Here is a 56,145-nt window from a genome sequence, read left to right as displayed (position 1 = left end):
TCCGGCCGCGGAGTCGGCCCCCGTGCCGCTCCCGGCCCGGCCTACGATGACCCCCGGATCACCGATCAGCCGATCACCCGCGCCCGGACCCGTTCCGCCGGCGCCCTTCCGGGGAGGACCCCTTGACCGACACCGCCGCCCGCGACCCGCACGCCTTCATCGCCGGACTGCCCAAGGCCGAACTGCACGTCCACCACGTCGGCTCCGCGTCCCCCCGGATCGTCTCCGCCCTGGCCGCCCGCCACTCCGACTCCAAGGTCCCCACCGACCCCGAGGCCCTGGCCGACTACTTCACGTTCACGGACTTCGCCCACTTCATCGAGGTGTACCTGTCCGTCGTCGACCTGATCCGCACCCCGGAGGACGTCCGGCTGCTGACCTACGAGGTGGCCCGCGACCTGGCCCGCCAGCAGGTGCGCTACGCCGAGCTGACCATCACCCCGTTCTCCTCCACCCGGCGCGGCATAGACGCCCGCGCCTTCATGGACGCGATCGAGGACGCGCGCAAGACGGCCGAGGCCGAGTTCGGGACCGTGCTGCGCTGGTGCTTCGACATCCCGGGCGAGGCCGGCCTCGAAGCCGCCGAGGAGACCGCGCGGCTCGCCACCGACGACCGGCTGCGCCCGGAGGGCCTGGTGTCGTTCGGGCTCGGCGGACCCGAGATCGGCGTACCGCGCCCGCAGTTCAAGCCGTACTTCGACCGTGCCATCGCCGCCGGACTGCACTCCGTGCCGCACGCCGGCGAGACGACCGGGCCCGAGACGGTGTGGGACGCGCTGAACGAACTGCGCGCCGAGCGCATCGGACACGGCACCAGCTCCGCGCAGGACCCGAAGCTGCTGGCGCACCTCGCCGAGCACCGCATCCCGCTGGAGGTGTGCCCGACCTCCAACATCGCCACCCGCGCGGTCCGCACCCTCGACGAGCACCCGATCAAGCAGTTCGCCGACGCAGGCGTGCTGGTCACGGTCAACTCGGACGACCCGCCGATGTTCGGCACCGACCTCGACAACGAGTACGCGGTGGCCGCCCGGCTCCTCGGCCTCGACGAGCGCGGCATCGCCGACCTCGCCAAGAACGCCGTCGAGGCGTCGTTCCTGGACACGGCGGGCAAGGCGCGGATCACGGCGGAGATCGACACCTACACCGCCCAGTGGCTCGCCCCCTGACACCATGGCCGCCATGCAGACCGTGACCGCAGTGGCCCATCGCGGCGACCCCTACCGCTTCCGTGAGAACACGGTCGACTCCCTGCGTTCCGCGCTCGAACGGGGCGCGGACGCCGTGGAGTTCGACGTACGGCTCACCCGTGACGACGTCCCCGTGCTGCTGCACGACGAGACGCTGAAGCGGCTGTGGGAGGTGGACCGGCCCCTGCGGTCACTGTCCGCGGACGAGGTGCGCGACCTCACCGGCGGCGGTGTGCCGACGCTCGCGGAGGCCCTCGCGGCCACGGACGGCGCCCGGGTGATGGTCGACCTGCCCGGGCACGTGGAGCGGCGGGCCGCCCGGACGATCGTGGACACCGTACGGCGGTGCGGGGCGGCGGACCGCGCCTACTACTGTGCGGCGGCGCCCGCGATGCTCGGGGTGCGGGCGGCCGATCCGTCCGCCGAGATCGCCCTGACCTGGACGAGCCTCGCGCCGCCGCGTCCCGGTGTGCTGGCGGCGGTGCGCCCGCGCTGGCTCAACTACCGCTTCTCCCTGGTCGACCGGGACCTCGCCGAGCGCGTCCACCACAACGGGCTGCTGCTGTCCGTGTGGACCCCCGACACCCGCCGCTCCATGCGCCGGCTCATCGACCTGGGCGTCGACTCGATCACCACGAACCGCGTCGACGCCCTGTGCGCCCTGCGCGGCCCCCGCGAGGACTGAGGCTCCCGCCCGGCCGGGCGGGCCGACCCATCGGGCCGGGCCCGCCGGCCCTGCTCACCCGCCGGCCCTGCTCACCCGGCGAACGCCGCGGAGGCCGGCGCCGCGGCCGTCAGCGCCTCCAGCCGCTTGATCCTGCGTCGTACGACGTACAGGGGGACGATCCCGAAGACGCCGAAGGACATGTCGACGACGGTCCACCACAGCGGGATGCCCCGGATGGGCCCGCAGATCAGCGCGAGGGGAAGGATGCCCGCGCAGGCGATCATGCCGAACTCGACCACCCAGACGTTGCGGACGGGGTCGCGGTAGGGGCCGAAGAAGGCGACCGCGATGACGAGGTGGGCGAACGCCAGCCAGTCCGTGCCGTAGAGCACGAAGGGGTGGTCGGCGTCGACGGTGTCCAGCCCCTCGCGGACCCGGGAGATCCAGGACGTCAGGGCCGGCAGGTACTCCGGCACCGACAGGGACCGCAACACGTCCTCGGCCCAGTGGAGTTCGTGGACCAGCGGGAACGCGGTGGCGCCACTGAGGACGAGGCACACGACGAAGGAGACCAGCCAGACGCGGATGCCCCGGAGCAGGGCGGCTCTGTCGCTCATGGCAGGAGCCTACGCCGAGAATTGAACATGTTCAAAACCTTGTGCTCGTCACTCCCCCGTCAGCGTGCCCCGAAGTTCCAGCCGGCGGCGGATGCCCAACTTCTTGTACGTGCTGGTGAGGTGGGTCTCCACGGTGCGGCGGGCCAGGTGGAGGAGTTCGGCTATCTCCGTGTTCGTGCGGCCCTCGGCGGCGAGTTGGGCGATCCGGCGTTCGCTGGAGGTGAGCGCGCCCGACCCGGTGCGGGCGGTGCCGGTGCGGCGGGCGCCGCCCTCGCGCAGCGCCTGGTCGACCAGCGAGCGCAGCCGCAACGCCCCCCATCGCTCGGCGTGTTCGGCGGCCTCCCGCAGCCCTTCCCGGGCCCGGACCCGCTCCCCGGCGGCGAGCAGCAGCCGCCCCTGCGCGAGCAACGCCGCCCCCAGCTCCCCCTCGGTCCCGGACGGCACGTCCCGCAGCAGCCGTACGGCCTCCTCGGCCAGCTCCAGGCCACGGCGTCCGCCGGTCGCCGTGGCGAGGGAGCGCAGGGCGCGGCCCACCGTGCGGGGCGTGCCCCACACCCGGGCCAACCGCAGCTCCTCCTCGGCGAGTTCAAGGGCCTCCACCGGGTTGCCGAGCGCGAGCAGGCACTCCGCGGCGGCCGTGCGCCAGGGCGTGACGACGGGGCTGACGACCTCCCGGGCCGACTGCCGGCGCCCGCACTCCAGGAAGTCCAGCAGCGCCCCGGCCGTATCGCCGGAGGCGGCCCGCTGCACACCCCGCGCGTACAGGAACCGGTTGAGTTCCCAGGAGTCGGGCGCGGCCCGCAGGTCGAAGCCGTCCGCGAGCCGCCGCGCCTCGTCCGCGCGGCCCCGCTCCACCAGCGCGATCAGGGCGTGGGCGTGCACGTTGGCGGGTCCGGCGTCCGCCGTCACGGGCGGCTCGGCGGGCAGCCACGCGTACTGGCCGCGCGCCGCGGCGACGTCCGCGCGCACGTTGAGCAGCGCCTCGTACATGGGATGCAGCAGGTCGGGCCGCTGTCCGGCGAGGCCGCGGTCCACGAGCCGGTCGGCCTCGTCGAGTTCGTCGGCCCACTGCGCGACGGCTGCGGCGGTGCCGAGCAGGAAGGGCTCGGTCATCGGGTCGGACGGCTCGGCGAGCATGGCCCGCAGCCGCCGCATCGCGTCGCCCGCCGAGGTGAGCCCGGCGGTGGCGGCGTGCCGCACCAGCAGGGCGCGGGTGGCCGGGCCGACGAGTTCGGGCGTGTGCTCGACGGTGTCGCCCAGCCACCGGTACGCCTCCCGGCGCACGGTGGCGTCGCGGTCGGAGACCAGCGCGGAGGCGCTGCGCAGGGTGCCGGCGAGGTCGGGACGGTGGCCGAGCTGGTCGTCGACGGTGCGCAGCATCTCCACGGCGGCGCGGGCCTTGCCGCGCCCGGCCAGCGCGGTGCCGAGGGCGACGGCCGCGCGGACCCGGTCCTGCGGGGCGCCGGGCAGCCGTAGCGCCTCGGTGAGCCGGGGTATCCCGGAGGACACCTCCTGGTCGGCGCACTCCAGCGACCCCAGTTCGGTCAGCGCCCGCTGGCGGCATTCGTCGGCCAGCGGCTCGTCCAGCGTCCGGCGCAGATAGGCGACGGCGTCCTCGGGCCGGCCGTCGCGCAGGGCGAGGGAGGCGGCGTCCCGGAGCACCCCCGGGGCCCAGGGGACGGCCACCGGGGCGGCGAGCAACAGTTGCCGGGCGACGGTCTCGGTGGGGTCGCCGCGGTTCAGCATGGCCTCGGCGGCGGCGCGGTGCGCGGCCCGGCGCCGGTCGGCGGGGACGCCGGTGAGGACCGCGTCCCGCAGCAGGGGGTGGGCGTAGCGGAGGCGGCCCTCGGGGTCGGGGCGCAGCAGGCCGAGTCCGGTCATGGCGGTGAGCCAGCCGGCCACCCGGGCGGGATCGGCGCCCGCCAGTCCGGCGAGCAGTGCGGCGAGCGCGGTGGGGCCGCCGCCCGTCGCGGTCGGCCGGTGGCCCTCGTCCAGGGCGGCGAGGGCGCGGGCCACCTCGGCCGTGCCGGGTCCCGCGCTGTCCAGCCACCAGGAGACGGCGGCGGGGTAGTCGCCGGGGTAGAGCGCGGCGACGCTGTCGGGCAGGACGGGGTGACCGGGGGTGCGGGGGACGCCGGGGTGGCCGTCGGGTGCGGCGAGGTCGTCGAGGAGGGCGCGCAGCAGCAGCGGGGAGCCGGCGCCGGCCCGCGCGCAGGCGGCGATCCGGTCGGCGCGGGCGGCGGGGAACGCGGCGCGCACCAGGTCGGCCGCCGCGTCGTCGCTGAGCGGGGCGAGGGTGTGGGCGCGCACGAGGGCGGGCGGGAGGGTGTGGGTGAAGCCGGGCGCGGGCGGGTCCACGTCGTACTGGCTGCGTTCGGTGACGGCCAGCAGGACGGGCAGCCGTAATCGGCCCACGTGGCGGGCGGCCTCCACGAGCCAGCGGTGGGAGGGTCCGTCGGCGAGGTGGACGTCGTCGACGGCGACGAACAGCGGCCCCTCGTCGGCTTGTGCGCGCAGCACCCGCCACAGCACGGTGGCGCGCTCCCGGTCGTCCATGCCGGGATCCTCCGAGTGGCGTACGCGGCCCAGGAGTTGGAGCACGGCGGCGAAGGGGGCGCCGGTGTCGCCGGGCGAGCAGCGGGCGTGCAGGACGCGCATGCCGTGGACGGCGGCGTCCTCGGCCGCCTCCTCCAGGACGGTGGTGCGGCCGGTTCCGGTGGCGCCGCGCAGCAGCACGAGGCCGCCCGCACCGGCCCTGGCCAGGGCCGCGGCCCTGGCCAGCAGCCGGGCGGCCCTGCGGTGTTCGTCGGGCCGCCGCGCGGGTGCGGTGGGCGTCATGACTGCCTCCTTGCTGGGACGGGGCGTCTCCCACCGACGAGGACGCTCACCGCGGCCGCGAGGTGGTACGAGGAGTCCCACGAACGGGCCGGGAGCCGGTGGGAGCGGGCCGGCGGCGGCTGTCGTGGTGATCCCGCGGCCGATCTCGTGGTCGCACTCGTGGTGCTCCACGATTGCACTCCTGCCCACCGCGACAGGAGTGTGAAAAGTGCACGTCGGCCATTGACTTCATGGAAATGGCGTGCAGGTGGACAAGGGGGAAACGCTTGACCGGCACAGCACGGACCACACAGATCGCAGCACCCGCACCGACCCCGCGGACCCCGGTGGCGGTGCACGCCCCGGACCCGATCCTGCGGGAGGGGGTGCTGGGCCAGTTGCGCCGCTTCCCCGAGGTCGACCTGCGGGACGAGGGCGACACGGCGCCCGGCACCGTCGCGCTGGTGGTCGGGGACGCGCTCGACGAACAGGCGCTGACCCGGCTGCGGCGGCTGGTGCGCAGCGAGGGCGCGCGGGCGGTGCTCGTCGTGCGCACCCTGCGGGAGGCCGAACTCCTCGACGTCATCGAGTGCGGGGTGGGCGCGATCGTGTGGCGCCACGAGGCCACCGCCCAGCGCCTGGTGCAGGCCGTGCTCGCGGCCGCCCGGGGCGACGGCGACCTGCCGGCCGATCTGCTCGGCCGACTCATCAGCCAGGTGGGGTCGCTGCACCGCAACGCGGCCGGCCGCTCCGGCGCCCCCTCGTCCGGCCTGACGCCGCGCGAGGTGGACGTGCTGAGGCTGGTCGCGGAGGGGTTCGACACCGGAGAGATAGCGAGCAAGCTGTCCTACTCCGAACGCACCGTCAAGAACGTCCTGCACGGGCTCACCACCCGGCTGCACCTGCGCAACCGGGCGCACGCCGTGGCGCATGCCCTGCGGGAAGGCTACATCTGACCGTTCGGGCAGCGCGGGTCGGTCCCGGGGGCGGGCGGTCTGCCCCGGGGCCGTCCCCGACGCGCGCCTCACGATCGAGTTCTTCGGCCGTTCCCACTCCGACTGACGGCCGCCTCATCGACGACCCTTCCGACCGTTCGGGGCGCACGACCTGCCGGTGTGCAATTGCGGGGTAATGCCGCGACATCGCAGTACATTTCCAGCCACCGCTTCGGGATGTCCCCGGCAGACGGGGGCAGAGGATGAACACGGACGGGCGGGCCGCGGCGGCCACCGGCAGCACACGGCCGCACGCGCCGCCCGCTCTCGCCGGGCCCGGCCGGCTCGCACCGGTGACCGACCACACCGGTGCCCTGCCCGACCCGCACCCGGCCGCGCCCGCGCTCCTCGCCGCTGCGGTCCGGCGCAACGGAAGGAAACCCCGTCGATGACCCCTCGTACGACGACGTCCCCGGCCGGGACACGCGGCTTCCGCGCGGGTGACGGCCCGGGGGTGGTGGAGGCGTGGCGCCGGAGCGCGCCCGCCGACGCGATCACCCCGGACCGCTTCCGCTCGCTGGTGCTGCTCGACGCCAACTTCGATCCGGAGGGGCTGCGGGTCGCCGTCGACGGCGACCGTGTGGTCGGCGCCGCCTACGCGGTGCGCCGGCTGACCCCGATGACCGGCACCGATCTGGAGCCGGAGCAGGGCTGGATCCCGTTCTTCTTCGTCGACCCGGCCGCCCGCGGACGCGGCCTCGGCCGCCGGCTGCTGACGGAGGCCCTCGACTGGCTGCACGGCCACGGCCGCACCCGGGTCGACTTCTCCTCGTACACCCCGAACTACGTCCTGCCCGGCCTGGACGCCGAGGCGTACCCGGAGGCGGCCGGGCTCCTGGAGTCGCTGGGCTTTCGCACGCTGTACGAGGCGGCGGCGATGGACCGCGGGCTGGTCGGCTACCGCGTCCCGGACGAGGTCGTGCTCCGCCTGGACGAACTGACGGCGCGCGGTCACCGGTTCACCACCCCGTGCGACGACGACCTGGTGGACCTGCTCGCGCTCGCCGGGAACCACTTCGGCCCGGACTGGGCGTGCACGATCCGCGACGCGCTGGCCGCGGGCACGCCGCTGGACCGGATCGTCGTCGCCCGGGACCCGTCGGGCCGTCTGGTCGGCTGGGCGATGCACGGCACGTTCGATTCGGTGGACGAGCGGTTCGGCCCGCTCGGTGTGCTGGAGGAGATGCGCGGCACCGGGCTCGGCACGGTCCTGCTCCACCTGGTCCTGGAGCGGATGCGGGCGCACCGCGCGCACTCCGCGTGGTTCCTGTGGACCAGCGAGCGGTCCCCGGCGGGCCATCTGTACCGCAAGGCCGGTTTCACCACGACCCGGGTGTTCCGCGTGCTGCGCCGGGAGGCCACCGGATGACGCCGCCGCGCCGCAGCGCGGGCCGCGGCGGTCCGAGCCGCCGTCACTTCGCGCTCGGGCTCCCCTCGGCGCTGCTCGCCTCCGGATGCGCGGCGCCGCACCGGGGCACCGGTCGGCCGGGGGACCCGATCGTCCTGACCCTGCTCTCCCACTACGCGAGCGGGGAGCTCAAGGAGGCGCTGCGGGGTCCGGTCGACGAGTGGAACGCCACCCATGACCGGGTCAAGGTGCGTACGACGGCCGTCGAGTTCACGGACCTGCTGACCACGCTCATGGTCCGGCAGGCCGCGGGCCAGGGCGCGGACATCGTCCAGCCGTACTGTCTGTGGAGCGGCCAGCTCGTCCGGGCGGGCGTCCTGCGGCCGGCCCCTGCCGAGCACGCCGAGGAGATCAGGCGCGGGTACGGCGAGGCCGCGGTCGGTGCCGCGTCGGTGGCCGGCAGGATCTACGGCTACCCCACCGAGGCGCAGACGTACGCCCTCTACTACAACCGGCGGCTGCTGCGCGCGGCCGGCGTCGACGGCCCGCCGCGCACCTGGCCGCAGTTGGAGGACGCGGCGCACCGCACCACCCGACGGGACCGCTACGGCAACACGCTGGTCCAGGGGTTCGGGCTGTCGACCTACGACGACTCCACCACGGTCGGCCAGACGCTCGCGCTGCTCAACGCCGCCGGCGGGACCTTCGTCTCCGCGGACGGCAGGCGGACCGTCATCGACTCGCCGGAGGGCCGGGCCGTGTTCGGCCTGGAGCACCGCCTGGTCGGCTCGGGGGCGAGCGCTCCCGGTGTCAACGTCTACAAGGCGTTCCCGTCCGGGCAGGTGGCCATGGTGATCAGCGCCGGCTGGTGGACGGGGAGCCTGAAGCCCCTGATGGGCGCGGACTACCGCGACGTGGGCGTGGCGCCCGTGCCCGTCCCCGCGGCGGGCGACGCGCGTGCCACCCTCTCCACCGGCTTCCTGCTGGGCGTCAACACCGCGAGTGCGCACCCGCGCGAGGCGTGGGAGTTCCTGCGCTGGCTCAACACCGAGAAGGTGGGCGGGAGGACGGGCGCGAAGGCGACCCGGATGAGTGCCCTCCAGGTGTCGGTCGGTTCCCTGACCGGCCGCGCCGACGACATGCGCACGCTCCTCGGCAAGGGCGGTGACCCCAATCTGCGCCCCTTCCTGGACGCGCTGGCGTACGCGGTGCCGGAGCCGAACGTGCCGGGCGCGCAGCAGGCCAAGTCGCTGCTGCGCAAGAACATCGAGGCGCTGTGGACCGGTCAGCGGTCGGTCGACGAGGCGCTGCGCACCACGCGCCGTCAGGTCGATCGGGAGGTGTCGCGCTCATGGTGAACGTGCTGGTCCCGGAGCCGACGCGGCGCACACCGGACCCGCGACCGGCCGTGCCGGCCGTCGACGGGCGCGGCCGGGCCCGGCGCCGCCAGGCGGTCGTCGCGTATCTCTTCCTGGCGCCGGCGCTGCTGTTCTTCGTGGTCTTCCTGGTCCTGCCGCTCGGCTTCGCGCTGCTGCTGTCGCTGTCCCACTGGTCGGGTTTCGACGTCACCGGCATCAACCCGGTCGGCATGGACAACTTCGCGGCGCTGTTCGCGGACGGATCGACGTTCGTGACCCCGATCCTCACCAACACGCTCCTGTTCGCCCTGGGCACGGTGGCCCTGGCGCTCGCCGGGTCCGTGCTCGTCGCCACCTGCGTCGACAGGCTGCGGTTCCAGGGGCTGTGGCGCACGCTGTACTTCCTGCCGATCGTGACGACGGTGGTCGCCGTCGGCAACGTGTGGAAGTACATGTACGAGCCGGGCGGCCTCGTCAACGGTGTCCTCAACGCCCTGGGCCTCGGCTCGGTGGCGTTCCTCCAGGACCCGGACACCGCGCTGCCCTCGGTCGTGGTCGTCCAGGCCTGGGCCTCGGTCGGCTCGGCCGTCCTGATCCTGACCGCCGGGCTGAAGTCGATCCCGGAGTCGTACTACGAGGCCGCGGCGCTCGACGGCGCGGGCCCCGTCACCGTCTTCGGCAGGATCACGCTCCCGCTGCTGCGGCCGTCCCTGCTCTTCGTGTGTGTCACCCAGTTCCTCACCGGCCTGCAGTCGTTCGCGCTGATCACCGTGATGACCAAGGGCGGTCCGGGGGACGCGACGAACGTGGCGGCGCTGGAGATGTACCGGCAGGCGTTCGGTTACGGCGACTGGGGCACCGCGAGCGCCGCGGCCTTCGTGCTGTTCGTGGTGGTCCTCGTGGTCACCCTGGCCCAGTTGTGGTTCTTCCGGCGCACGGGGGAGGACGCGTGATCCGCCGCCGTTTCCCGTGGCTGTCGTACCTGCTGGTCGTGACCGGCGCCGTGCTCACGGTGGTGCCGTTCCTCGACATGGTGATGACGTCCTTCAAGGGGCCGGGCGAGGCCGGCACACTGCCGTACCGCTTTCTGCCGAAGGCGTTCGACGTGTCCAACTACCGGGCGGCGATCGACCAGTTGAACCTGCCGCTGCTGTTCCGCAACAGCGTCGTGGTGACGGCCCTGATCTCGTCCTCGGTGCTGCTCACGTCGTCGCTCGCGGGCTACGCGCTCGCCAAACTCCGCTTCCCCGGCCGGGAGTTCGTCTTCCGTCTGGTCCTCTCGACGATGATGTTCCCGCCGTTCCTCTTCTTCGTCCCGCACTTCCTGATCCTGGTGCACTGGCCACTGGCGGGCGGCAACGACCTGCTCGGGCGCGGCGGCGCGGGACTGACCGTCAGCGTCGCGGCGCTCGCCGTGCCGTTCCTCGTCAACGGCTTCGGGATCTTCCTGACGCGCCAGTTCATGCTCTCGATCCCGGACGAGGTCCTGGAGGCCGCGCGCATCGACGGGGCGGGCGAGTTCACGATCTGGTGGCGGATCGTCGTACCCCAGACCAGGCCGGTCCTGGTCACGCTGGGGCTGCTCACCTTCGTCGACGCCTGGAACGAGTACATCTGGGCCCTGCTCGTCTCGACCGCCAACCCGGACGTGATGACGCTGCCCGTCGGCATCCAGCTCCTCCAGGACCACGTCGACCCGGCGCGCACGATGCCCGTCGTGATGGCCGGCCTCGCCCTGAGCGTCCTCCCGGTCCTGACCCTCTTCCTGCTGCTGCAGAAGCACTACGTCCGCGGCGTCATGCTGAGCGGCCTCAAATAGCGACGCCCCGGGGGCGGCGCCGCGGTGTGCGGTGCCGTCGCCGGGGCGCGGGGAGCGGGCGGTCAGTCGTCGAGGGACGTCATCACGTGCTTGATCCGGGTGTAGTCGTCGAAGCCGTACGCCGACAGGTCCTTGCCGTAGCCCGACTTCTTGAAGCCGCCGTGCGGCATCTCCGCGACCAGCGGGATGTGGGTGTTGATCCAGACGCAGCCGAAGTCCAGCTGCCGGGACATCCGCATCGCGCGCGCGTGGTCCTTGGTCCACACCGAGGAGGCGAGGGCGTACTCGACGCCGTTGGCCCACTCGACGGCCTGCTTCTCGTCGGTGAAGGACTGCACGGTGATGACGGGTCCGAAGACCTCGTTCTGGATGATCTCGTCGTCCTGCTCAAGGCCGGAGACGACCGTCGGGGCGTAGAAGAAGCCCTTGTCGCCGACCCGGTGCCCGCCCGTCTCGACCTTGGCGTGCGCGGGCAGCCGGTCGATGAAGCCGGTGACCTGGGCGAGCTGGTGGGGGTTGTTCAGCGGCCCGTACAGCACGTCCTCGTCGTCCGGCTGCCCGGTCTTCGTCTCGGCGGCCGCCTTCGCGAGCGCGGCGACGAACTCGTCGTGGATGGACTCCTGCACGAGGACGCGCGTGGCGGCGGTGCAGTCCTGGCCGGCGTTGAAGTAGCCGGCCACGGAGATCCCCTCGACGGCCTTGGCGATGTCGGTGTCCTCGAAGACGACGACCGGCGCCTTGCCGCCCAGCTCCAGGTGGACGCGCTTGACGTCCTTGGCGGCGGACTCGGCGACGGACATGCCGGCGCGTACGGAGCCGGTGATGGAGGCCATCGCCGGGGTGGCGTGCTCGACCATCAGCCGACCGGTGTCGCGGTCGCCGCAGACGACGTTGAAGACGCCCCGGGGCAGGATCGAGCCGAGGATCTCGGCGATCAGGACGGTGGAGGCCGGGGTGGTGTCCGAGGGCTTGAGGACGACGGTGTTGCCCGCGGCGAGCGCCGGCGCGAACTTCCACACGGCCATCATCATCGGGTAGTTCCACGGCGCGACCTGCGCGCAGACGCCGACCGGCTCGCGGCGCACGAAGGAGGTCAGGCCGTCCATGTACTCGCCGGCCGAGCGGCCCTCCAGCATCCGCGCCGCGCCCGCGAAGAAGCGGATCTGGTCGACCATCGGCGGGATCTCCTCGTCACGGGTGAGCCCGATGGGCTTGCCCGTGTTCTCGACCTCGGCCGCGATGAGCTCCTCGGCCCGCTCCTCGAACGCGTCGGCGATCTTCAGGAGGTACTTCTGGCGGGCGGCCGGGGTGGTGTCGCGCCAGTCGGGGAAGGCCTCGGCGGCGGCCGCCATCGCGGCGTCCACGTCAGCCTGCCCGGAGAGCGGTGCGGTCGCGTACGCGTCGCCGGTCACGGGGTTGACCACCTCGGTGGTCCGTCCGTCGGCGGCGTCCCGGAACTCACCGGCGATGTAATTCCGTAGTGTGCGCAGCTGACGCAGCTCGGTGCTCACTGCCGGCCTCCTGTCGGGTCAGAACTGTCCACTCGCTGAGACACCCACCCTAGTCGGCGGGCCGACGTTTTCAACACCCCTGGTCGCATCCTGGCTGCGAAATCCGCAATACACGACCACGGAAACAACGAATTTCATCGATACGGCCTTGCGGAACTGTCGAGACGTCGTGCACAGTGAGGTCGTGGCCAGTCGAAGCGCAGACCAGAGGGACTCCTCCCGCGAGTCCAGGAACGGCACCCCCCAGCTGGACGCCGTCTCCCTCGCCATCATTCAGCAGCTCCAGGAGGACGGCCGCCGTCCCTACGCCGCGATCGGCAAGGCGGTGGGCCTCTCCGAGGCCGCCGTGCGCCAGCGCGTGCAGAAGCTGCTGGACCAGGGCGTCATGCAGATCGTCGCCGTCACGGACCCGCTCACCGTGGGCTTCCGCCGGCAGGCGATGGTCGGCATCAACGTCGAGGGCGATGTCGAGTCGATCGCGGACGCGCTGACCGCCATGTCGGAAGTCGAGTACGTGGTGATGACCGCGGGCTCGTTCGACATCCTCGCCGAGATCGTCTGCGAGGACGACGACCACCTGCTGGACGTCATCAACAAACGCATCCGGGCCCTGCCCGGCGTGCGCTCCACCGAGAGCTTCGTCTACCTGAGGCTCAAGAAGCAGACCTACATGTGGGGAACCCGATAACCGTGACCGAGAAGGACCTCAGCCGCACCGCGTACGACCACCTGTGGATGCACTTCACCCGCATGTCCTCGTACGAGAACTCCCCCGTCCCGACCATCGTCCGGGGCGAGGGCACGCACATCTACGACGACAAGGGCAAGCGCTACCTCGACGGTCTCGCGGGCCTGTTCGTGGTCCAGGCCGGTCACGGCCGCACGGAACTCGCCGAGACCGCCTTCAAGCAGGCCCAGGAGCTGGCGTTCTTCCCGGTGTGGTCGTACGCCCACCCGAAGGCCGTGGAGCTGGCCGAGCGCCTGGCCCACCACGCCCCGGGCGACCTGAACAAGGTCTTCTTCACCACCGGCGGCGGCGAGGCCGTCGAGACGGCCTGGAAGCTGGCCAAGCAGTACTTCAAGCTCACCGGCAAGCCCACCAAGTACAAGGTGATCTCCCGCGCGGTCGCCTATCACGGCACCCCGCAGGGCGCCCTGTCGATCACCGGCCTGCCGGGCCTCAAGGCCCCCTTCGAGCCCCTGGTCCCGGGCGCGCACAAGGTCCCGAACACCAACATCTACCGCGCCCCGCTCTTCGGCGACGACCCGGTCGCCTTCGGCCGCTGGGCCGCCGACCAGATCGAGCAGCAGATCCTCTTCGAGGGCCCGGACACCGTCGCCGCGGTCTTCCTGGAGCCCGTGCAGAACGCCGGCGGCTGCTTCCCGCCCCCGCCCGGCTACTTCCAGCGCGTGCGCGAGATCTGCGACAAGTACGACGTGCTGCTGGTGTCGGACGAGGTCATCTGCGCCTTCGGCCGCCTCGGCACGATGTTCGCCTGCGACAAGTTCGACTACGTCCCGGACATGATCACCTGCGCCAAGGGCATGACCTCGGGCTACTCCCCGATCGGCGCCTGCATCATCTCCGACCGCCTGGCCGAGCCGTTCTACAAGGGCGACAACACCTTCCTGCACGGCTACACCTTCGGCGGCCACCCGGTGTCGGCCGCGGTCGGCCTCGCCAACCTCGACCTGTTCGAGCGCGAGAACCTCAACCAGCACGTGCTCGACAACGAGGGCGCGTTCCTGTCGACCCTCCAGAAGCTGCACGACCTGCCGATCGTCGGCGACGTCCGCGGCAACGGCTTCTTCTACGGCATCGAGCTCGTCAAGGACAAGCACACCAAGGAGTCCTTCGACGAGGAGGAGACCGAGCGCGTCCTGTACGGCTTCCTCTCCAAGGCCCTGTTCGAGAACGGCCTGTACTGCCGTGCCGACGACCGCGGCGACCCGGTCGTCCAGCTCGCCCCGCCGCTGATCTCCGACCAGGGGACGTTCGACGAGATCGAGCAGATCCTGCGCGCCACGCTCACGGAGGCGTGGACCAAGCTGTGACCAGCTGACGGTGTGATCAACCCCGGCCCCGGCGCCGTCCGTTCGAGTGAGAACGGCGGCCCGGGGCCGTGTGCTGTCCGGCGCCCCGCCGGTACCTGCCTAGCGTGCCCAGTGACCGATCGGCCCAGCCGTCGTTCCCCCGGACGGGGGATCAGGCAGAGGCAAACACGGATCAGAACCGAGGTGTACGCCCATGGAGGCCCCGCCGGACAACGACGTGCTGTGGGCACGCGCCCTGCACTACCGCCACCACGACGGCTCCCCCGCCCTCGCCGGCGTCTCGCTCGGCGTGCGCGAGGGCGAGATCCTCGCCGTGACCGGCCCGCGCGGCAGCGGCAAGACGACGCTGCTGCGCTGCCTGTCCGGGATGCTCGCGGCGGGCGGCGGCGAGGTCTGGTTCAACAGCACGCCCGTGCACACCATGGGCCCGGTCACCCGCGAGCGCCTGCGCCGCGACCGCTTCGGCTGGATCGACCCGGCGCCGCTGCTCGTGCCGGAACTGAACGTCTGGGAGAACACCGCGCTCCCCCTGATGCTGCGCGGCACCAGCCGCCGCCGCGCCAAGGTGGCCGCCCTGGAGTGGCTGGAGCGCCTCGACGTGGGCGAGCGGGCCCGCAGACGGCCGCACGAGCTGCACCAGGCCGAGCGCCAGCGCGTCGCCATCGCGCGGGCGCTCGCCCCGGCCCCCACGGTCCTGTTCGCCGACGAGCCCACGGCCCCCCTGCACCGCTCCGACCGCGGCCACGTCCTGCGGACGCTGACGACGGCCGCCCGCTCGCACGGCATCACCGTCGTCCTCGCCACCCACGAGGCGGAGACCGCGGCGCTCGCGGACCGCACGGTCGCGCTGATGGACGGACGCCGGGTGCACACCGTGCACCTGCCGCCGGTCCCGGAGACCGCGACGGCCACCGGAGTGGATGCGGGAACGGCGACGGGCCCCGAGTCGGGATCGGAGGGCCGGGCCGCGTGCTCGCTCTCCGTCTGATCCGCGGCGCCCACCCGGCGGTCCAGCTGCGCCGGCTGCTGGTGGCGACGGCCGCCGCGGGCACGGGCTTCCTGCTGCTGTCCACCCTCGGCTACGCCATGGGCCACCCCGAGACCCCCGACGCGGCGGGCCTGCACCTCGCCTGGTGCGTCGTGCCGCTGGCGGCGACCGTGCAGTTCGCGGTCGCGGTCGCCCGTACCGACCCCGGCACCAGGCCCCGGCCCGGACTGTCCGCGATCGGGCTCGGCCCCGCCCGGCTCATGGCGATCTCGGCGCTCACCACGGCCCTGTCCTGCACGCTGGGTTCGACGGTCGCGCTGCTGTTCTTCCTGCATCTGCGCGGCGATCTCACCGGCATGCCGTTCGACGGGGCCGCGGCCGGGTTCCTCGCCGCGAACACCCCGCTCCCGCTGCCCGCGGCCCTCACCCTCCTCGCCCTGCCGCCGGCGGCGGCGTCGCTCACGGTGGCCCTGCACCTGCGCCCCCGGGAGCGGCGCCCGGCCGAGCCGGTGCCCGACGCGGGGCCGCACGGCACGGGAGGCGCAGGGGGTACAGGGGCCGCGGCGGGCGCCGAGGGCACGGTGGGCGAGGCGGGTGCGGACGGCGCCCAAAAGGCCCCGCGGGCGCGTTCCCGCCGCGAGCCCAGCCCCTCGGCCGGGCTGCCCTGGGGCGTCGCCCTGATCGCCGCGGGGCTCGCCGTGGAGGCGTGGGCCGGCCACGGCGCCCCCGCGCCCGACCTGCCCGGCGGCGCCGTCGGCGGTCCCGCGGGGGTCCTCGTCGGCTGGCTGCTCACCGCCGTCGGCCTGATCCTCGCCGCGCCCGGTCTGACGTACCTGTGCGGACGGCTGCTCCAGGCGGTACGGCCGGGCGCGCTCCGGCTGCTCGCCGGCCGGGTCCTGATGGCGGAGGCCGTCCGGCTGGGCCGCCCGCTCGGTGTGGTCTGCGCGGTCGCGTCCGGCGCCTACACCATGACCGCGCTGTACCGGGGCGACACCCCGGCCGTCGGCCCGCTCACCGCCCTCGGCGCCCTGGTGGTGACCGGCTGCGCCGTGGCGACCCTGTTCACGACCGCCGTGGAGACCCGCCAGTCCCGCGCCGACACCGTCGCCGCGCTGGTCCGCCTCGGCGCCCCCGCCTCGCTGCTGCGGTCGGCCGCCGCCCTGCGCGCCGCCGCCCTGCTGGCCCTGTTCACCCCGCTCACCCTGCTGATCGCCGAGCTGGCCGCGCTCCCGCCGGCCCGGTGAACTGCCCCCGCACAGTCGTACGAAATAGGTCCGAGGCCGCCGATGAGTTGTCCGGCGGCCTCCGGTCTACCCCCCGAACGACACACCACCCCGACGGGAGACCCGGCATGTACCAGCAGATGATCTTCGTGAACCTGGCCACCGACGACGTCGAGGCGTCGAAGAAGTTCTTCACGGAGCTGGGCTACACGATCAACCCGCAGTTCAGCACGGAGGACTGCACCTGTGTCGTGATCAGCGACACCATCATCGCGATGCTGCTCAGCAAGCGGCACTACGCCACCTTCACCAAGAAGGAGATCGTCGACTCGGCGAAGTCCAGCGAGGTGCTGCTGTGTCTGAGCGCCGAGAGCCGCGAGAAGGTCGACGAGCTGGTGGACCGGGCGGTCGCCGCCGGCGGCAGCGTGAGCGGCGAGACGCAGGACCACGGCTTCATGTACGGCCGCGCCTTCGACGACCTCGACGGCCACACCTGGGAGGTCGTGTGGATGGACCCGGCGGCGGTCCAGGGCTGAACCCCGGCTCGAACCGCTGTGCCAGCATGGGCGGGTGTCTTCGATACCCGCCCCATCGCACCGCGCCGCCCACGACCAGGAGATCGAGTCGCTCGCCGAGTTCGACGCGGTCGTCGCGGCGCACGGCTCACTCGACCGGTTCCGCGTCCAGGCCGTCGATCTGACGGACCGTACAAGTGCGCTGCTCTCCGTCGGCAGTGAGGGCGCCGTCTTCCTCGGCTGCCCGATGACCCCCGAGGCCGCCGCCCACGTCCGGGCCGGCGGCGCTCTTGTCTTCCCGCCCGTTCCCGGCCTCCCCTTCGACCCGTACCGGGGTTTCGTCTACACCCCGGACGAGTTGTTCGCCTCCCTCGACGAGGGGTACGAGGCGACGCCGGACGCCCGCGCCTACGCCTGGTTCCAGCAGACCAAGGCCGACGGCGACGTCTACTCCTCGATGCTGCGCGCCGTCCACGACGACGCCGTCTCCGACGCCCTCGACGAACTCCTCATCGGGGCAAGGGTGGTGGGCGTCATGGGCGGTCACGCCATGGCCCGCGGCACGGACGCCTACGCGGGCGCCGCGCGGCTCGGCCGCGAACTCGCCCGCGCCGGGCTCACGGTGGCCACGGGCGGCGGCCCCGGCGCCATGGAGGCCGCCAACCTCGGTGCGTACGCCGCCCCGTTCGACGACGCGATGCTCACCGAGGCACTGCGCATGCTCGCCAAGGCGCCGTCGTTCCGGCCGTCCGTGAGCGACTGGGCGCGCGCCGCCTTCGAGGTGCGTGAGCGGTGGCCGGGCGGCGGCGCGTCGGTGGGCATCCCGACGTGGTTCTACGGCCACGAGCCGCCGAACGCCTTCGCCGCGCACATCGCCAAGTACTTCGCCAACGCCACACGCGAGGACGGCCTGTTGGCCCGTTCGAACGCCGGCGTCGTGTTCCTGCCCGGCGCGGCGGGAACCGTTCAGGAGATCTTCGACAACGCGACGCCCAACTACTACGAATCGCGTGGGGAACCCACGCCGATGGTGCTCGTGGACCATACGCACTGGACCGAGACATTGCCCACATGGCCATTGCTGCGGGCGCTCGCGAAGGGCCGGTCGATGGAGGTCCGAATCGCCCTGGTTGACCGGATCGAGCAGGCCCCCGAGTCGTTGAAACGTCTTGGTAGTTAATAAGATTGCAAAGCCAACGTCCGTACGCGGCATATGCATTGACAGTACTTACGTCGCGCTTATAGACCAGTGAGACTCCAGGGGGTGGTGTTGCCATGCGTCATCACGCCTCATCTCCCCTCAAGCCCCCCGCAGTTATGCATCTGTAAAGGACAAACGTGTCCATAACTCGCCGTAGCGCACGTCGTTCCGTGCGTATCCTGGGTGTTGCCTCCGCCTCCGTCGCCTTGGCGCTGGGCGTGGCCAACACCGCGCTCGCCTGCAACATCAGTGAGTTCTCCGCCGAAGCCAAGTGCGACGGCACCAACGGCGTCATCGCCGTCACCGACGTCGACGCCTCGGGCGCCGAGGCCACGGTCACCGTGTACCGCGAGGCCAACGGCGCCGACGAGCAGAAGGTCGGTGAGCAGAAGGTCAAGGGCTCGCGCCAGGGTGTCACCATCACCTTCGCCGAGGACTGGAAGCCGAACGCGCAGTACCGCGTCCACGTCTTCGCCAACAACGGCCAGGTGGACGACGACGTCAAGGGCGGCCTGACCACCCCGGCCACCGCCTGCAAGACCGAGGACACCCCGACCCCGACCCCGTCGGAGTCGGAGACCACCCCGGCTCCGTCCGAGTCGGCGAGCACCCCGGCCGAGAGCCCGGCTCCCTCGGAGTCGGAGAGCAGCACCGCCCCGGCGACGGGTTCCGACAACAACGCGCCGTCCCCGGCCGCCGTCGGTGACTCGAACCTCGCCGAGACCGGTGCCAACTCCAACACCGGTGTGATCGCGGGCGTCGCCGCCCTGCTGGTCGTCGTCGGTGGCGGTGCCGTGTTCTTCGGCATGCGCCGTCGTGGGGCCAACAACGCCGGCTGACGCCGCGCTCCGCACAACGCCGTGGCCCGTCCCCGTACCCCGGGGGCGGGCCTCGGCCGTTCCGGGGCCCGGACGCCCGGGTCAGCCGAGCACGACGACGTCCGCGGCGTCGAAGACCACCCCGACCTCGCTCCCGGTCTCCGGCGCGTCCCGCAGGGCGCACGCCGCCTCCAGCCGGGGGCCGTCGGCGGGCTGGAGGCGCACCGCGACATGGGTGCCCCGGAACGTGCGCGCGGCGACCGCGCAGCGCAGCCCCTCGCCCACCGGCACGAGCCGTACGCCCGCGGGCCGCACCAGGAGCGTGCGGGCGCCCTGCGCGGCGTCCTCAGGCACCGGGAGCTTGCCCCAGGGGGTGTCGGCGGCCTCGCCCGCGACCGTGGCGGCCACGACGTTGTCGAAGCCGAGGAAGCGGGCCACGAACGCGTCGGCGGGCCGCTGCCAGACCTCCAGCGGCGTACCGGACTGGGCGATCCGGCCGTCGCGCATCACCACGACCCGGTCGGCGAGCGCAAACGCCTCGCCCTGGTCGTGCGTCACGGCCAGCACGGTGGTGCCCAACCGGCCGAACAGCTCCCGCAGTTCGACGACGAGCCGTTCCCGCAGCGAGCGGTCGAGCTGGCCCAGCGGCTCGTCCAGCATCAGCAGCCGGGGCCGGGGGGCGAGGGCGCGGGCCAGCGCCACCCGCTGCTGCTCCCCGCCGGAGAGCCCCGCGACGGCACGTCCCGCGGCGCCGGGCAGCCCCACCAGCTCCAGCAACTCCCCGACCTCCGCCGCCCGTTCCCGCTTCGGGGCGCCGCGCATCCGCAGCCCGAAGGCCACGTTGCCGCCCACGTCCCGCTGCGGGAACAACTGGTGGTCCTGGAACATCAGCCCGACGCCCCGCCGGTGCGCGGGCACCCGGGCCTGGTCCGTCCCGTCGAGCAGGACCCGGCCCGAGGACAGCGGCTGGAGTCCGGCGACGGCCCTGAGCAGCGTGGACTTGCCGCTTCCGCTGGGCCCGAGCACACACACGATCTCGTGCTCGGCGACCGCGAGGTCCACGGCGTCGAGGACGGCCCGCCCGCCGAAACGCACGGTCGCGGCCTCCAGGCTCAGCAGCATCAGAACTCCCCCGTCCGGTCGGTCCGCAGCCGCTCCAGGATCAGCAGCGACGCCGCGCACACCAGCATCAGAATCGTCGACAGGGCCATCGCCTGCCCGTAGTTGAGGTCGCCGGGCCGGCCCAGCAGCCGTGCCACGGCCACGGGCAGCGTCGGGTTGTCGGGCCGCGCGATGAACACGGTCGCCCCGAACTCGCCGAGCGACACGGCGAACGCGAACCCGGCCGCGACCAGCAACGCCCGCCGCACCAGCGGCAGATCGACCTCCCGCCACACCCGCAGGGGCGAGGCGCCGAGCACCGCCGCCGCCTCCCGCAGCCGCGCGTCCACCGCCCGCAGCACGGGCAGCATGGTCCGTACGACGAAGGGGACGCCGACGAGGGCCTGGGCGAGGGGGACGAGGATCCAGGACTGCCGCAGGTCCAGCGGCGGTTCGTCCAGGGCGATGAGGAAGCCGAAGCCCACGGTCACCGCGGAGACACCGAGCGGCAGCATCAGCAGCGCGTCGAAGCCCCGCACGATCCGGCCGGCGTCCCGGCGGGCCAGCGCGGCGGCGGCGAGCCCACCGACCAGCACGGCGATGGCGGTGGCGGCGACGGCGTACTCCAGCGAGGTCGCGATCGCGGTGACGGGCGCCACCAGGAACGTTCCGCCGTCCTCGCGGGTGAGCGCCCGGTAGTAGCCGAACCCGGGCGCGTCCAGGGAGCGTTGGACGAGGACCGCAAGCGGCAGCAGGACCAGCAGGGCGACGGTGGCGAGGACGCCGGCGAGCAGCGCCCACTGCCCGGCGCCGCGCGGCCCGCGCGCGGTCACCGACGCGTCGACCAGCCGCAGGGCCGTCTCCCGGCGCCGTACGGTCCAGGCGTGCACGGCGAGGATCGCGGCGACCGCGGCGAACTGGACGAGCGTCAGGACGGCGGCCGTGGAGAGGTCGAAGATCTCCGAGGTCTGCCGGTAGATCTCCACTTCGAGGGTGGCGAAGGTGGGGCCGCCGAGGATCTGGACGACGCCGAACGAGGTGAAGGTGAACAGGAACACCATCAGCGCCGCGGCGGCCACGGCGGGCGCGAGCGCGGGCAGGGTCACCTTGCGCCAGGCACCGAACGGCGAGGCGCCCAGCATCCGGGCGGCCTCCTCCTGACGCGGGTCGAGCTGCGCCCACAGTCCGCCCACGGTCCGTACGACGACCGCGTAGTTGAAGAAGACGTGCGCCAGCAGGATGGCCCACACGGTGGTGTCGAGCCGTACGCCCCACAGCTCGTCGAGCAGTCCGCCCCGCCCGACGAGCGCGAGGAAGGCCGTGCCGACGACCACCGTCGGCAGCACGAACGGCACGGTGACGACGGCCCGCAGCACCTGCTTGCCCGGGAAGTCCAGGCGCGCGAACACATGGGCGGCGGGCAGGGCGAGCAGCAGGGTGAGCGCGGTGGAGGCGAGCGCCTGCCAGGTGGTGAACCACAGCACGTGCCGGATGTCGGACTGCGCGACGACGTCCGCGATCCGGCCCAGCCGCCAGCTGCCGTCCACCTTGAGCCCACGGGCGACGATCGCGGCGACGGGCCAGGCGAAGAAGACGGCGAAGAACACGACGGGCCCGGCCATCAGGGCGAGCCGCGCCGTGTTCCCGCGCCTCCCGGCCGCTACTTCAGTACGAGCGACGTCCACGACTTGACCCACTGGTCGCGGTTGGCGGCGATCTTCTCGGCGGGCAGCGTCTCGGGGTCCTTGGCCTGCGGGCCGTACTTCGTGAACTCCGGCGGCACCTGGGCGCCCTCGCGCACCGGGTAGACGAACATGTTGAGCGGCATGTCCTCCTGGAACTCCTTGCCGACGAGGAAGTCCAGGAACGCCTTGCCGCCCTCGCTGTTGCGCGCGTTGCTCAGCAGGCCCGCGTACTCGATCTGCCGGAAGCAGGTGCCGGCGGCGACCCCGGTCGGGGCGGTGGTGGGCTTCGGGTCGGCGTAGACGACCTCGGCGGGCGGGGAGGAGGCGTAGGAGACGACCAGCGGCCGGTCCCCGTGGGCCTTCTTCCCTCCGGCCGAGCCGGAGAACTCCTCGTCGTAGGCCTGCTCCCAGCCGTCGACGACCTTGACGCCGTTGGCCTTGAGCTTCTTCCAGTAGTCCGGCCAGCCGTCGTCGCCGTAGTGCGCGGCGCTGCCGAGCAGGAAGCCCAGGCCGGGCGAGGAGGTGGACACGTTCTCGGTGACGAGGAGGTTCTTGTAGGCGGGCTCGACCAGGTCGTCGAAGCTCTGCGGCGGGGCCAGCCGGTGCTTGTCGAAGTACGCCTTGTCGTAGTTGACGCAGATGTCGCCGCTGTCGATGGGCGTGACCCGGTGCTTGCCGGGGTCGACGCGGTACGCGGGCTGGATCGCGGCGGCGTCCTTGACCTCGTACGACTGGAAGAGGCCGTTGTCGAGGGCGCGGGAGAGCAGGGTGTTGTCGACGCCGAAGAAGACGTCGCCCTGCGGGTTGTCCTTGGTCAGGACGGCCTTGTTGACGGCCTGTCCGGCGTCGCCGTCCTTGAGGACCTTGACGCGGTAGCCGGAGCTCTTCTCGAAGTCGGCGAGCACGTTCTTCGACACGGCCCACGAGTCGTGGCTGACGAGGGTGACGGTCTTGGACGCGGAGCCCGCCGACGCCTTGCCGTCGTCCGATCCGCACGCGGACAGCGAGACGAGACCGAGGCCGACGGCGACGGCCACGAGGGTCTTGTGGTGCACTGGATGTCCTCCTGGGGTTGGCCAGGAAGAGACGCGGCCCCGCCCGGGGGACCCGGACGGGGCGCAACAGCTCGAGTGATGACCGAACTTCCTACCCAGAATGACCTGGGCGAGGTTCAGAGGGTCTGCGGCCCGGTTGCCGCACTCTCAGCGCTGTGGCGCTCCCCTGTCGGAATATGAAGGTGTGGTGGTACGGCGTTCAGACTACCGCTCGGTGGCCGCGAGCTGACCACAGGCACCGTCGATCTCCTGACCCCGGGTGTCCCGGACGGTCACCGGCACGCCGTGCGCGGCGATCGCCTCGACGAACGCCTTCTCGTCCTCGGGCCGCGACGCGGTCCACTTGGAGCCCGGCGTGGGGTTGAGCGGGATCAGGTTGACGTGCACGGGCTTGCCCCGCAGCAGCCGGCCGAGCCGGTCGCCGCGCCACGCCTGGTCGTTGATGTCCCGGATCAGGGCGTACTCGATGGACAGCCGGCGGCCGGACTTCGCGGCGTACTCCAGGCCGGCGTCGAGGACCTCGCGGACCTTCCAGCGGGTGTTCACGGGGACGAGGGTGTCGCGCAGCTCGTCGTCGGGCGCGTGCAGCGAGATCGCGAGCCGGCACTTGAAGCCCTCGTCGGCGAACCGGTGGATGGCCGGCACCAGCCCGACGGTGGAGACGGTGATGCCGCGCTGCGACAGGCCGAGCCCGTCCGGCTCGGGGTCGGTGAGGGCGCGGACGGCTCCGACGACCCGGTTGTAGTTGGCGAGGGGCTCGCCCATGCCCATGAAGACGATGTTGGACAGCCGCGCCGGGCCGCCGGGAACCTCGCCGTCCCTGAGGGCCCGCATGCCGTCGACGATCTGGTGCACGATCTCGGCGGTGGACAGGTTGCGGTCGAGGCCCGCCTGCCCGGTCGCGCAGAACGGGCAGTTCATGCCGCAGCCGGCCTGCGAGCTGATGCACATGGTGACCCGGTCCGGGTAACGCATCAGCACCGACTCGACGAGCGTCCCGTCGAACAGCCGCCACAGCGTCTTGCGGGTGGTGCCCTGGTCGGTCGACAGGTGCCGGACGACGGTCATCAGCTCCGGCAGCAGCGCCTCCTGGAGCTTGGTGCGCGATCCGGCGGGGATGTCGGTCCACTCGGCGGGGTCGTGCGCGAACCGCGCGAAGTAGTGCTGCGACAGCTGCTTGGCGCGGAACGGCTTCTCACCGATCGCGGCGACGGCCTCCTTGCGCTCGGCGGGCGACAGATCGGCGAGATGCCGCGGCGGCTTCTTGGCTCCGCGCGGGGCGACAAAAATAAGTTCTCCGGGCTTAGGCATGGCCGTACCAGTGTCGCAGATCGACTTGGGTGACCTGGGGGGTGTCGCTGGTAGGCGTCACCGGTCGCTACTGAGCGGCTTCGGACGGCCCAGGGACGGCCCGGCCGATGGGGCCGTGCGCCCTGGCTGAGCTGCCACTGTCCATCGTTCCGGTCCACTCACGCGGAGCAGATCATCCATAGCGCTACGTGCTGCTGCCACGAAGGCGTCGATGCAGTCATTCGGACGGGAACGGACCTAGAACCACGAATCGACGGGCGTCTCGTAGCCGGGCCCACCCACCACGGCTTCCGCCCTCCGGCCAACGCCGCAGCAGATGGACAGCGCGCCCATGGTCCGCCATGCTGCCTTGGCGGTGAGGGGCCACCGTCGGCCACATCGGGTCAGGAGTGGGGATCGATGGAGCAATCGCAGGTCGCAGCTCTACCGCCAGAGCGCATCCGTTACCGCTTGACACGCCTCCAACGCCTGTCACCCGCGCTGCCCAGCATCGTTATCGTCCCGACCTTCCAGGTCTTGATCTGGTTGGACGGGGGACCGTTCGGTCCTCTACTTGTCCCGGGACTGCTCGTCTGGGGTGTCCTGCCGGTGCTGATCACTTTGGCGCCCTTCGGGGTCACTCTCACGCCATCGGTGGCCATCGTGCACAACCTCCGCCGCCGGACCATCCCGTGGTCTGACGTCCAAGCCATCCAGATCGAGCCTTTCTTCGGAAGCCGGACCGTCGTGATCTACGAAGCGGGCAGCCGCTGCACCCGCCTACGGGCGCCGATCACCGGGTTCCTCAGCTGGGATCGCAGTTTCGAGGAGAAGTTCCACACCATCGGTAGGTGGTGGCTGGAACACCGCGGCCCGGACTGGGCTCCTGTCGCGCCGCCGGGGGTGCACTGGGGCGGCCCACCGACGTCCGACGGGAACCCTTACGCGCCTCCGGCGTAGTCAGCAGCTGATCCACGCACCCTCCGGGGCGCGGAGACTCACCGACTGGGCCAAGCCACGGGGCGGGCGCCGTCCCTAGGTTGGAACAACCCCCCGTGCCGGACACAAACTTGAGGGTCTGACCTCACCCCTATCAGGTCGATCACAGCACTCGCCGACGTCGACCGACCAACCCCGGTTCCAGGGTGAGCGTCCCCTGAAGATCGGCTCTGACCGCAGCCGACCGCGCCTGTTGGTGTCAGCCATGACGGCGGGGGGCCGACCGGTCATGCGCGCGTGTCTCGCTGGACCCCCACCGGCCTCAGCCACGCCATCTACAGCTGCCCTCGACCAGAGCAACCCGTGCCGGCCGACCCGCGACCATCCCGCCAGAGCCCTCTTCGGGCTATCAACCGGCCTGCCTGGCGTTGCTCCTCGGTAGGGCCTTCCGGTGTTGTCAGCACACACCTTACTCTCGATTCCCATGTACTTTGTATCGCAAAGTTGACTCAGCGGGCGGTCGTCCGACAGTCCGCTCACGAGCGCCGCCAAAGCGCCGCCCACAAGGGGGACAAATGGGAACATCCGCGCCGAACAGCGAGGGATCGGAACCGAGGGCGGCCGCGGCTGCCTTGTTGGCTGCGACGGAAGGCCTGCGGGCGAGGACCCGCACGCAGACCAACGGAGCATGGACTCCCCTCCTTGGCTTCGGGCTCCTGGCCCTGGCGGCCATTCCGGTCGCCCGGTACGCCTTCAACTTCGGAGCCCACGGGCGCTACATCGGGTCCTATCCGGCCTTTGCCTACGCCGAGCTGACCGGCCTGTGCGTCGTCCACGAACCGGGAACCCCCTGTCTGAAGGGCGAGTTCGACGGAGCCGTCCTGCGCTTCGCGGCATGGGGCGTGTGGTTCGCGCTCCTCCCCCTCGCATGGTTCGTCTTCGCCCGCTGGTACCGCCTGCGCGGCGAGGCCCGGGGCGTCGTCCCCCGGCGCGGCATGTGGGTCCGCGTGACCGCCACAGCCACCACTGTGATCACGACAGCTCTGGTGGCGCTGCTGTTCGGCAAGGACCAACCATGGGAGGCCGTGCTGCTGGAGAACAGCTACGCCTCCCCGTGGTACCTGGTCGGCATCGGACTTCTCGCCCTCGGCATTGCCGAACGCAGTTGGACCGCCGCGGCGGCCGGCACCGCTCACGCCCTGCTGCTCACGGGGTACCTGGGAGCCTCCTGGGGCAGTGGATGGCTTCCGTGGCAGCACTCCGCCCACCCCGGCTGGGCCGACGGACCGCAGGTCAAGGCATTTCTGCTCGCTGTTGTCCTGCTCCTCGCCGGTCTGTGCGAATGGACAGCGGTCCGCCGCCGGGGCGCACCCGCTGTCGTAGTTGCGGGTACGGTCGTCTCATGAGCGTCGAAGACTCGACCGCTACGCAGGACGACCAAGAGGCACTGCATCCCACCCAGGCGCTGGACGACACCATCCACCAGCGCGTGCGGCTCGGCGTCCTCACCGTTGCCCGCGAAGCCGACCGGGTCGAGTTCAGCTTCCTGAAGAAGCAACTGGCCGTCACCGACGGAAATCTCTCCCGGCACCTGAAAGTGCTGGAGGACTCCGGAATGATCAACGTGGAAAAGGGCTACGCCGGTCGACGTCCCCGAACATGGGTAACCCTCACCCGTGAAGGTGCGCAGGCCCTGGACGCCGAACTCCGGGCCCTACGCGCACTCGTGCTTCGCTTCGAGACTCCCCGTTCCGTGTCCGGCACACCCGACACGTGAGCACCGCGTCAGGAGTTCGATCAGCGGCCAGTAAGCCCGTGGCACCCCCGGACGGGACGACCACGAGTGGCCGCTCCGGGGTACACACGTATGTCGTCGTTGATGTCAGCCGGAGTGTCCACCACGTCGGCTGAGCACGTCCGCGAGAGACCGGGCTTGGCCCGGTGTGATACCGAGGGCGAGCGGAATGCGGCGGGGGCTGTGGGTCGATGGTCGACGAACACACCGCGATCGGGCTGTCCGTCGTCACGGCCCAGCGAGGCTCGCTATCGGGCTCCTGCTCGCCGACCGGGAGGGCAGCCAACTCGTCGGCAACGTGAACACTGATGCCGTCGAGTCAGGAACGTACGAGGAAGACCGTGGACCGCGTGTTCAACGGCCCGCGTGAGCCTGACGGCAGACGGCCCAGTGACCTGAACGGATGGTGGTGGGGCTACCAGGTGATCGGGAGGGTGCGGGGGCCTCGGATGAGGCCCTGGTGCTGGAACTCGACCTTCTCCGGGAGCACGGCCAGCCGGATCTTGGGGAAGCGGTCGAGTACGGCGGAGATCATCACCTCCGCCTCCATCCGGGCCATGATCGCCGCCAGGCAGTGGTGCGGACCGTGTCCGAAGGCGAGGTGCGCGGCGTTGGTGCGGCCGAAGTCCAGGGCGTCGGGGTCGGGGAAGGCGACCGGGTCGCGGTTGGCGGCGACGTACGCGTTGTAGACCACGTCACCGGCCCAGATCAGCTGCCCGCCGACCTCGACGTCCTCGGTGGCGACGCGCGGGATGCCGACGCCGTTGCGGTGCGGGACGTAGCGGAAGAGTTCGTCGACGGCCCTGGGCAGGAGCTCCGGTTCGCGGCGCAGCTGGTCGAGCTGTTCGGGGTGGGTCAGCAGCGCGTACATCATGGAGCCGCTGTTGTTGCGGACCGCGTGCCCGCCGCTGACCTGGATCGCGATGGCGAGCGAGATCGCCTCGTCGTCGCTGATCTCACCGTCGGCGGCGGCCTTCGCCAGCACTCCGGCCAGGTCGTCGCGGGGTTCCTCGCGGCGGCGCCGCAGGAGTTCGACGATGCGGGCCCTGGTGGCGTCGGCGGCGGCCTTGGCGCGCTCCTTCGACTCCGCGCCCGCGGACAGCAGGTCCTCGCCGCTCCGCGCCCAGCGGTGCCAGTCGCTCTCCTCCACCCCGAGGAAGTCGCGGACGACGGCGATCGGGAAGGGGCCGTGCAGATGCTCCATGAGGTCGGCGGGTGCGCCCGCCAGTTCCATGCGGTCCAGCAGCTCGGCGGCCCGGCGCTCGGCGAGGGGCCGCAGCCGCTGCATGCTCCGTCCGGTGAAGGCGCGGGCGACGACCCGGCGCAGCACGTTGTGCCGGGGCGGGTCGATGTACTGGAGCCCGGCCGTCCGGGAGGCCACCGGTTCCGGCCGCATGCTGGTGACCGGGCGGCCGATCAGCCGCTCCCGGGAGAAGCGGGGGTCGGCGGTGACGAAGCGGACGTCGTCGTAGCGGGTGACGAGCCAGGCCCACCCCTCGCCGTGCGGCAGCGTGATCCGGGTGACCGGCTCCTCGCGCAGCACCTCGTCCAGGAACGGGTCGGGGTCCAGGGCGGGCAGGTCGTCGACGGCCCAGGACCGCACGGGCGGGAGCGAGGTGTCCGAGGCCCGCACCGGCGGGACCGGCACGTCCGAGACGGGGTCGAGGGGCATGGCGCACCACCGCTTCCGGGAGAGGGCCGTCCACTGACGGAGTCTGCCGCCGCCGCCCGACCCCGGCCATGCGGGCTACGGCATCCGGGTCCCCGTACGTCGACGAGCCCCCGCCCTCGGGTGAGGACGGGGGCTCGCGGGAACCGAAGACGTACGCCGGGCCGACGGGACCTACGCGGAACCGACGAACAGCACCAGCAGCAGCCACACCACAGGAGCCGTGGGCAGCAAGGAGTCGAGCCGGTCCATGATGCCGCCATGGCCCGGGAGCAGCGTGCCCATGTCCTTGATGCCGAGGTCCCTCTTGATCATGGACTCGCCGAGGTCGCCGAGCGTGGCGCTGCCCGCGACGGCGAGGCCCAGCAGCAGGCCCTGCCACCAGCTGCCGTCGTCGATCAGGAACTCCATGCACAGCGCGCCGGCGACCATGGCGAAGGAGACCGCGCCGACCAGTCCCTCGCGGGTCTTGCCGGGGCTGATGCGTGGGGCGAGCTTCTTGCGGCCGAACCGCCAGCCGACGGCGTACGCGCCCGTGTCGCTGACGACCGTGAGGATCAGGAAGGTCAGCACCCGCCAGGGACCGTCGTCGGCGGTGAGCATCATGGCGACGAACGTCGCCAGGAACGGCACGTAGAACGCGGCGAAGACCCCCGCGGTGACGTCCTTGAGGTAGCCCTCGGGCGGTTCCGTCATCCGCCAGACCAGGACCGCGAGCGCGGTGAGCGCCATGGCGACCCAGGCGCCCTCGGCCCCCCGCACGTATCCGGCCACGACCATCGCCGCACCGCCGAGGGCCAGCGGGACCAGGGGCGCCTTGATGCCCTTGCGCTCCTGGAGCCTGCTGGTCAGCTCCCACAGGCCGACGACGACGGCGACGGCTATGACGCCGACGAACACGGCCTTGACGATGAACAGCGACGCGATGATCACCACGCCGAGGCCGACGCCGACGCCTATGGCCGCACCCAGGTCCCGGCCCGCGCTCTTCTTCTGCGGTGCGGGCGCCGGCTGCGGGGCGTCGTGCATGGGCTCCGGATTCTGCGGCGCGGCTCCATGGGGCTGTGCCGTCGGGGTGTCGGGTCGGAACAAGGGGCCGCCCGGCCGAGCGGCCCCCCGGTCGTCGTCCTGGTTCCCGCCGTGCGCCGGCACGGCGGGCATGGGGCGAGTCTGCTGCGTGTCATGCGCATCGTACGCGGGACCCGCCGGACCGGCTCCCTGGACATACCCCGGGTGATGGCCCTGGTCAGGCCCTTGGTCGGTGGGCCCCCAGTACCCGGTCTGTGGCGGCGCCCCCCAGGAAGAGTCGTTCATCAGACTTCGAGCAGTTCCGCTTCCTTGTGCTTGAGGAGCTCGTCCACCTGTGCGACGTACTTCGCGGTGGTGTCGTCGAGCTCCTTCTCCGCACGGCGGCCCTCGTCCTCGCCGACCTCGCCGTCCTTGATCAGCTTGTCGATGGCGTCCTTGGCCTTGCGGCGCACGGAGCGGATGGACACCCGGGAGTCCTCGGCCTTGCCCTTGGCGACCTTGATGTAGTCGCGGCGGCGCTCCTCGGTCAGCTCGGGGAACACCACACGGATGATGTTGCCGTCGTTGCTGGGGTTGACGCCCAGGTCGGAGTCGCGGATGGCCTGCTCGATGTTGCGCAGGGCGCTCTTGTCGAACGGGGTCACGACCGCCATGCGCGGTTCCGGCACGGAGAACGAGGCCAGCTGGTTGATCGGGGTCGGCGCACCGTAGTAGTCGGCCACGATCTTGTTGAACATCGCCGGGTGCGCACGCCCGGTGCGGATCGCGGCGAAGTCCTCCTTGGCGACCACGACGGCCTTCTCCATCTTCTCCTCGGCCTCGAGGAGGGTCTCTTCGATCACCACTTGCTCCTGCGTGTCTTGAGTAGGCCCGGCTGCGGTTCCCTGTCGGTGGCGGCGGCCGGCTGCGTCGCGTCTTCTTCCTGCACGGTTCCCGACCGACAGACCATTGTCCATCCTCCGGTCGGGGTCCGTCCCGTCGGGACTCCGGGCACGCCGGCCCGGTGACCGCGGGTGTGCCGGTCAGTTCCGGCTGCCCTGTTCCCCCACGAGCGTGCCGATCTTCTCACCCTTGACGGCCCGCGCGATATTGCCCGCCGCCAGCAGCTCGAAGACCAGGATCGGGAGCTTGTTGTCGCGGCACAGCGTGATGGCGGTGGCGTCGGCGACCTTGAGGTCGCGGGTGATGACCTCGCCGTAGCCGAGGGCGTCGAACTTGACGGCGTCGGGATTGGTCTTGGGGTCGGAGTCGTAGACCCCGTCGACCCCGTTCTTGCCCATCAGCAGCGCCTCGGCGTCGATCTCCAGGGCGCGCTGGGCCGCGGTGGTGTCCGTGGAGAAGTACGGCATGCCCATACCGGCGCCGAAGATCACCACTCGGCCCTTCTCCAGGTGGCGCACGGCGCGCAGCGGGATGTAGGGCTCGGCGACCTGTCCCATGGTGATGGCGGTCTGCACCCGGGACTGGATGCCCTCCTTCTCCAGGAAGTCCTGGAGGGCGAGGCAGTTCATCACGGTGCCGAGCATGCCCATGTAGTCGGAGCGGGCCCGGTCCATGCCGCGCTGCTGGAGCTCCGCGCCGCGGAAGAAGTTGCCGCCGCCGATGACGACCGCGATCTGGGCGCCGTCACGGACGACGGCCGCGATCTCGCGGGCGATGGCGTGCACCACGTCGGGGTCGACGCCCAGGCCCCCGCCGCCGGAGAAGGCCTCTCCGGACAGCTTCAGCAGAAACCGGCCGCGTACTTTGCCGTCGTCGCTCGTCTGGGCCTTGGTGGTCATGGGGATCCCGCCTCTTTCACGTGTTGCACATACCAAGAAGGCCATTGCCGGTGGGGTCGCTCTTGGCTCCCGTGCTCGGCAATGGCCTCCTCGTCAGATCTGCTGTCGTCCGTCACACACGCGTGCGCGGTGACGGCGTACGCGGACGACTGCTGTCGACCCTATCGGGGTCGAGCGCCGATCGCGGTACGGACTCAGATGCCGACCTTGATGCGCGTGAAGCGCTTCAGGGTGACACCGGCCTCGTCCAGGACCTTCTGGACGGACTTCTTGTTGTCCAGCGCGTAGGGCTGGCCGAGCAGCGTGGCGTCCTTGTAGAAGCCGTTCACGCGACCCTCGACGATCTTGGCGATCGCGGCCTCGGGCTTGCCCTCGGCGCGAGTGGTCTCCTCGGCGATGCGGCGCTCGGACTCGACGACCTCGGCCGGGACGTCGTCCTTGGCGAGGTACTTCGGCGCGAAGGCGGCGATGTGCTGGGCGATGCCCTTGGCGACCTCGGCGTTCGGCTTGTCGAACTCGACGAGGACACCGATCTGCGGGGGCAGGTCGGGCATCGTGCGGTGCATGTACGCGGTCACGAAGCCGTCGGAGAACTGCGCGAAGCGGTCCAGGACGATCTTCTCGCCGAGGTTGGCGTTGGCCTCGTCCACGTACGCCTGGACGGTCTTGCCGGCCTCGATCTCGGAGGCGAGCAGCGCGTCCAGGTCGGCCGGGGAGGTCTTCGCGACGTGCTCGGCGATGGCCTTGGCCACGGACTGGAACTTCTCGCCCTTGGCGACGAAGTCCGTCTCGCACTTGAGCTCGACGAGGACGCCGGAGGAGTTGTCGTCGGCGAGGACCGAGACCACGGCGCCGTTCTCGGCGGAGCGGCCCTCGCGCTTGGCGACGCCCTTCTGGCCCTTGATACGGAGCGCCTCGACGGCCTTCTCGACGTTGCCCTCGGCCTCGTCCAGCGCCTTCTTGCAGTCCATCATGCCGGCGCCCGTGAGCTCACGAAGCTTCTTGACGTCGGCGGCGGTGTAGTTCGCCATGAGTCTGTGAATCTTTCTCGAAGTCGGAAGAGCGAAGATCTGCGCGGTCCGCGGTCTCCATGTAGGGGGAGACCGGAGTCCCGGCGCCGACCTACGGGTGAACGGCGGGGGCGGAGTTCATGTCACCGCCCCCGCCGTCGACGCTGTCGGCGGTCAGGCCTGCTCGCCCTCGGCGGCCGGGGCCTCGGCAGCCGGAGCCTCGGTGGCCGCAGCCTCAGCCGGGGCCTCGGTGGCGGCGGCCTCAGCGGCCGGAGCCTCGGCCGCGGGGGCCTCCTCGGCGGCGGCCGGAGCGGCCTCGTCGGCCTTCTTCTCGCCCTCGAGCAGGTCGCGCTCCCACTCGGCCAGCGGCTCGCCCGCGGCCTTCTCGCCCTTGTCACCGGTGGCGACGCGGGAGCGGGAGATGAGACCCTCGGCGACCGCGTCGGCGATCACACGGGTGAGCAGGGTGACGGAGCGGATCGCGTCGTCGTTGCCCGGGATCTTGTAGTCGACCTCGTCGGGGTCGCAGTTGGTGTCGAGGATGGCGACGACCGGGATGTTGAGCTTCCGGGCCTCACCGACCGCGATGTGCTCCTTCTTGGTGTCCACGATCCAGACGGCGCTGGGCACCTTCTGCATCTCGCGGATACCACCGAGGGTCTTCTCCAGCTTGGCCTTCTCGCGCGAGAGCACGAGAAGCTCCTTCTTGGTCAGACCCGACGCCGCGACGTCGTCGAAGTCGATCTGCTCGAGCTCCTTGAGGCGCTGCAGACGCTTGTAGACGGTCGAGAAGTTGGTGAGCATGCCGCCCAGCCAGCGCTGGTTGACGTAGGGCATGCCGACGCGGGTGGCCTGCTCGGCGATGGCCTCCTGCGCCTGCTTCTTCGTGCCGACGAACATGACCGTGCCGCCGTGGGCGACGGTCTCCTTGACGAACTCGAAGGCGCGGTCGATGTACGACAGCGACTGGAGCAGGTCGATGATGTAGATGCCGTTGCGCTCGGTGAAGATGAAGCGCTTCATCTTCGGGTTCCAGCGACGGGTCTGGTGACCGAAGTGGACGCCGCTCTCCAGCAGCTCCCGCATCGTGACGACGGCCATGGCCGTTCTCCTTGGAGTTCTCGGTTGTGCCGCGGATGCCGGACGGCTCCCGCGCCTGACGCCCGCGTGCGCCGTGCCACTGAGGACCGAGGGGCGCTGACGTGGGCCCGCGAGGGCCCGATGTCGGGGCGTGCGAAGTCGACCCGGTGACCCGGATCGCCATCAGAAGTGTACGGGACCGTCGGCCCACCGGATGACGCCGCTGTCCACAACCGGCGGGTAGTCCACAGTTACCGGCCATGATCCGCGGGGGTGCGGGACGGTTTCCGCATGAGTACGAGACGGTTTACGGCGGTGTGGGCGGGTCTGCTGACGGTACTGATGTCGGCCGCGCCTGCGATGCCGGCCCACACGGAAACCCCACCCCCACCTTCGCCACCCCGAGCGTCTCCGGTGGCTCCGGTGGCTCCGGTGCCCGCGGTGGCCCGTGTCTGGCCGGTGGGGACGCGTCCCGCCGTGGTACGGGGCTGGGAGCCGCCTGCGACGCCGTACGCCCGCGGTCACCGGGGCGTGGATCTCGCGGCGCCGCCGGGCACCCCGGTGCGCGCGGTGGCCGCCGGCCGGGTCGCCTTCGCCGGCCGGGTGGCGGGCAGGGGGGTGGTCTCACTGACCCTGACGGGCACGGACCTGCGCACGACGTACGAGCCGGTCGAGGCGTCGGTGCGGCGGGGCGCGGAGGTACGGGCGGGCGAGGTGATCGGCACGACGGAACCCACGGGCGGCCACTGCGGAGGCACGTGCCTGCACTGGGGCCTGCTCAGAGCGGAGACATACCTGGACCCCCTGTCGCTGCTCCCACCGTGGCTACTGACCAGGGGCCCGTCCAGGCTGCTGCCGGTCCCGGCCGGGCCCTGACCGGGCCGGTTTCCGGCAACGTCCTCACCGGGCCGCTGGTTCGGGCGGCCTCCTTGGCCGCAGGCGAGTGGAAACCATCCCCGGCCAGCCGCGGCCGACCCCAGCCGGTCTCAGCCGGAGACGCCTCGCAGGGCCATCGTGACGGCCGTGTTCGTGATCTCCTCGGCTTCCTCCACGCCCAGTTCGATGCGGCGCACGGCCGCGTCCACCACGCCTTGGAGCAGCATCGCCGCCAGTCGGGGCTCGCGGTGTCCCATCTCCTCCAGCGCCTCGACGATCATCGCGACGAGTCCCCCGTGCGCGGCTCGGATCTTCTCGCGGGCCCCCGCGTCCAGCTCACTCGCGGAGATGGCCACCACGGCCCGGTGCCGCCGGTCACCCACGAGCGCCAGCTGCCGCCGCACGTACGCCTCGACCTTGCCCCCGGGTGACGGCTCCCGCTCCATGGCCGCCGAGACCTCCGCCGCCCACACGGGGAAGTCGACCTCGCACAGCTCCTGCACCACGGCGGCCCGTGAGCGGAAGTACTCGTACACGGACGAGCGCGCGAGCCCCGTGCGCTCGGCGAGGGCCGGGAAGGTCAGCGCCTCCGTACCGCCCTCGGACAGCAGGGAGCGGGCCGCGTCCAGCAGGGCGGCTCGCTGCATCGTCCGGTGCTCGGCCACGGAGGCCGCTCGAATCCTTGGCACGCCGTCCACTGTACGGACGTGATCCGCGAGGCGGGAGGGCGTCCGTGCCCGGTCGGGTCCGCCCCGGGCGTCAGCGTCCGAATCCGGCCAGCTTGGCCCGCAGCTGGAGCACCGACTTGGTGTGGATCTGGCTGACGCGGCTCTCGGTGACCCCGAGCACGTTGCCGATCTCGGCGAGGGTCAGGCCCTCGTAGTAGTACAGCGTGACCACGGTCTTCTCCCGCTCGGGCAGCGTGTTGATCGCCCGCGCCAGAAACCGCCGCAGCTCCCGGTCCTCGGCCACCTCGACCGGGTTGTCGGCGGCGGTGTCCTCCAGCGTGTCCATCAGGCTGAGCCGGTCGCCGCCCTCGCCGCCGACGTGCAGCAACTCCTCCAGGGCCACCACGTTGGCCAGCGACAACTGGCTGAACACGGTGTGCAGTTCGTCCACCTCGATGCCCAGCTCGGCGGCGACCTCGCCCTCCGAGGGCGTGCGCCGCAGCCGCGCCTCCAGCGTGGCGTAGGCCCGCTCGACGTTGCGCGCCTTCTGCCGCACCGACCGGGGGATCCAGTCGAGCGCCCGCAGCTCGTCGATCATGGCGCCCCGGATGCGGGTGATCGCGTACGTCTCGAACTTGATCTCCCGCTCGATGTCGAACTTCTCGATCGCGTCGATCAGCCCGAACACCCCGGAGGACACGAAGTCCGCCTGCTCCACGTTGGGCGGCAGACCGACGCTCACCCGTCCCGCGACGTACTTCACCAGCGGCGAGTAGTGCAGGATCAGCTGCTCCCGCAGCCGCTCGTCCCCCGTGGCCTTGTACGACCGCCACAGCTCGTCGAGTGTCGAGGGAGCGGGCGGCCGCACGCTGCCGCCGTCGCGGGCGGCTGGGGGGATCGCCGCCCGGTCGGAGCCGGAGGTGTGCTGGGGCATTCGTCGCCTTGTGCCGTTCTGCCGTGAAGTGCCGAGAACCGGGGTGCGTGGGTGAGCTGTCGCTCTGATGTCGAGTTGGCGCGGTCTGCGTCGGGGTCTTCGTGAGCGTAGCGTGACTGAGGTGTCGCGGTGTGCGAACAGTGCGGCGCCACCCCCGCGCAGGCGCCCTCCGCGGTGTGCGCCGGCCCGCCCCGCGTGTCACGCGGGGTGATCGGCCGGATGGGTCAACTCCGGGAATTCCCAAGGGCGTCGGGGTTCCCCCGGACGGCCGAACACCGTGGGTCAGCAGCGGCCTCCGCCTCTCCCGACCGAGATCATCGCCTGGCGTGTCAACTTCCAGCCGTCGCCGTGTCGTTCGACGTATCCAAGTGCTCGGAGTTCGTACAGCCTCGCGATCGCCTCGTCCTGCGTCGTCTGCGCCTCCCGGGCGATCTCCGCGGGGGGTGACGCGCGGCGGGCGGGCAGGGCGGCCAGGACCCGCCGGGCGGCGGGGTGCAGCAGGTCGCGAGGGAGCACGGGGCCGCGGCGGGGCGGGGCCAGGTCGCCCATGTCGCCGACCAGCTCGACGACCTCGGCGGGGTCGGTGACCAGGACGGCCTCACCCCGCAGCAGCTCGTGCACCCCCGCCGAGAGCGCGCTGGTGGCCGGGCCGGGGACGCCCATCGTGAAGCGGCCGAGGCGCTGGGCGGCGCGGGCCGTGACCAGGGAGCCGCTGCGGTGGGCGGCCTCGACGACCACCGTGCCGCGGGTGAGGGCGGCGATCACCCGGTTGCGGAGGATGAACCGGCTGGGTGTCGGATGGTCGCCGGGCGGCAACTCCCCGACGACCAGGCCCTGTTCCGCGATCCTGCCGATCAGCTCGGCGTGGCCGCGCGGATAGGGGCGGTCGACTCCGCAGGCCAGGACGGCGACGGTGGCGCCGCCCGCGCCGAGGGCACCGCGGTGGGCTGCGCCGTCCACGCCGTAGGCTCCGCCGGAGACCACGACCCAGCCGCGTTCGGCGAGGCCCGCGGAGAGGGTGGCGGCCATGTGGGCGCCGTACTCGGTGCAGGCGCGGGCGCCGACGACCGCGACGGAGCGCAGGGCCCATATCCGCAGGCTGGGCCGGCCGCGGACCCAGAGCCCGATCGGGCGGGCGTCCCCGAGGTCGTCGAGCTGGCCGGGCCACTCGGTGTCCCCCGGGCACACGAACCGCACGCCGGCGCGGCGGGCGACCTCCAGGTCCGCGCGGGGTTCGGCCCGCGCCGCCCGGGCGACCAGCCCCGCCCAGCGCACCGCGCTCGCCCCGGGCAACGCCCTCCCGCCCTCGCGCAGCCGCCGCACCACCTCCCCCACCCCGAACTCCCGCACCCACCTCCCCCCGACCTCGTCCCCGGGCTCGACAACCCGCCCCAGAAAAACCCGCCCGACCAACTCAGCGTCCGGGGTGTCCTCCTCGCTCACGTCAGCGCCCCGATGGCCATGGGCACACCCCTCGGGACCCCGGTGCGCAGTTGCAGGGCGAGGGCGACGTCGGTGGCGTCCGGCCGGTCGTGACCGACCAGGTCGGCCACCGTCCAGGCCACGCGCAGGACCCGGTCGAGCCCCCGCGCCGTCAGCACACCCCGTTCCAGGTTCCGCTCGGCCTCGTCCATGGCACCGGTCATGGCGTGCCAGCGGGTGCGCAGCTCCCTGCCGGGCACCTCGCTGTTGGTGCGCCACGGCGTTCCGGCCAGGCGGGCCGCCGCGCGTTCCCGGGCGGCGCGGACCCGGCCGGCGACCGTCGCCGTGGACTCGCCCCGGGCCCCCGGCTCGGTCAGCTCCGCCCGGGTGACGGGGTCGACCTCCACCCTGAGGTCCACACGGTCGAGCAGGGGGCCGGACAGCCGTGCCTGGTAGCGGCGGATCGCCGAGGGTGGGCACTCGCAGAGGGCGTCGCGCTGGGAGAACCGGCCGCACGGGCACGGGTTGGCCGCCAGCACCATCAGGAAGCGGGCCGGGAAGCGCACCACGCCCGCGCTGCGCGCGATCACGACGTGACCCGCCTCCAGCGGCTGGCGCAACGCGTCCAGGGTCTGGCTGTGGAACTCCGGCGCCTCGTCCAGGAACAGCACGCCCCGGTGGGCCAGTGAGACGGCACCGGGGCGGGCGATGCCCGGTCCACCGCCGACCAGCGACTGCATCGTGGCCGAGTGGTGCGGGGCGCAGTAGGGCGCGACGTCGATGAGGGGCTTGCCCGGGGGCAGCAGACCGGCGACCGAGTGCACCGCCGTGACCTCCAGCGACTCCTCCCGCCTGAGCCGGGGCAGGACGGCGGGCAGCCGTTCCGCGAGCATGGTCTTGCCCGCGCCGGGCGGTCCCTCCAGGAACAGGTGGTGGCCACCCGCTGCGGACACCTCCACCGCCGTGCGCGCCGAGGTCTGGCCCACGACGTCGGCGAGGTCGTGATCCTGGTCGTGCTGTGCGGCGCCGAGGCTGTGCATGCCGGTGGCGGCTCCGGTTCCGGGCACGCGCAGGCCGGCCAGGAGCGGGTCGGGACGCCCCGCCACGTCCGGCTCCTCGTCGGGCACGGGTTCGTCCGTGAGCACGGCGACGAGTTGCCGGAGGCTGCGGATGCCGAGCACCGAGACCCCGGGCACCAGGGAAGCCTCGGCGGCGGCGCATTCGGGGACCACCACCTGCTCGTATCCGGCGTCGGCCGCGGCCAGCACCGCCGGCAGGATGCCCCGCACCGGGCGCACCCGTCCGTCCAGCCCCAGTTCGCCGATCATCACGATGTCCGCGAGGACCCGCGGGTCGATCCGCTCCGCGGCTCCGAGCACGGCGCACGCGACGGCCAGGTCGAAGCCGCTGCCCGCCTTCGGCACGGAGGCCGGGCTGAGGCCCACCGTGAGTTTCTTCTGCGGCCACTCGCCGCCCGAGTTCACGACGGCCGCGCGCACGCGGTCCCGGCTCTCCGTCAGGCTCTTGTCCGGCAGGCCCACCAGGGTGAAGGCCGCCACGCCCGGTTCCAGGTCCGCCTGGACCTCGACGACCACACCCTCCACTCCGACCAGGGCGACCGAGCAGGTGCGGGCGAACGCCATCAGGCCACCCCCCGCGCGTGCTCGACCACGGGGGCGCCGCGGTCGGGGAGGAGGACGCCCACCAGGTCGATGCGGACGCCGCCGGGCGGGGCGCCTCCGTGGGTGTGGATCCAGCGTTGCGCGAGGTCGCGCAGGCGGGTCGCCTTCTCCGGGGTCACCGCGGCCATCGGGTGTTCGTAGCCGCCCCCGCGCCGGGTCTTCACCTCGCAGACGACGAGTGTGTCCCCGTCCCGGGCCACGATGTCGATCTCACCGGACCTGCCGCTGCGCCAGTTGCGCTCCAGGACCGTCATCCCGGCCTCGGACAGCCGCCGGGCGGCCAGGTCCTCGCCGTACTTGCCGAGTGCGCTGCGTGCCTGCTGCGTCTTCATGTCGGCACCACCTCCGGCGCCAACCGTCACGCATCACACCCCAAGAATTGGATCTTGGTGGATCACCGGACGCATGTGGAAAACTCCGTCACCCGTACGTGTGACAGAACATGTGACAGGAGCGCCCGGCTCAGCCGCCCGGCAGCTCCAGGTCGCTCTTGTTCAGCTCCTCGATGTTCACGTCCTTGAACGTGAGGACGCGGACCTGCTTGACGAAGCGAGCCGGCCGGTACATGTCCCAGACCCAGGCATCCGCCATCGTCACCTCGAAGAACACCTCACCCTGCACCGAGTGCACCTGCATCTCGTAGTCATTGGTGAGATAAAAACGCCGCTCGGTCTCGATCACATATTTGAACAGACCGACGACATCGCGGTACTCCCGGTAGAGCTTCAGCTCCATCTCGGTCTCGTACTTCTCGAGGTCCTCGGCGCTCATGGCATGTTCCCCTTCAGCCGTGCGATCCCCCCATTGTGCGCCAGTCCCGCGTGCCTCTAGACGATTTCCGTGTCAAGGGTCACAGGGCAGGCCGGGGGACCTTCGTCGAGCAGCCGACGCAGCAGCTCGGCGAGTCTGGTCGGGTACACAGTCTCATGCGCCCGGGTCAGTTCCTGACAGGTCCACCACCTTGCCCCCGCGACACTGCGCCGCTCCAGCTCGGTGAGGCCCGCGCCCACGGTCGCCGTCTGCGTCGTACGCGCGAGGAAGTACCACTCGTCCTGGTCCCAGCGGCGGCCCGCGAACGGGAACGAGCACCTGCGCCGCCACAGCACCGGCCCCAGCTCGACCTCCGTGATGCCGGTCTCCTCGGCCAGTTCCCGCAGCGCCGCCTCCGCGCGGCTCTCCTCCCCCTCCAGACCGCCGCCGGGCGTGAACCACCAGTCGTCGGCCGGATCGTCCGGCTCATGGCCGTGCAGGAGCAGGATCCGGTCCTCCGGGTCGAGCAGCACCACCCGGGCCACCTTGCGCAGCCCCCGCCCCTCGAACTCGTCGGCCCGGCCACTCGCCCCGGCCCGATCGGCCCGGCCGGCGTCGTCGGACGCCTCCGCCCCCGTCGCCTCAGCGGGCACCGACGGGCTCCGGGCGGGTGCGGGAGCGGGAGCCGCCCAGGCGCTTGGCGACCGGTCCGTACGCCCCGCCGCCGAGGACGAGGACGGCGCCGACGACGATCACGGCGACGATCATGCGCAGCGGGCCCGGCTGCGACAGCGTGCCCAGGGCCTCGAAGCCGGTCGGCCGGCCCAGCATGCCCTTCATCGGCCAGGCGACGGCGTCGACGCGGGCGTTCACCGCGTCGCGGGAGACCGTGCCGCTCGCCGCGTCGGTGAGGTGGGCCGTGGAGTCGAGGGAGCCCTGGCGTTCGTCGCCGAGCAGGAACAGCCGGCCCTCGGGGACCTTCACGGTCGGGAAGCCACTGACCTCGGCGAGGGAGCCCTTGGGCAGGTACGGCTCGTCGATCGGCTTGCCGTCGACGGTCAGCTTGCCGTCGGTGCAGCAGGCCACGGTGTCGCCGCCGACCGCGACGACGCGCTTGACCACGTCCGCGTCGGCGATCCAGGTCTTGTCCTTGAAGACGACCACGTCACCGCGGCGCACCTCGCCGCCGTCGACCCGCTGGGCCAGGACGCGGTCGCCGACGCCGATGGTCGGGGACATCGAGCTGGTGGGCACGGTGTACGGCCGGTAGACGACCGCGCCCCAGACGAATCCGCCGAGGAACAGCACCAGGCCCAGTGCCACGGCCACGCCCGACAGCGTCTGTCCGAGCCGGCCGCCGGACCGCGCCGTGCCGCTGCCCCCGCTGCCACCGCCGCTGTACGGGGCCGTACGTGTCGTGCTCTCGCCACCCATGGACCCGCACCCTACCCGGCGGTACCGAACGGGGGCAGCCCCTCTCCCGGCGGCCGGACCACAAGCTGCCCAAGGTCTTCACAGGCGCGGGCCGGAAGACGACCGGCCCCCGCCGCCACGGCCGCCGGGAGGCGGAACCGGGCCGACGGGGGCCGTGACACTCTGTGCGTCAGGGACGGTCGGTCGCCACCGTGCCCCGGGTCTTCGTCACCATGGCCTTCGCCCGCCGGCGGCGCCAGACCGCCACCGGGAGGACGCCCACCAGGGCGACGCCCTGCGGGGCCACCGAGAGCGACGCGGCGGCGGACGACTGGTCGCCCAGGCCCGGCTGGTCGAAGGTGTCCGGGACCGGCAGGGTGCCCCAGCGGTTGATCGGCCACGCCTTGACGATCGCGCGGCCCACGACCTTGTCCACCGGGACCATGCCGTGGTTCTTGTCGCCCTGGTTGTAGCGCGAGTCGCGGGAGTTCTGGCGGTGGTCGCCCATCACCCAGATGTAGCCCTTGGGGATCTTCACCTTGAACTGGCCGCCCTGGTCGTCGACCGTGCAGGGCGTGTTGCCCGGGTACACGTACGGCTCGTTCAGCGCCTTGCCGTTGACCGTCAGCGGGCCGGAGTTCTTGCACTCGACGGTGTCGCCGCCGACGCCGATCACGCGCTTGATGAGGTCCTTCTCCTCCGCGGACGGCATCAGGCCGATCCAGCTGAGGCCCTTCTGGAAGATGTTCGGGACGGGCGTCGGCTCACCGGCCAGCCAGTCGTCCGGGTCATGGAAGACGACGACCTCGCCGCGCTCGGGCTCGGAGCCGAACCACGGGGTGAGCTTGTCGACGAGGACGCGGTCACCCTGCTGGAGGGTGTTCTGCATCGAGTCCGAGGGGATCGAGAACGCCTGCACCAGGAACGTCTTGATCAGCAGCGCCAGCACCAGGGCGATGACGACCAGGATCGGCAGTTCCTTCCAGAAGGAACGCGGCTTGGGCGGCTGCCCGGACACCGCGCGCGACCCCTGCTCCGGCGGCACCCGCCCACCGGACGTCGTACCGTCGTCGGGCGCTCCGGAGTCACTCCCGGAGGTCACGGTTCCGTCCGTCGCGGGGACGTTCGCCTCCGCGGGACGCCCGCGGTGCTCCTCGCCGTCGTGCCCGGACCGTGCGCCGACCGCCACATCCCCCACGCCAACTCCTTACTCCGTACCGCCGCCTGCCCCGGACGCGACGCAGGCCCACCACTCCCATAACGAGCGGGAGTTCCGCAGGGGTCGGGAGCTGGACGGATCCGTCGGGATCGTCGGAGGCAACCCTATGCGACAGCCGAGCGGCCGCGGTCGACCCCGACACGGAGTCGGAGACGCTTGCAAAGGTTTTAGGTTCCCGCAGCGTGGTCCAGTGGCCGATGGGCCAGCCGATCAGCATGGCGCGGCCCACCACGGACTGCTCCGAGACCGTACCGCCGTAGTCGGTGTCCTGGTGCGCGCGGGAGTCCGCGGAGTTGTCACGGTGGTCGCCCATGACCCACAGCCGACCCTTGGGCACGGTGATGTCGAAGGGGGTGCTGGAGGGCGAATTGCCGGGGAACAGGTAGTCGCCCTCGGTCAGCGGGACGCCGTTGACGGTGACCCGGCCCTGGGTGTCGCAGCACTTGACGTGGTCGCCGCCCACACCGATGACCCGCTTGATGAGGTCCTTCTCGTTGTCGGAGGGCAGCAGTCCGATGAAGGTGAGGCCCTCCTTGACCTGCTTGACGACGACGGGGTCGTTCTTCTTGACGGTCTGCTCGTCGCCGAGCCAGCCGCCGGGGTCGTGGAAGACGACGACGTCCCCGCGCTGCGGCTTGGAGCCGAACCACGGGGTGAGCTTGTCGACCAGCACGCGGTCGCCGATCCGGATGGTCTGCTCCATGGAGCCCGAGGGGATCACGAACGCCTGGAGGAGGAAGGTCTTGAGGACCAGCGCTATCAGGACGGCCACGCCGACCAGCAGCGGGATCTCCTTGACGGCGCCACGTCTGCGCCGGCGCTTGACCTTGCGCTGGAGCTTGCGCCGGTCCGCGCGGGAGCGTCCGTCGAACCGGCTGGCGGCACGGCGGACGCCGGTGGGCAGCAGGTTGTCGGCGGCGCTGACGGGCACACCGCGCGGTTTGCCGCGGTTACCCATGCGCGCCCTCCCGGGAGGCGGAGGTCCGCGCGGACGCCGCGGGCACCCGCGCGTAGGCGGCGGGCCGGTGCAGCCGGGTCCAGTGGCCGGCGGGCCAGGCGATCCAGTCGGCCCGCCCCACGACCTCACCGACGGGGACCATGCCGCCGCCCGGGGAGCCGAGGTGGTCGCGGGAGTCGCTGGAGCGGCCGCGGTGGTCGCCGAGGAGGAAGAGTCTGCCCGGGGGCACGACGACGTCGAAGGGCACCCGGGACGGGGTGTCTCCGGGGTAGAGGAACGCCGACTCGTCGACGGACCGGCCGTTCACCTCGACCCTGCCCTCCTTGTCGCAGCACAGCACATGGTCTCCCCCCACACCGACAACGCGTTTGATGTAGTCCGCGTCCCCGAAGTAGCCGGTGCCGTCGAACACGACGACGTCGCCGCGCCGCGGTTCGGCACCAAAACGGTACGCCAACTTATTTACGAGAACGCGGTCCCCGATCCTCAATCCGCGCTCCATGGATCCGCTCGGAATCTCGAACGGCTGCACGACGAAGGCGTTGAGGAGCAGCAGGAAGACCAGGCAGACGAGGATCGTGAGGGTGATCCGGCCACCGGGCACCCATTCGTCGATCAGGGCCGGCAACGCGAAACGCGACCGTTCCTCCACGGCCTCCGGAAGGGGGCGGGAGGAGCGGTCGCGCTCCGTCGGCTGTGCTTCGGTGTCCATCGCAGCCAGATGGTATCCGGCTTGCCCATGAACCCCTCAGCGTGTTCAGTTGTCGCGCTTCTCCTTGATCTTCGCGGCCTTGCCGCGCAGGTCACGCAGGTAGTAGAGCTTGGCGCGACGCACGTCACCGCGGGTGACGAGCTCGATCTTCTCCACGATCGGGGTGTGCACCGGGAAGGTGCGCTCGACGCCGACGGAGAAGGAGACCTTGCGGACCGTGAAGGTCTCGCGGACACCGGAGCCCTGGCGGCGGATCACCACGCCCTTGAACTGCTGCACACGGGAGCGGTTGCCCTCGATGACGCGGACGTGGACGTTGACGGTGTCACCCGGGCGGAAGGCCGGGACGTCGCTGCGCAGCGACGCGGAGTCGACGGTGTCGAGCAGGTGAGACATGTTCGTCTGCTTTCTTCGCTGATGCCACAGGTCATCAACGGGAACTAGGTTTCCGTGAGGTCTGCCGTGCGGGCCGGTGCGGGCGTCGTGACCCCCTGTGGCAGGGGCGCACCGCCGGGCGTACGCACAACAGCGGGCTATTCTTCCACGTCGTCCGGCCTGCGCCAAAATCGGCCGTACGGCTCCCCCTCCGGGTCCGGGGCCCAGCCCAGGATGGAGAGCATCTCGCGGTCCTTCTTGTCGAACGCCTTGGGGTCGCAGCGCTCGATCAGGTCGGGCCGGTGGGCGGTGGTGCGCCGCAGGGCCTCGTCGCGGCGCCAGCGGCCGATCTTCCCGTGGTGGCCGCTGAGCAGCACCTCGGGGATGCCGAGGCCGCGCCAGACGGGCGGCTTGGTGTAGACGGGGCCCTCCAGGAGGCTCGCCATCGCGCCGGGCGCGAAGGAGTCGTCCCGGTGGGACTCGGCGTTGCCGAGGACACCGGGCAGCAGCCGGGCGACGGCCTCCGTGATCACGAGGACGGCCGCCTCGCCGCCGGCCAGGACGTAGTCGCCGATGGACACCTCGTACACCGGCAGCCGGGTCGTGTACTCGTCCGTCACCCGGCGGTCGATGCCCTCGTAGCGGGCCGGTGTGAAGATCAGCCAGGGGCGTGCGGAGAGCTCGACGGCCAGTTCCTGGGTGAAGGGACGGCCGCTGGGGGTGGGGACGACGAGCGCCGGGGCGTGCGCGCCGCTCTCGTAGCCGTCGGCGAGGACGGTGTCGAGGGCGTCGCCCCAGGGCTCGGTCTTCATGACCATGCCCGGTCCGCCGCCGTAGGGGGTGTCGTCGACGGTGTTGTGGCGGTCGTAGGTCCATGCGCGCAGGTCGTGCACCTGCACGTCGAGCTGTCCGCGCGCGCGGGCCTTGCCGACGAGGGAGACGTTCAGCGGGTCGAGGTACTCGGGGAAGATCGTGACGACGTCGAGGCGCATCAGGACCCGTCCCGTTCGGAGGCGATCTCCGCGCGGTCGTCGATGAGACCGGGCGGCGGGTCGATGACGGCCCGCTGCTCCTCCAGGTCGATCTCGGTGACGATCTCCTCGACGAAGGGGATCAGCACCTCGCTGCCGTCGGGCCGTTCGACGATGAACAGGTCCTGGGAGGGCAGGTGCGAGATCTCGGTGATCCGGCCCACCTCCGTCCCGTCCACGGTGACCACGTCGAGGTCCATGAGCTGGTGGTCGTAGTACTCGTCCTCGCCCTCGGGCAGTTCCTCCGGGTCGATCTCGGCGATCAGGAGGGTGTTGCGCAGGGCCTCGGCGGCGGTGCGGTCGCCGACACCCTCGAAGCGCAGGAGGAGCCGGCCGCTGTGCACCCGGCCGGTCGCGATGGTGAGCGGTCCCGCGCCGGCGGGATCGGTGGCGAGCACGGCACCGGGGGCGAGTCGGAGTTCCGGCTCGTCGGTGCGGACCTCCACGGTGACCTCGCCCTTGATGCCGTGGGCGCGGCCGACCCGTGCGACTACCAGCTGCACTGTGCTTGTTCTCCTGTCGGGAAACTTCTCATACGACCGCGGGCCGGGGAGGGCCCAGTGGCCCTCCCCGGCCCGAGCCGGATGCGATGAAGCGTCAGCGGACGTGGTCCACGTCGACGAGGTCGACACGGACACCGCGGCCGCCGATGGCGCCCACGACGGTGCGCAGGGCGCGCGCGGTGCGGCCGTTGCGACCGATCACCTTGCCGAGGTCGTCGGGGTGGACCCTGACCTCCAGCACGCGCCCGCGGCGCAGGTCGCGCGAGGCGACCTGCACATCGTCAGGGTTGTCGACGATGCCCTTCACGAGGTGCTCAAGCGCCTCTTCGAGCATGCTGCTCAGGCCTCGGTCGACTCGGAGGACTCGGCGGCGGCCTCGTCCTTCTTCTCGGCCTTCTTCTTCTGGGTGATCGCCTCACCCTTGCCCTCGTCGTCGCCGCCGAGAGCCTCGAACGACGGACGCGTGCTCTTCACCTCGGCGACGAGCAGCGGAGCCGGGGCGGGCTCGCCCTTGAACTTCTGCCAGTCGCCGGTCTTCTTCAGGATCGCGAGCACGGGCTCGGTGGGCTGGGCACCGACGCCGAGCCAGTACGCCACGCGGTCGGCGTCCACCTCGATGACCGACGGGTTGTACGTCGGGTGGTACTTGCCGATCTCCTCGATCGCACGGCCGTCACGGCGGGTGCGGGAGTCGGCGACGACGATGCGGTAGTGAGGCGAACGGATCTTGCCCAGACGCTTCAGCTTGATCTTGACTGCCACGGGAGTGGGTTCTCCTGGATTTGACGTGGTTGGGCACGGCGAGAATGCCGCGTGGGGTTGCGGTACCCGAGTGCCCGATGGACGCGTCAGCCGGAGGAGAGAGGGGTCCTGTGCGGCTGTCGAGTACAGCTAGCCATTGTGCCACACCCGGCAGGCCACTTTCGGCCGAGGGGCATGGGACCGTGGCCGGGCAGGCGGAAGCGGCACCCGGCGTGGAGGTGACCGTACGTCGGGTGCGCTGCCCGGACCGCTGTCGCCCGCGAGCCGGCACCCACGAGATGCCGGTGTGTCGCGGCGACCGGTCAGGCCGCTCCCACGACCTCCGGGATGCGGAAGGGCTTGCCGCAGCCGCCGCAGACGATCGGGGCCTGGGCGAGGACCGAGGGCACCACCCTGACGTTGCGCCCGCAGTCGCACACCGCCTTGACGCGGACGCCGCCACCGGAGGAGCCGTGCCGCGCGGCCGGGCCGCGGAAGGTGCGGGAGGTGTCGGAGGAGGTGGCCGCCGTGTGGGCCTTCAGGGCGCGCTGGAGCCGCTCGATGGTCGGGCGGTAGCGACGCTTCGCCTCGGCGTTGAGCGTCACCAGCGAGAAGCCGCTGCTCGGATGCGGTTCGTCGGGGTGGTCCAGACCCAGCTCCTCGGCGATGGCGAGGAACCGGCGGTTGTGGTATCGGCCGGCGCGGGAGGTGTCGCGGACCCCACGGGCGGCTGCGATGCCGTGGACTGCTTCGTGAAGCAGCCGTTCGAAGGAGAGTTCGTGACCGCACGCGGACGACGACTCCCCGATCAGGGACTCTGGCGCGGCAAGGTCCGGCAGCTCGGGGTGGTACCGCTGAATGTCGGCCCACGCCTCTGCCAGCTCTGCGGCGAGTACAGGTGGTGTCTGTGTCGTGCTCACGTAATGACAACGAGCCGGGGTGCCGCTGTGTTCCGATTCCGGGGCATCCCAAATAATTTGCACGTACCCGTCAGTTGCCGCTGATGTGTCCTGACGAGGGCGGGTGCGCTGATCTGCGGAGAAGCCTCACAGCTCATACCAAGCCGGTACGTAGCCCGACGTACGACCCCGCGCGTAGATCGCGTCCGCACACGGTGACGGCGGTGGCCGACGGAAACGCAAGGGGCGTTTCGGCCGCTCTCGGACCGCGGGCCCGCCCCACCGGTGGCCGTACGCCACACGGTGACGTTACCGGGAGCGTTCCGGGGGCCGCGCACCGCCCCTCCCGGGGAAGCCGCACGTTGCCGGGATGTGAATTCTCGCCACAACGGCCGGTATGCCCCAAGCGGGACCCCTGGACCCCTGGACTAGGTCGCGAGCCGGGAGTTACCTGGCATACGGGGGGAGTGCGGGGGCACGGCAGGGGGGCACCGGAACGGCACCATCGCGACTCTCGGCGGATTGGGGCGCTTACCTATGACACCTACGCTCGTGCGACATCACCCGTCTCACACGGGAGCGACAGCCCGGGTGAACCTGTGCGCACGCGCGCGTGACTGGTCCGAGATCCAGGAGCGGATGCTGGTGCCGCTCCACGAGACCGTCCACGAGCGACTCGAAGTGGGCCCCGGCACCCGGGTGCTGGGCCTCGGCTGCGGCTCCGGACTCGCCCTGCTGACGGCGGGTTCCAGAGGAGCCGAGGTCACCGGGGTCGACTCCCGTCCGGAACTCCTCGCGCTGGCCCGCCAGCGCCTCCAGCCGGACCCGTGGGGCGCCCGCGCGCGGGCCCGCGCCCGCGTCGTCGAGGGCACACCGGGGGACGCGGCCGACGCGGAGACGCCCGCGTTCTCCCTGGTGACCGCCTTCGAGCCGATCGGCTGCCGCGCGGGCGACGCGGAGGAACTGGTGGACCTGCTCACCGCGGCGGTGCCCCTCGCACGGCGCGGGGCGGCGGTGGTGCTGACCGGCTGGGGGCCGCCGGAGCGCTGCGCCACCACGGAGGTGCTGCGGACGGTGTCGAAACCGGCCGATCCTCCGCACGGCGCGGGTGTGTGGCGTCCGGCCCACCGGGACGACCTGGAGGAGGTCGCGCAGCGGGCCGGGCTCGTACCGGACGGTTCCGGCCGGGTGTCCTGCCCGTTCGGGTACGCCGACGCCGACAGCGCCGTGCGCGGGCTGCTGTCGACGGGGCTGTTCGACGCCGCGATCGCGACGGCGGACCAGGCCCAGGTGGAGAAGGAGGTCGCGGAGGCACTGCACCCGTACCAGCGGCGGGACGGCACAGTGTGGATGCCGAACGTGTTCCGCTATCTGATCGCGCGGGTCCCGTAGGCTCCGGGCCCCGCGCCGGGAGACGACGAGGGCGCCCCTCCCCCACAGCGGGAAAGGGACGCCCTCGGGGCCCTGACGCGGACGGCTAGCCCATGAACTTCTTGAACTCGTCCGGCAGCTCGAAGTCCTGATCGCCCTGCTGGGGCAGTCCGAACGCACCGCCCTGGGCCGCGGCCTCGCGCCGCTGGGCCTCCTCCAGCTCCTGCTGCTTACGCTTCATCGGGTTGCCGGAGCGCTGCTTGCCCTTGGCCTTCTTCGGCTGCTTCTTCGTACGGCCCGGACCGCCGCCCATGCCCGGCATCCCCGGCATCCCGGGCATGCCGCCGCCCTGGGCCATGCGGGACATCATCTTGCGGGCCTCGAAGAACCGCTCGACCAGGCCCTTCACGGCGCTGACCTCGACACCGGAGCCCTTGGCGATACGGGCGCGCCGGGAGCCGTTGATGATCATGGGGTCCTGGCGCTCGCCCGGGGTCATCGACTTGATGATCGCCGCGGTGCGGTCCACGTCGCGCTCGTCGATGTTGTTGATCTGGTCCTTGATCTGCCCCATGCCGGGCAGCATGCCGAGCAGCTTGGAGATGCTGCCCATCTTCCTGACCTGCTCCATCTGGGCCAGGAAGTCGTCCAGGGTGAAGTCCTGGCCCTTCTTGGACGCCAGCTTGGAGGCCATCTTCTGGGCCTCTTCCTGGCTGAACGTCTTCTCCGCCTGCTCGATCAGGGTGAGCAGGTCACCCATGTCGAGGATGCGGGAGGCCATCCGGTCCGGGTGGAACGCGTCGAAGTCGTCGAGCTTCTCGCCGTTCGACGCGAACATGATCGGCTTGCCGGTGATCTGCCGGATCGACAGGGCGGCACCACCGCGGGCGTCGCCGTCGAGCTTGGAAAGCACCACGCCGTCGAAGCCGACGCCGTCGCGGAACGCCTCCGCCGTGTTGACGGCGTCCTGACCGATCATCGCGTCGACGACGAACAGGATCTCGTCCGGGGAGACGGCGTCGCGGATGTCGGCGGCCTGCTGCATCATCTCGGCGTCGATGCCGAGCCGGCCGGCGGTGTCGACGACGACGATGTCGTGGACCTTGGACTTCGCGAAGTCGATGGAGTCCTTGGCGACCTTGACCGGGTCGCCCACGCCGTTGCCCGGTTCGGGCGCGTACACCGCGACGCCGGCGCGCTCGGCGACGACGCTCAGCTGGTTGACGGCGTTGGGGCGCTGGAGGTCGGCGGCGACGAGCAGCGGGGAGTGGCCCTGCTCCTTGAGCCACCGGCCGAGCTTGCCCGCGAGGGTGGTCTTGCCGGCGCCCTGGAGGCCGGCCAGCATGATCACGGTGGGCGGGTTCTTGGCGAACCGCAGCCGCCGGGTCTCGCCGCCGAGGATGGCCACCAACTCGGAGTTGACGATTTTCAGAACCTGTTGGGCCGGATTGAGCGCCCTTGAGACATCAGCCCCGAGCGCCCGCTCCTTGACGTTCTTGATGAACGTCCGCACGACGGGCAGCGCCACGTCGGCTTCGAGGAGGGCGATGCGGATCTCGCGGGCCGTGGCGTCGATGTCCGCCTCGGACAACCGCCCCTTGCCGCGCAGGCTCTTGAATGTCGCTGAGAGGCGGTCGGAGAGAGTATCGAACACGGCGGCGTCGGTCCTCGGGGTCGGTGATGGCTGGGCGAATCGCCCTCCAGGGTATCCCGGCCGGGCTGAACCCGGCCCCGGTCATCCCCGCAAGGTCTCCTCCAGCTTGTGGGCCGTGGCCGTGGCCTCCTCCGGTGGGAGGGGGTCGGCGGTGGGTCCGGTGACGTAGAAGGCGTCGACCGCGTTGGCGCCCAGGGTGGACACGTGGGCGCTGCGCACGTGTACGCCCGCGTCCTCCAGGGCCCGGCCGATGCGGAACAGCAGTCCCGGGGCGTCCTGGGCGCGAACCTCGATGACGGTGGCGTGGCGGGAGGCGGCCGGGGCGACGGTGACCCGGGCGGCCGGGGCGACCCAGCCGCGCCGGCGCGGATAGGCGGCGTCGCGTTCGGCGAGGCGCCCGGCGACGTCCAGGGAGCCGTCGAGCGCCCTGACCAGGTCGGCGCGCAGCCGGGCGGCCTGGGGCAGCGAGCCGTACTCGGCGGCGACCCGCCAGTCCAGCAGCAGGACCGAGCCCTCGTCGACGTCGTGGGGCAGGCGCAGGGTGCGCAGCTCGGCCGTGCGGACGGTGAGCCGGTGCATGGCGAGCACACCGGCGACGGCGGGCAGCACGCCCGGCTGGTCCGGTACGGCGATCAGCAGCTCCACGCCGAGCGGCTCGGGTTCCCCGGTCGGCCGCTCGTCGGCGGGGGGTTCGGTCTGGGCGCGCAGCGCCAGCACGGGGCCGCCGGTGCGGAACGCCTCGATGGCGAGCCGCTCCTGTTCGGCGGTGGGGGCGACGGGCTCGGGTTCGCCGGGCTCGTCCCCCGCGAGCACGGCCGCGACGCGTGCGACCAGGTCGGCGACGAGGGAGCCCCGCCAGGACGACCAGGCGGCCGGTCCCGTGGCCAGCGCGTCGGCCTCGGTGAGCGCGTGCAGCAGTTCCAGCGTGCCCTGGGTGCCGACGGCCTCGGCGACCGAGCGCACGGTGGCGGGGTCGTCCAGGTCGCGCCGGGTGGCGGTCTCGACGAGGAGCAGGTGGTGGCGTACGAGCGTCGACAGCACGGCGACGTCGGCGCGGTCGAAGCCGATCCGGGCGGCCACGTCGCGCGCGATGATCTCGCCCGCCACCGAGTGGTCGCCGGGCCAGCCCTTGCCGATGTCGTGGAGCAGGGCCGAGACGAGGAGGAGGTCGGGGCGGCCGACGCGCCGGGTCAGCTCGGAGGCGCGGACGGCGGTCTCGATGAGGTGCCGGTCGACGGTCCAGATGTGGACGGCGTTGCGCTGGGGGCGGCAGCGGACCCGCTCCCAGTCGGGCAGCAGCCGGGTGATCAGGCCCTCCGCCTCCAGCGCCTCCCAGACGTCGACGGTCGGGCGGCCGGAGCCGAGGAGGGTGACGAGCTGTTCGCGGGCCTCGGTCGGCCAGGGCATGGGCAGGGGGCGCGCGGTGGCGGCCATGCGCCGTACGGCGTGCAGGGAGAGCGGGAGGCCGGCCTGGGCCGCGGCGGCCGCGGCGCGCAGGGGAAGCACGGGGTCGCGTTCGGGGCGGGCGGCGCGGGCGAGCACCACCTCGCCGTCCTGCTCCACGACGCCCTCGGCGAGCGGCGACCGCTCGGCGACGGGCTTGCCGCCCCCCAGCATGGCGCGCAGCCGGGGGCGGACGGCGCGGGACTTGAGCACGCGGGCCACCTCGCGCCAGGTGACGTCGCTCGCGTACGCGATGACGCGCGCCGCCTCGTACACCTGCCGCAGGAGGGTGTCGGCGTCGAGGAGGCCGAGTTCGGCGGCGACCTGGTCCTGTTCCTGGAGGGCGAGCCGGTCGGTGGCGCGGCCGGTGGTCAGGTGCAGGGCGTCGCGTACGTCGAGGAGGCGGCGGCGGGCGTCGGCGAGGCCCTCTCGGGGGGCGTCGGCGAGCCAGGACGCGGCGACGGCGCGCAGGGCGGTGGCGTCGCGCAGTCCGCCGCGGGCCTCCTTGAGGTCGGGTTCCAGGAGGTACTGGAGCTCGCCCTGGCGCCGGGCGCGCTCGGCGCACAGCTCCTGGAGTTCGGGGAGACGTTTCGGCGCCTGGTTGCGCCAGTCGGCGAGGACGGCCGTGCGCAGTCCGGCGGTGAGGCCGAGGTCGCCCGCGAGGTGGCGGGCGTCGAGCAGGCCGAGCTGCACCTTGATGTCCTCGCCCGCGGTGCGGCGGGCCTCGGCGGGGGTGCGCACGGAGTGGTCGAGGGCGAGCCCCAGGTCCCAGACCGGGTACCAGAGGCGGTCGGCGAGGGCCGCGACGGCGGCGGGGTCGCCGCCGTCGTGCAGGAGCAGGAGGTCGAGGTCGCTGCGCGGGGACAGCTCCCCGCGGCCGTAGCCGCCGACGGCGACCAGGGAGACACCGCGCAGTCCGCCGACGCCCGCGTCGAACAGTCCCGACAGCCAGTCGTCGGTCAGTTCCGCGAGGGCCGCACGGCGCGGCGGCCCGGACCGCGCCCCCTCACCGAGGAGGCGCAGCCGGGCCGCCGCGTAACCGCCGGGTCCCGAGTCCTCTGCGTCTTCACGAACGTCCGTGCTCGTCACCCAGCGACTCCTGTCCTTCACTTGTCGGCCGGCGAGGCCGGTCAGAGCGCGTCCGGGCCGCGCTCGCCGGTGCGGACCCGTACGGCCGTCTCGACCGGCAGGGACCAGACCTTGCCGTCACCGATCTTGCCGGTGCGGGCGGCCTTGACGATGACGTCGATGAGCTGTTCGGCGTCGTCGTCCTCGGCCAGCACCTCGATACGGATCTTGGGGACGAGGTCGACCGTGTACTCGGCGCCGCGGTAGACCTCGGTGTGTCCCCTCTGACGACCGTAACCGCTCGCCTCGGTCACCGTCAGGCCGTGCACGCCGAACGCCTGGAGGGCTTCCTTGATCTCGTCGAGCCGGTGCGGCTTCACGACGGCGGTGATGAGCTTCATGCGTCCACCTTCTTGCCGGCCGTACCGGCCAGGGCCGGAGCGGAGGATCCGACGACACCGCCGCCGGTGCCGCTGAAGTCGTATGCGGTCTCGGCGTGCTCGGCCTGGTCGATGCCGGACACCTCCTCGTCCTCGGGGACCCGCATGCCGATGGTCTTGTCGAGGAGGAAGGCGAGGATCGCGGAGGCCACCAGGGAGTAGGCGAGGACGGCGAAGACGCCCGCGCACTGCTTCCAGAACTGGTCCATGCCGCCGCCGTAGAAGAGGCCCTCGACGTCGGACTGGCCCTTGCCGCTGGCGAAGAAGCCGATCAGCAGGGAGCCGACGACACCGCCGACCATGTGGACGCCGACGACGTCGAGCGAGTCGTCGAAGCCGAACTTGTACTTGAGGCCGACGGCCATGGCGCACAGGACACCGGCGATGGCGCCGACGGCGATCGCGCCGAGCGGGGAGACCGCGCCGCCGGACGGGGTGATGGCGACGAGACCGGCGACCGCGCCGGAGGCGGCGCCCAGCGTGGTGAACGCGCCGTGGCGGATCTTCTCGTAGGCGAGCCAGGCCAGCATGGCGGCGGCGGTGGCGATCTGGGTGTTGACGAACATCAGCGGGCCGACGCCGTCGTCGTTGCCGAGCCAGGAGCCGGCGTTGAAGCCGAACCAGCCGAACCACAGGAGACCGGCGCCGAGCATGACCAGCGGGAGGCTGTGCGGACGCATCGGGTCCTTCTTGAAGCCGACGCGCTTGCCGATGACGAGGATGACACCGAGGGCCGCGGCACCCGCGTTGATGTGGACCGCCGTACCGCCGGCGAAGTCGATCACGCCGAGGTCGAAGGCCCAGCCGCCGGTGCCCCAGACCCAGTGCGCGACCGGGAAGTACACGATCGTGACCCACAGGACGAGGAAGATCGCCCATGCGGAGAACTTGACGCGGTCGGCGAGCGCACCGCTTATCAGGGCCGGGGTGATGATCGCGAACATCAGCTGGAAGACCGCGAAGACGAAGACCGGGATCGTGTAGCCGTCCCAGAGGGCGCCCTTGTCGATGCCGCTGAACCCGACGAAGTCGGAGGTCCAGCCGATGAGGGAGCCCTTGTCGGTGCCGAAGGCCATCGAGAAGCCGTAGAGCACCCACAGGATGGTGACGATGCCCAGGCTGATGAAGCTCATCATCAGCATGTTCAGGGTGCTCTTGACGCGGACCATGCCTCCGTAGAAGAAGGCCAGGCCCGGTGTCATGAGCATCACCAGGGCGGAACAGATCAGCATGAAGCCTGTGTTGGCGGACGACAGTTTGGGTGCGTCCGCCGCAAGCATGATGGCTGGTGCCATCGGCGTCTCCTCGTCGGTTGGTACGGCCCCGTGCGGGCGAAGCCTGTAAAGGTCCGGTCAGTGAGGGGTGGGCCGGTTATGCGCCATGAGATTGGCGCAGCGCGGTTTCGGTGGAAGCCCCTCGTTGTTTCGCCGGGGTGACGAAGGCGCCCTGTGTGTTACGCGTCGATGAAGTGCCGGAGGATCGCCCATGGCATCGTTATCGTGGCGCAACCTTCCGCGGAGGAAAAGAACCGGCCGCGGCGGGCCTTCCGATGACCTGGCATGGGGGAGCCGAGTCGGGCTGTTCGGGAGGACCGGCCGCGGCCGGGGCTGGGCGGGTCAGACCGCTTCCGCGGTCTCCGGGAGGTCGACGGCGAGCTGGTCGGTGAGGTCGACGACCTCCGCGAGGTCGCCGAAGTCGCGTACGGCCGTGTCGACGGTCTTGCGGATGCGGGTGTTGACGCGTTCGGAGCGGACCTTCTTGGCGATGCCCATGGCCCGTGAGGCGAGGACCGTGCTCTCCTCGGGCTCGTCGCGCAGCAGGTGGACGGTGGCGAGGCCGATGAGGTTCAGCGCGTACGACCGCTGGTGCTCGGGGTCGTCGGCGAACAGGTCCACGGCGCGGCGCATCAGGGGCTCGGCCATGGAGGCGTAGGCGGGGCTGCGGCCGGCGACGTAGGCGAGGTCGCGGAAGGAGTGGGAGTTCTCGCCGTGCAGTTCGGCCTCGGAGAAGAAGCGGATCCAGTCGGGGTCCGGCTCGTCCCACTCGTCGGCCTCGGCGAAGGTGTCCTCGGCCATCCGCACCGCCCGCTTGCACCGGCCGGGCTGGCCCATGTTGGCGTAGGCGCGGGCCTCCATCGCATACAGCATGGACTGGGTGCGGGGGCTCGCGCAGTCGCGGCTGCCGTACTGCGCGAGGTGGATCAGTTCCAGGGCGTCGTCGGGCCGGCCGAGGTGGATCATCTGGCGGCTCAGGCTGGACAGGACGTACGAGCCGAGGGGCTTGTCACCGGCCTCCTTGGCGGCGTGCAGGGCGAGCACGAAGTACTTCTGGGCGGTGGGCTGGAGCCCCACGTCGTAGCTCATCCAGCCCGCCAGTTCGGCCAGTTCGGCGGCGACCTTGAACAGCTTGAGCGCCGTGGCCTCGGGCTGG

The 56,145-nt window shown here is 71.8% G+C and carries 54 protein-coding genes, 1 pseudogene and 1 riboswitch (1 of these 56 running past the window's edge); of the genes and pseudogenes, 20 read left to right on the top strand and 35 right to left on the bottom strand.

What is annotated here, in order from left to right; all coding sequences use genetic code 11:
- Positions 1 to 57: 57 nt before the first annotated feature.
- Both AB0F77_RS19460 and AB0F77_RS19455 read left to right on the top strand, forming a co-directional pair.
- Positions 58 to 1,169 (top strand): annotated as a pseudogene (locus AB0F77_RS19460) (adenosine deaminase).
- 13 nt (positions 1,170 to 1,182) lie between these two features.
- Positions 1,183 to 1,875 (top strand): glycerophosphodiester phosphodiesterase, encoded by a 693-nt coding sequence (locus AB0F77_RS19455; protein ID WP_361949658.1) that lies wholly within the window; start codon positions 1,183 to 1,185, stop codon positions 1,873 to 1,875.
- 71 nt (positions 1,876 to 1,946) lie between these two features.
- On the opposite strand, the gene AB0F77_RS19450 is transcribed toward AB0F77_RS19455, so the two are convergent.
- Both AB0F77_RS19450 and AB0F77_RS19445 read right to left on the bottom strand, forming a co-directional pair.
- Positions 1,947 to 2,474, bottom strand: a complete 528-nt coding sequence (locus AB0F77_RS19450; RefSeq protein WP_361949655.1) for a hypothetical protein — start codon at positions 2,472 to 2,474, stop codon at positions 1,947 to 1,949.
- 48 nt (positions 2,475 to 2,522) lie between these two features.
- Positions 2,523 to 5,312, bottom strand: coding sequence for a LuxR C-terminal-related transcriptional regulator (locus AB0F77_RS19445; protein WP_361949652.1), 2,790 nt, complete (start codon positions 5,310 to 5,312; stop codon positions 2,523 to 2,525).
- Positions 5,313 to 5,578: 266 nt separating this feature from the next.
- Between AB0F77_RS19445 and AB0F77_RS19440 the strand changes: the two genes are divergently transcribed.
- The 6 genes from AB0F77_RS19440 to AB0F77_RS19415 all read left to right on the top strand — a co-directional run bounded on the left by AB0F77_RS19440 (position 5,579) and on the right by AB0F77_RS19415 (position 10,811).
- Complete coding sequence (locus AB0F77_RS19440; RefSeq protein ID WP_361949649.1) at positions 5,579 to 6,247, top strand: response regulator transcription factor; 669 nt, start codon at positions 5,579 to 5,581, stop codon at positions 6,245 to 6,247.
- Between the two features lie 242 nt (positions 6,248 to 6,489).
- On the top strand, positions 6,490 to 6,678 hold the full coding sequence (locus AB0F77_RS19435; RefSeq protein ID WP_361949646.1) for a hypothetical protein: 189 nt from the start codon (positions 6,490 to 6,492) through the stop codon (positions 6,676 to 6,678).
- A complete protein-coding gene (locus AB0F77_RS19430) occupies positions 6,675 to 7,655 on the top strand; it encodes a GNAT family N-acetyltransferase (protein WP_361949644.1) in 981 nt (326 codons plus the stop codon). Before AB0F77_RS19435 ends, AB0F77_RS19430 begins: the two co-directional genes overlap by 4 nt.
- Positions 7,652 to 8,992 (top strand): ABC transporter substrate-binding protein, encoded by a 1,341-nt coding sequence (locus AB0F77_RS19425; protein ID WP_361949641.1) that lies wholly within the window; start codon positions 7,652 to 7,654, stop codon positions 8,990 to 8,992. Before AB0F77_RS19430 ends, AB0F77_RS19425 begins: the two co-directional genes overlap by 4 nt.
- On the top strand, positions 8,986 to 9,945 hold the full coding sequence (locus AB0F77_RS19420; protein ID WP_361949638.1) for a sugar ABC transporter permease: 960 nt from the start codon (positions 8,986 to 8,988) through the stop codon (positions 9,943 to 9,945). Before AB0F77_RS19425 ends, AB0F77_RS19420 begins: the two co-directional genes overlap by 7 nt.
- Positions 9,942 to 10,811 carry a carbohydrate ABC transporter permease gene (locus tag AB0F77_RS19415; RefSeq protein ID WP_361949635.1) on the top strand — a complete coding sequence of 290 codons (870 nt, stop codon included), beginning with the start codon at positions 9,942 to 9,944 and terminating at the stop codon, positions 10,809 to 10,811. Before AB0F77_RS19420 ends, AB0F77_RS19415 begins: the two co-directional genes overlap by 4 nt.
- 62 nt (positions 10,812 to 10,873) lie before the next feature.
- On the opposite strand, the gene AB0F77_RS19410 is transcribed toward AB0F77_RS19415, so the two are convergent.
- Positions 10,874 to 12,322 carry a gamma-aminobutyraldehyde dehydrogenase gene (locus AB0F77_RS19410; RefSeq protein WP_361949632.1) on the bottom strand — a complete coding sequence of 483 codons (1,449 nt, stop codon included), beginning with the start codon at positions 12,320 to 12,322 and terminating at the stop codon, positions 10,874 to 10,876.
- Between the two features lie 169 nt (positions 12,323 to 12,491).
- On the opposite strand from AB0F77_RS19410, the gene AB0F77_RS19405 reads away from it, so the two are divergent.
- From AB0F77_RS19405 to AB0F77_RS19375, 7 genes are all read left to right on the top strand, one after another.
- Entirely contained in the window at positions 12,492 to 13,010 is a 519-nt protein-coding gene (locus AB0F77_RS19405; protein ID WP_361949629.1) for an Lrp/AsnC family transcriptional regulator, read from the top strand.
- On the top strand, positions 12,995 to 14,377 hold the full coding sequence (locus tag AB0F77_RS19400; protein WP_361949626.1) for an aspartate aminotransferase family protein: 1,383 nt from the start codon (positions 12,995 to 12,997) through the stop codon (positions 14,375 to 14,377). The genes AB0F77_RS19405 and AB0F77_RS19400 overlap by 16 nt, the downstream gene beginning before the upstream one ends.
- Positions 14,378 to 14,570: 193 nt before the next feature.
- Positions 14,571 to 15,365: an ATP-binding cassette domain-containing protein gene (locus AB0F77_RS19395; protein WP_361949623.1), complete on the top strand. Its 795-nt coding sequence runs from the start codon at positions 14,571 to 14,573 to the stop codon at positions 15,363 to 15,365.
- Positions 15,347 to 16,609: a hypothetical protein gene (locus AB0F77_RS19390; RefSeq protein ID WP_361949620.1), complete on the top strand. Its 1,263-nt coding sequence runs from the start codon at positions 15,347 to 15,349 to the stop codon at positions 16,607 to 16,609. Before AB0F77_RS19395 ends, AB0F77_RS19390 begins: the two co-directional genes overlap by 19 nt.
- A gap of 107 nt (positions 16,610 to 16,716) precedes the next feature.
- On the top strand, positions 16,717 to 17,124 hold the full coding sequence (locus tag AB0F77_RS19385) for a VOC family protein (protein WP_361949617.1): 408 nt from the start codon (positions 16,717 to 16,719) through the stop codon (positions 17,122 to 17,124).
- Between the two features lie 34 nt (positions 17,125 to 17,158).
- The gene (locus AB0F77_RS19380; protein WP_361949615.1) at positions 17,159 to 18,283 is read left to right on the top strand and encodes a Rossmann fold nucleotide-binding protein; all 1,125 of its coding nucleotides are present in this window, start codon (positions 17,159 to 17,161) and stop codon (positions 18,281 to 18,283) included.
- Between the two features lie 191 nt (positions 18,284 to 18,474).
- Entirely contained in the window at positions 18,475 to 19,143 is a 669-nt protein-coding gene (locus AB0F77_RS19375; RefSeq protein ID WP_361949612.1) for an LAETG motif-containing sortase-dependent surface protein, read from the top strand.
- An 81-nt stretch (positions 19,144 to 19,224) separates the two neighbouring features.
- On the opposite strand, the gene AB0F77_RS19370 is transcribed toward AB0F77_RS19375, so the two are convergent.
- The 4 genes from AB0F77_RS19370 to rlmN form a co-directional block, all read right to left on the bottom strand.
- A complete protein-coding gene (locus AB0F77_RS19370) occupies positions 19,225 to 20,244 on the bottom strand; it encodes an ABC transporter ATP-binding protein (RefSeq protein WP_361949609.1) in 1,020 nt (339 codons plus the stop codon).
- Positions 20,244 to 21,845 carry an iron ABC transporter permease gene (locus AB0F77_RS19365; protein WP_361949606.1) on the bottom strand — a complete coding sequence of 534 codons (1,602 nt, stop codon included), beginning with the start codon at positions 21,843 to 21,845 and terminating at the stop codon, positions 20,244 to 20,246. The genes AB0F77_RS19370 and AB0F77_RS19365 overlap by 1 nt, the downstream gene beginning before the upstream one ends.
- 38 nt (positions 21,846 to 21,883) lie before the next feature.
- Positions 21,884 to 22,963 (bottom strand): thiamine ABC transporter substrate-binding protein, encoded by a 1,080-nt coding sequence (locus AB0F77_RS19360; RefSeq protein ID WP_361949603.1) that lies wholly within the window; start codon positions 22,961 to 22,963, stop codon positions 21,884 to 21,886.
- A gap of 70 nt (positions 22,964 to 23,033) precedes the next feature.
- Positions 23,034 to 23,141: riboswitch (TPP riboswitch) on the bottom strand.
- A 26-nt stretch (positions 23,142 to 23,167) separates the two neighbouring features.
- Entirely contained in the window at positions 23,168 to 24,274 is a 1,107-nt protein-coding gene (rlmN, locus tag AB0F77_RS19355) for a 23S rRNA (adenine(2503)-C(2))-methyltransferase RlmN (RefSeq protein ID WP_361949600.1), read from the bottom strand.
- A 399-nt stretch (positions 24,275 to 24,673) separates the two neighbouring features.
- On the opposite strand from rlmN, the gene AB0F77_RS19350 reads away from it, so the two are divergent.
- From AB0F77_RS19350 to AB0F77_RS19340, 3 genes are all read left to right on the top strand, one after another.
- Positions 24,674 to 25,213, top strand: a complete 540-nt coding sequence (locus AB0F77_RS19350) for a hypothetical protein (protein WP_361949597.1) — start codon at positions 24,674 to 24,676, stop codon at positions 25,211 to 25,213.
- 614 nt (positions 25,214 to 25,827) lie between these two features.
- Complete coding sequence (locus AB0F77_RS19345; protein WP_361949594.1) at positions 25,828 to 26,598, top strand: hypothetical protein; 771 nt, start codon at positions 25,828 to 25,830, stop codon at positions 26,596 to 26,598.
- A complete protein-coding gene (locus AB0F77_RS19340; RefSeq protein WP_361949591.1) occupies positions 26,595 to 26,969 on the top strand; it encodes a transcriptional regulator in 375 nt (124 codons plus the stop codon). The genes AB0F77_RS19345 and AB0F77_RS19340 overlap by 4 nt, the downstream gene beginning before the upstream one ends.
- Before the next feature lie 433 nt (positions 26,970 to 27,402).
- On the opposite strand, the gene AB0F77_RS19335 is transcribed toward AB0F77_RS19340, so the two are convergent.
- The 6 genes from AB0F77_RS19335 to rpsB form a co-directional block, all read right to left on the bottom strand.
- On the bottom strand, positions 27,403 to 28,659 hold the full coding sequence (locus AB0F77_RS19335; protein WP_361949588.1) for a cytochrome P450: 1,257 nt from the start codon (positions 28,657 to 28,659) through the stop codon (positions 27,403 to 27,405).
- 171 nt (positions 28,660 to 28,830) lie between these two features.
- The gene (locus AB0F77_RS19330; RefSeq protein ID WP_361949585.1) at positions 28,831 to 29,970 is read right to left on the bottom strand and encodes a phosphatidate cytidylyltransferase; all 1,140 of its coding nucleotides are present in this window, start codon (positions 29,968 to 29,970) and stop codon (positions 28,831 to 28,833) included.
- Positions 29,970 to 30,527 carry a ribosome recycling factor gene (frr, locus tag AB0F77_RS19325; protein ID WP_361949582.1) on the bottom strand — a complete coding sequence of 186 codons (558 nt, stop codon included), beginning with the start codon at positions 30,525 to 30,527 and terminating at the stop codon, positions 29,970 to 29,972. The genes AB0F77_RS19330 and frr overlap by 1 nt, the downstream gene beginning before the upstream one ends.
- Before the next feature lie 180 nt (positions 30,528 to 30,707).
- Positions 30,708 to 31,466 (bottom strand): UMP kinase, encoded by a 759-nt coding sequence (gene pyrH, locus AB0F77_RS19320; protein WP_361949580.1) that lies wholly within the window; start codon positions 31,464 to 31,466, stop codon positions 30,708 to 30,710.
- A gap of 194 nt (positions 31,467 to 31,660) precedes the next feature.
- A complete protein-coding gene (gene tsf / locus AB0F77_RS19315) occupies positions 31,661 to 32,497 on the bottom strand; it encodes a translation elongation factor Ts (protein ID WP_361949577.1) in 837 nt (278 codons plus the stop codon).
- Between the two features lie 153 nt (positions 32,498 to 32,650).
- A complete protein-coding gene (rpsB, locus tag AB0F77_RS19310; RefSeq protein WP_361949574.1) occupies positions 32,651 to 33,577 on the bottom strand; it encodes a 30S ribosomal protein S2 in 927 nt (308 codons plus the stop codon).
- A 339-nt stretch (positions 33,578 to 33,916) separates the two neighbouring features.
- Between rpsB and AB0F77_RS19305 the strand changes: the two genes are divergently transcribed.
- Positions 33,917 to 34,432 (top strand): M23 family metallopeptidase, encoded by a 516-nt coding sequence (locus AB0F77_RS19305; protein ID WP_361949847.1) that lies wholly within the window; start codon positions 33,917 to 33,919, stop codon positions 34,430 to 34,432.
- A gap of 110 nt (positions 34,433 to 34,542) precedes the next feature.
- On the opposite strand, the gene AB0F77_RS19300 is transcribed toward AB0F77_RS19305, so the two are convergent.
- From AB0F77_RS19300 to AB0F77_RS19220, 17 genes are all read right to left on the bottom strand, one after another.
- Positions 34,543 to 35,097 carry a helix-turn-helix domain-containing protein gene (locus AB0F77_RS19300; RefSeq protein WP_361949844.1) on the bottom strand — a complete coding sequence of 185 codons (555 nt, stop codon included), beginning with the start codon at positions 35,095 to 35,097 and terminating at the stop codon, positions 34,543 to 34,545.
- Positions 35,098 to 35,191: 94 nt separating this feature from the next.
- Complete coding sequence (gene whiG / locus AB0F77_RS19295) at positions 35,192 to 36,034, bottom strand: RNA polymerase sigma factor WhiG (RefSeq protein ID WP_361949571.1); 843 nt, start codon at positions 36,032 to 36,034, stop codon at positions 35,192 to 35,194.
- Between the two features lie 282 nt (positions 36,035 to 36,316).
- Positions 36,317 to 37,477: a DNA-processing protein DprA gene (gene dprA / locus AB0F77_RS19290; protein WP_361949568.1), complete on the bottom strand. Its 1,161-nt coding sequence runs from the start codon at positions 37,475 to 37,477 to the stop codon at positions 36,317 to 36,319.
- Positions 37,474 to 39,099, bottom strand: coding sequence for a YifB family Mg chelatase-like AAA ATPase (locus AB0F77_RS19285; RefSeq protein ID WP_361949565.1), 1,626 nt, complete (start codon positions 39,097 to 39,099; stop codon positions 37,474 to 37,476). The genes dprA and AB0F77_RS19285 overlap by 4 nt, the downstream gene beginning before the upstream one ends.
- Positions 39,099 to 39,500 carry a YraN family protein gene (locus AB0F77_RS19280; RefSeq protein WP_361949563.1) on the bottom strand — a complete coding sequence of 134 codons (402 nt, stop codon included), beginning with the start codon at positions 39,498 to 39,500 and terminating at the stop codon, positions 39,099 to 39,101. Before AB0F77_RS19280 ends, AB0F77_RS19285 begins: the two co-directional genes overlap by 1 nt.
- Before the next feature lie 100 nt (positions 39,501 to 39,600).
- The gene (locus tag AB0F77_RS19275) at positions 39,601 to 39,909 is read right to left on the bottom strand and encodes a DUF2469 domain-containing protein (RefSeq protein WP_014675276.1); all 309 of its coding nucleotides are present in this window, start codon (positions 39,907 to 39,909) and stop codon (positions 39,601 to 39,603) included.
- Between the two features lie 56 nt (positions 39,910 to 39,965).
- The gene (locus tag AB0F77_RS19270) at positions 39,966 to 40,442 is read right to left on the bottom strand and encodes an NUDIX hydrolase (protein WP_361949841.1); all 477 of its coding nucleotides are present in this window, start codon (positions 40,440 to 40,442) and stop codon (positions 39,966 to 39,968) included.
- Positions 40,443 to 40,530: 88 nt separating this feature from the next.
- A complete protein-coding gene (gene lepB / locus AB0F77_RS19265; RefSeq protein ID WP_361949560.1) occupies positions 40,531 to 41,322 on the bottom strand; it encodes a signal peptidase I in 792 nt (263 codons plus the stop codon).
- A gap of 169 nt (positions 41,323 to 41,491) precedes the next feature.
- The gene (gene lepB, locus AB0F77_RS19260; RefSeq protein WP_361949557.1) at positions 41,492 to 42,499 is read right to left on the bottom strand and encodes a signal peptidase I; all 1,008 of its coding nucleotides are present in this window, start codon (positions 42,497 to 42,499) and stop codon (positions 41,492 to 41,494) included.
- Complete coding sequence (lepB, locus tag AB0F77_RS19255; protein WP_361949554.1) at positions 42,387 to 43,478, bottom strand: signal peptidase I; 1,092 nt, start codon at positions 43,476 to 43,478, stop codon at positions 42,387 to 42,389. The genes lepB (AB0F77_RS19260) and lepB (AB0F77_RS19255) overlap by 113 nt, the downstream gene beginning before the upstream one ends.
- Entirely contained in the window at positions 43,471 to 44,190 is a 720-nt protein-coding gene (lepB, locus tag AB0F77_RS19250) for a signal peptidase I (protein ID WP_361949551.1), read from the bottom strand. The genes lepB (AB0F77_RS19255) and lepB (AB0F77_RS19250) overlap by 8 nt, the downstream gene beginning before the upstream one ends.
- Before the next feature lie 45 nt (positions 44,191 to 44,235).
- Positions 44,236 to 44,586 (bottom strand): 50S ribosomal protein L19, encoded by a 351-nt coding sequence (rplS, locus tag AB0F77_RS19245; RefSeq protein ID WP_351323547.1) that lies wholly within the window; start codon positions 44,584 to 44,586, stop codon positions 44,236 to 44,238.
- A gap of 137 nt (positions 44,587 to 44,723) precedes the next feature.
- On the bottom strand, positions 44,724 to 45,557 hold the full coding sequence (trmD, locus tag AB0F77_RS19240) for a tRNA (guanosine(37)-N1)-methyltransferase TrmD (RefSeq protein WP_361949548.1): 834 nt from the start codon (positions 45,555 to 45,557) through the stop codon (positions 44,724 to 44,726).
- Complete coding sequence (gene rimM / locus AB0F77_RS19235) at positions 45,557 to 46,099, bottom strand: ribosome maturation factor RimM (protein WP_361949545.1); 543 nt, start codon at positions 46,097 to 46,099, stop codon at positions 45,557 to 45,559. The genes trmD and rimM overlap by 1 nt, the downstream gene beginning before the upstream one ends.
- Positions 46,100 to 46,193: 94 nt before the next feature.
- Positions 46,194 to 46,433: an RNA-binding protein gene (locus tag AB0F77_RS19230; protein ID WP_005479813.1), complete on the bottom strand. Its 240-nt coding sequence runs from the start codon at positions 46,431 to 46,433 to the stop codon at positions 46,194 to 46,196.
- Between the two features lie 5 nt (positions 46,434 to 46,438).
- Positions 46,439 to 46,861 carry a 30S ribosomal protein S16 gene (gene rpsP / locus AB0F77_RS19225; protein ID WP_361949542.1) on the bottom strand — a complete coding sequence of 141 codons (423 nt, stop codon included), beginning with the start codon at positions 46,859 to 46,861 and terminating at the stop codon, positions 46,439 to 46,441.
- Between the two features lie 302 nt (positions 46,862 to 47,163).
- Positions 47,164 to 47,760 carry a hypothetical protein gene (locus AB0F77_RS19220; protein ID WP_361949539.1) on the bottom strand — a complete coding sequence of 199 codons (597 nt, stop codon included), beginning with the start codon at positions 47,758 to 47,760 and terminating at the stop codon, positions 47,164 to 47,166.
- Positions 47,761 to 48,276: 516 nt separating this feature from the next.
- Here AB0F77_RS19220 and AB0F77_RS19215 point away from each other — a divergent pair.
- On the top strand, positions 48,277 to 49,131 hold the full coding sequence (locus AB0F77_RS19215; RefSeq protein ID WP_361949536.1) for a methyltransferase domain-containing protein: 855 nt from the start codon (positions 48,277 to 48,279) through the stop codon (positions 49,129 to 49,131).
- Positions 49,132 to 49,216: 85 nt separating this feature from the next.
- Here the strand turns inward: AB0F77_RS19215 and ffh are convergent, their stop codons facing one another.
- The 5 genes from ffh to AB0F77_RS19190 all read right to left on the bottom strand — a co-directional run.
- Positions 49,217 to 50,764 carry a signal recognition particle protein gene (gene ffh, locus AB0F77_RS19210; protein ID WP_361949533.1) on the bottom strand — a complete coding sequence of 516 codons (1,548 nt, stop codon included), beginning with the start codon at positions 50,762 to 50,764 and terminating at the stop codon, positions 49,217 to 49,219.
- 81 nt (positions 50,765 to 50,845) lie between these two features.
- A complete protein-coding gene (locus AB0F77_RS19205) occupies positions 50,846 to 53,296 on the bottom strand; it encodes a [protein-PII] uridylyltransferase (RefSeq protein WP_361949531.1) in 2,451 nt (816 codons plus the stop codon).
- Positions 53,297 to 53,337: 41 nt separating this feature from the next.
- On the bottom strand, positions 53,338 to 53,676 hold the full coding sequence (locus tag AB0F77_RS19200) for a P-II family nitrogen regulator (RefSeq protein WP_003997576.1): 339 nt from the start codon (positions 53,674 to 53,676) through the stop codon (positions 53,338 to 53,340).
- Entirely contained in the window at positions 53,673 to 55,010 is a 1,338-nt protein-coding gene (locus AB0F77_RS19195) for an ammonium transporter (protein WP_361949528.1), read from the bottom strand. The genes AB0F77_RS19200 and AB0F77_RS19195 overlap by 4 nt, the downstream gene beginning before the upstream one ends.
- Before the next feature lie 321 nt (positions 55,011 to 55,331).
- Positions 55,332 to 56,145 carry the 3' portion of a hypothetical protein gene (locus AB0F77_RS19190; protein WP_361949526.1) on the bottom strand. Its footprint extends 659 nt past the window's final position, so the window shows 814 of its 1,473 coding nt (coding positions 660-1,473); the start codon falls outside the window, past its right edge — the gene reads right to left on this strand; its stop codon occupies positions 55,332 to 55,334.

It is taken from the genome of Streptomyces sp. NPDC026672, assembly GCF_040638185.1.
Classification (GTDB): Bacteria; Actinomycetota; Actinomycetes; order Streptomycetales; family Streptomycetaceae; genus Streptomyces.
This window is presented reverse-complemented; position numbering and strand designations above follow the sequence as displayed.

Excerpts from the sequence above, each read along its gene's own strand:
- tsf (WP_361949577.1), bottom strand. The coding sequence starts at position 32,497 with ATGGCGAACTACACCGCCGCCGACGTCAAGAAGCTTCGTGAGCTCACG.
- AB0F77_RS19430 (WP_361949644.1), top strand. The coding sequence starts at position 6,675 with ATGACCCCTCGTACGACGACGTCCCCGGCCGGGACACGCGGCTTCCGC.
- trmD (WP_361949548.1), bottom strand. The coding sequence starts at position 45,557 with ATGCGCCTCGACGTCGTCACGATCTTCCCCGAGTACCTCGACCCGCTG.
- AB0F77_RS19195 (WP_361949528.1), bottom strand. The coding sequence starts at position 55,010 with ATGGCACCAGCCATCATGCTTGCGGCGGACGCACCCAAACTGTCGTCC.
- rlmN (WP_361949600.1), bottom strand. The coding sequence starts at position 24,274 with ATGCCTAAGCCCGGAGAACTTATTTTTGTCGCCCCGCGCGGAGCCAAG.
- AB0F77_RS19340 (WP_361949591.1), top strand. The coding sequence starts at position 26,595 with ATGAGCGTCGAAGACTCGACCGCTACGCAGGACGACCAAGAGGCACTG.
- AB0F77_RS19395 (WP_361949623.1), top strand. The coding sequence starts at position 14,571 with ATGGAGGCCCCGCCGGACAACGACGTGCTGTGGGCACGCGCCCTGCAC.
- AB0F77_RS19330 (WP_361949585.1), bottom strand. The coding sequence starts at position 29,970 with ATGAACGACTCTTCCTGGGGGGCGCCGCCACAGACCGGGTACTGGGGG.
- AB0F77_RS19305 (WP_361949847.1), top strand. The coding sequence starts at position 33,917 with ATGCCGGCCCACACGGAAACCCCACCCCCACCTTCGCCACCCCGAGCG.
- AB0F77_RS19285 (WP_361949565.1), bottom strand. The coding sequence starts at position 39,099 with ATGGCGTTCGCCCGCACCTGCTCGGTCGCCCTGGTCGGAGTGGAGGGT.
- lepB (WP_361949551.1), bottom strand. The coding sequence starts at position 44,190 with ATGGACACCGAAGCACAGCCGACGGAGCGCGACCGCTCCTCCCGCCCC.
- AB0F77_RS19385 (WP_361949617.1), top strand. The coding sequence starts at position 16,717 with ATGTACCAGCAGATGATCTTCGTGAACCTGGCCACCGACGACGTCGAG.
- AB0F77_RS19335 (WP_361949588.1), bottom strand. The coding sequence starts at position 28,659 with ATGCCCCTCGACCCCGTCTCGGACGTGCCGGTCCCGCCGGTGCGGGCC.
- AB0F77_RS19230 (WP_005479813.1), bottom strand. The coding sequence starts at position 46,433 with ATGCTCGAAGAGGCGCTTGAGCACCTCGTGAAGGGCATCGTCGACAAC.
- rplS (WP_351323547.1), bottom strand. The coding sequence starts at position 44,586 with ATGTCTCACCTGCTCGACACCGTCGACTCCGCGTCGCTGCGCAGCGAC.
- AB0F77_RS19365 (WP_361949606.1), bottom strand. The coding sequence starts at position 21,845 with ATGGCCGGGCCCGTCGTGTTCTTCGCCGTCTTCTTCGCCTGGCCCGTC.
- lepB (WP_361949560.1), bottom strand. The coding sequence starts at position 41,322 with ATGGGTGGCGAGAGCACGACACGTACGGCCCCGTACAGCGGCGGTGGC.
- AB0F77_RS19370 (WP_361949609.1), bottom strand. The coding sequence starts at position 20,244 with ATGCTGCTGAGCCTGGAGGCCGCGACCGTGCGTTTCGGCGGGCGGGCC.
- AB0F77_RS19425 (WP_361949641.1), top strand. The coding sequence starts at position 7,652 with ATGACGCCGCCGCGCCGCAGCGCGGGCCGCGGCGGTCCGAGCCGCCGT.
- AB0F77_RS19450 (WP_361949655.1), bottom strand. The coding sequence starts at position 2,474 with ATGAGCGACAGAGCCGCCCTGCTCCGGGGCATCCGCGTCTGGCTGGTC.
- rpsB (WP_361949574.1), bottom strand. The coding sequence starts at position 33,577 with ATGGCCGTCGTCACGATGCGGGAGCTGCTGGAGAGCGGCGTCCACTTC.
- AB0F77_RS19435 (WP_361949646.1), top strand. The coding sequence starts at position 6,490 with ATGAACACGGACGGGCGGGCCGCGGCGGCCACCGGCAGCACACGGCCG.
- whiG (WP_361949571.1), bottom strand. The coding sequence starts at position 36,034 with ATGCCCCAGCACACCTCCGGCTCCGACCGGGCGGCGATCCCCCCAGCC.
- AB0F77_RS19445 (WP_361949652.1), bottom strand. The coding sequence starts at position 5,312 with ATGACGCCCACCGCACCCGCGCGGCGGCCCGACGAACACCGCAGGGCC.
- AB0F77_RS19420 (WP_361949638.1), top strand. The coding sequence starts at position 8,986 with ATGGTGAACGTGCTGGTCCCGGAGCCGACGCGGCGCACACCGGACCCG.
- AB0F77_RS19215 (WP_361949536.1), top strand. The coding sequence starts at position 48,277 with ATGACACCTACGCTCGTGCGACATCACCCGTCTCACACGGGAGCGACA.
- lepB (WP_361949554.1), bottom strand. The coding sequence starts at position 43,478 with ATGGGTAACCGCGGCAAACCGCGCGGTGTGCCCGTCAGCGCCGCCGAC.
- AB0F77_RS19200 (WP_003997576.1), bottom strand. The coding sequence starts at position 53,676 with ATGAAGCTCATCACCGCCGTCGTGAAGCCGCACCGGCTCGACGAGATC.
- AB0F77_RS19350 (WP_361949597.1), top strand. The coding sequence starts at position 24,674 with ATGGAGCAATCGCAGGTCGCAGCTCTACCGCCAGAGCGCATCCGTTAC.
- pyrH (WP_361949580.1), bottom strand. The coding sequence starts at position 31,466 with ATGACCACCAAGGCCCAGACGAGCGACGACGGCAAAGTACGCGGCCGG.
- AB0F77_RS19455 (WP_361949658.1), top strand. The coding sequence starts at position 1,183 with ATGCAGACCGTGACCGCAGTGGCCCATCGCGGCGACCCCTACCGCTTC.
- AB0F77_RS19275 (WP_014675276.1), bottom strand. The coding sequence starts at position 39,909 with ATGAGCGCCGAGGACCTCGAGAAGTACGAGACCGAGATGGAGCTGAAG.